61 protein-coding genes (1 of these 61 running past the window's edge) are annotated in these 57,671 nt (G+C 30.5%); 19 read left to right on the plus strand and 42 right to left on the minus strand.

Translation table 11 applies throughout. The features are described from left to right. The first annotated feature begins 782 nt into the window (after positions 1–782). Positions 783–1,043: a helix-turn-helix domain-containing protein gene (locus B4H69_RS09340; protein ID WP_038337090.1), complete on the plus strand. Its 261-nt coding sequence runs from the start codon at positions 783–785 to the stop codon at positions 1,041–1,043. 29 nt (positions 1,044–1,072) lie between these two features. Here the strand turns inward: B4H69_RS09340 and B4H69_RS09345 are convergent, their stop codons facing one another. The 29 genes from B4H69_RS09345 to B4H69_RS09485 form a co-directional block, all read right to left on the minus strand. Then, positions 1,073–1,675 (minus strand): acetyltransferase, encoded by a 603-nt coding sequence (locus B4H69_RS09345; protein WP_291093655.1) that lies wholly within the window; start codon positions 1,673–1,675, stop codon positions 1,073–1,075. A gap of 3 nt (positions 1,676–1,678) precedes the next feature. Next, a complete protein-coding gene (locus B4H69_RS09350; protein ID WP_291093658.1) occupies positions 1,679–2,284 on the minus strand; it encodes a sugar transferase in 606 nt (201 codons plus the stop codon). Positions 2,285–2,323: 39 nt separating this feature from the next. After that, the gene (locus tag B4H69_RS09355; protein WP_291073120.1) at positions 2,324–2,683 is read right to left on the minus strand and encodes a four helix bundle protein; all 360 of its coding nucleotides are present in this window, start codon (positions 2,681–2,683) and stop codon (positions 2,324–2,326) included. Positions 2,684–2,737: 54 nt separating this feature from the next. After that, positions 2,738–3,973 carry a glycosyltransferase family 4 protein gene (locus tag B4H69_RS09360; protein WP_291093661.1) on the minus strand — a complete coding sequence of 412 codons (1,236 nt, stop codon included), beginning with the start codon at positions 3,971–3,973 and terminating at the stop codon, positions 2,738–2,740. Continuing rightward, positions 3,963–5,003 (minus strand): glycosyltransferase family 2 protein, encoded by a 1,041-nt coding sequence (locus tag B4H69_RS09365; RefSeq protein WP_291093664.1) that lies wholly within the window; start codon positions 5,001–5,003, stop codon positions 3,963–3,965. The genes B4H69_RS09360 and B4H69_RS09365 overlap by 11 nt, the downstream gene beginning before the upstream one ends. A 1-nt stretch (position 5,004) precedes the next feature. Beyond that, positions 5,005–6,300: a glycosyltransferase gene (locus tag B4H69_RS09370; RefSeq protein WP_291093667.1), complete on the minus strand. Its 1,296-nt coding sequence runs from the start codon at positions 6,298–6,300 to the stop codon at positions 5,005–5,007. Further along, on the minus strand, positions 6,300–7,304 hold the full coding sequence (locus B4H69_RS09375) for a glycosyltransferase family 2 protein (RefSeq protein WP_291093669.1): 1,005 nt from the start codon (positions 7,302–7,304) through the stop codon (positions 6,300–6,302). Before B4H69_RS09375 ends, B4H69_RS09370 begins: the two co-directional genes overlap by 1 nt. A gap of 21 nt (positions 7,305–7,325) precedes the next feature. Continuing rightward, the gene (locus B4H69_RS09380; protein WP_291093671.1) at positions 7,326–8,600 is read right to left on the minus strand and encodes a hypothetical protein; all 1,275 of its coding nucleotides are present in this window, start codon (positions 8,598–8,600) and stop codon (positions 7,326–7,328) included. 53 nt (positions 8,601–8,653) lie between these two features. Continuing rightward, a complete protein-coding gene (locus B4H69_RS09385; RefSeq protein WP_291093673.1) occupies positions 8,654–9,787 on the minus strand; it encodes a hypothetical protein in 1,134 nt (377 codons plus the stop codon). Next, positions 9,780–10,892, minus strand: a complete 1,113-nt coding sequence (locus B4H69_RS09390) for an EpsG family protein (protein WP_291093675.1) — start codon at positions 10,890–10,892, stop codon at positions 9,780–9,782. The genes B4H69_RS09385 and B4H69_RS09390 overlap by 8 nt, the downstream gene beginning before the upstream one ends. A gap of 3 nt (positions 10,893–10,895) precedes the next feature. Further along, positions 10,896–12,101 (minus strand): glycosyltransferase, encoded by a 1,206-nt coding sequence (locus tag B4H69_RS09395; protein ID WP_291093677.1) that lies wholly within the window; start codon positions 12,099–12,101, stop codon positions 10,896–10,898. A gap of 6 nt (positions 12,102–12,107) precedes the next feature. After that, on the minus strand, positions 12,108–13,247 hold the full coding sequence (gene wecB, locus B4H69_RS09400) for a non-hydrolyzing UDP-N-acetylglucosamine 2-epimerase (RefSeq protein WP_291093680.1): 1,140 nt from the start codon (positions 13,245–13,247) through the stop codon (positions 12,108–12,110). Positions 13,248–13,346: 99 nt separating this feature from the next. Then, positions 13,347–13,559, minus strand: a complete 213-nt coding sequence (locus B4H69_RS09405) for a four helix bundle protein (protein WP_291093681.1) — start codon at positions 13,557–13,559, stop codon at positions 13,347–13,349. Between the two features lie 129 nt (positions 13,560–13,688). Then, complete coding sequence (locus B4H69_RS09410; RefSeq protein ID WP_291093683.1) at positions 13,689–14,807, minus strand: NAD-dependent epimerase/dehydratase family protein; 1,119 nt, start codon at positions 14,805–14,807, stop codon at positions 13,689–13,691. Further along, positions 14,807–15,250 carry a WxcM-like domain-containing protein gene (locus tag B4H69_RS09415; protein WP_291093685.1) on the minus strand — a complete coding sequence of 148 codons (444 nt, stop codon included), beginning with the start codon at positions 15,248–15,250 and terminating at the stop codon, positions 14,807–14,809. Before B4H69_RS09415 ends, B4H69_RS09410 begins: the two co-directional genes overlap by 1 nt. A gap of 162 nt (positions 15,251–15,412) precedes the next feature. Next, a complete protein-coding gene (locus B4H69_RS09420; RefSeq protein WP_291093687.1) occupies positions 15,413–16,447 on the minus strand; it encodes a polysaccharide biosynthesis protein in 1,035 nt (344 codons plus the stop codon). Positions 16,448–16,546: 99 nt separating this feature from the next. After that, complete coding sequence (gene rfbA, locus B4H69_RS09425; RefSeq protein ID WP_291093690.1) at positions 16,547–17,407, minus strand: glucose-1-phosphate thymidylyltransferase RfbA; 861 nt, start codon at positions 17,405–17,407, stop codon at positions 16,547–16,549. Between the two features lie 190 nt (positions 17,408–17,597). Further along, entirely contained in the window at positions 17,598–18,158 is a 561-nt protein-coding gene (gene rfbC, locus B4H69_RS09430; RefSeq protein WP_291093693.1) for a dTDP-4-dehydrorhamnose 3,5-epimerase, read from the minus strand. An 82-nt stretch (positions 18,159–18,240) separates the two neighbouring features. After that, positions 18,241–18,591: a four helix bundle protein gene (locus B4H69_RS09435; RefSeq protein WP_114998499.1), complete on the minus strand. Its 351-nt coding sequence runs from the start codon at positions 18,589–18,591 to the stop codon at positions 18,241–18,243. 162 nt (positions 18,592–18,753) lie between these two features. After that, positions 18,754–19,800, minus strand: coding sequence for a dTDP-glucose 4,6-dehydratase (gene rfbB / locus B4H69_RS09440; RefSeq protein ID WP_291093696.1), 1,047 nt, complete (start codon positions 19,798–19,800; stop codon positions 18,754–18,756). 7 nt (positions 19,801–19,807) lie between these two features. Continuing rightward, on the minus strand, positions 19,808–21,127 hold the full coding sequence (locus B4H69_RS09445; RefSeq protein ID WP_291093699.1) for a nucleotide sugar dehydrogenase: 1,320 nt from the start codon (positions 21,125–21,127) through the stop codon (positions 19,808–19,810). Further along, positions 21,127–22,143, minus strand: a complete 1,017-nt coding sequence (locus B4H69_RS09450; RefSeq protein ID WP_291093702.1) for an NAD-dependent epimerase/dehydratase family protein — start codon at positions 22,141–22,143, stop codon at positions 21,127–21,129. Before B4H69_RS09450 ends, B4H69_RS09445 begins: the two co-directional genes overlap by 1 nt. After that, positions 22,143–22,562, minus strand: a complete 420-nt coding sequence (locus tag B4H69_RS09455) for an adenylyltransferase/cytidyltransferase family protein (RefSeq protein WP_114998507.1) — start codon at positions 22,560–22,562, stop codon at positions 22,143–22,145. Before B4H69_RS09455 ends, B4H69_RS09450 begins: the two co-directional genes overlap by 1 nt. A gap of 101 nt (positions 22,563–22,663) precedes the next feature. After that, positions 22,664–23,656 carry a mannose-1-phosphate guanylyltransferase gene (locus B4H69_RS09460; RefSeq protein ID WP_291093705.1) on the minus strand — a complete coding sequence of 331 codons (993 nt, stop codon included), beginning with the start codon at positions 23,654–23,656 and terminating at the stop codon, positions 22,664–22,666. Positions 23,657–23,788: 132 nt separating this feature from the next. Next, positions 23,789–25,231: a pyruvate kinase gene (gene pyk, locus B4H69_RS09465; RefSeq protein WP_291093708.1), complete on the minus strand. Its 1,443-nt coding sequence runs from the start codon at positions 25,229–25,231 to the stop codon at positions 23,789–23,791. A gap of 31 nt (positions 25,232–25,262) precedes the next feature. Further along, positions 25,263–25,721 (minus strand): IPExxxVDY family protein, encoded by a 459-nt coding sequence (locus tag B4H69_RS09470; protein WP_291093711.1) that lies wholly within the window; start codon positions 25,719–25,721, stop codon positions 25,263–25,265. A gap of 4 nt (positions 25,722–25,725) precedes the next feature. Further along, positions 25,726–26,478 (minus strand): ribonuclease III, encoded by a 753-nt coding sequence (gene rnc / locus B4H69_RS09475; protein ID WP_038336000.1) that lies wholly within the window; start codon positions 26,476–26,478, stop codon positions 25,726–25,728. Next, complete coding sequence (gene fabF, locus B4H69_RS09480; protein WP_291093714.1) at positions 26,478–27,731, minus strand: beta-ketoacyl-ACP synthase II; 1,254 nt, start codon at positions 27,729–27,731, stop codon at positions 26,478–26,480. Before fabF ends, rnc begins: the two co-directional genes overlap by 1 nt. Positions 27,732–27,746: 15 nt before the next feature. Continuing rightward, the gene (locus B4H69_RS09485; protein ID WP_019975541.1) at positions 27,747–27,983 is read right to left on the minus strand and encodes an acyl carrier protein; all 237 of its coding nucleotides are present in this window, start codon (positions 27,981–27,983) and stop codon (positions 27,747–27,749) included. Positions 27,984–28,211: 228 nt separating this feature from the next. Here B4H69_RS09485 and pckA point away from each other — a divergent pair, with 228 nt between their 5' ends. Continuing rightward, on the plus strand, positions 28,212–29,783 hold the full coding sequence (gene pckA, locus B4H69_RS09490; RefSeq protein ID WP_019975540.1) for a phosphoenolpyruvate carboxykinase (ATP): 1,572 nt from the start codon (positions 28,212–28,214) through the stop codon (positions 29,781–29,783). 77 nt (positions 29,784–29,860) lie between these two features. Here pckA and B4H69_RS09495 read toward each other — a convergent pair whose 3' ends face one another. The 6 genes from B4H69_RS09495 to B4H69_RS09520 all read right to left on the minus strand — a co-directional run bounded on the left by B4H69_RS09495 (position 29,861) and on the right by B4H69_RS09520 (position 37,034). Then, positions 29,861–30,511 carry a tRNA1(Val) (adenine(37)-N6)-methyltransferase gene (locus B4H69_RS09495; RefSeq protein WP_291093719.1) on the minus strand — a complete coding sequence of 217 codons (651 nt, stop codon included), beginning with the start codon at positions 30,509–30,511 and terminating at the stop codon, positions 29,861–29,863. Between the two features lie 49 nt (positions 30,512–30,560). After that, the gene (locus B4H69_RS09500) at positions 30,561–32,009 is read right to left on the minus strand and encodes an ATP-binding protein (RefSeq protein WP_291093723.1); all 1,449 of its coding nucleotides are present in this window, start codon (positions 32,007–32,009) and stop codon (positions 30,561–30,563) included. A gap of 2 nt (positions 32,010–32,011) precedes the next feature. After that, complete coding sequence (locus B4H69_RS09505) at positions 32,012–32,599, minus strand: riboflavin synthase (RefSeq protein ID WP_219034121.1); 588 nt, start codon at positions 32,597–32,599, stop codon at positions 32,012–32,014. Between the two features lie 103 nt (positions 32,600–32,702). Continuing rightward, a complete protein-coding gene (glmS, locus tag B4H69_RS09510) occupies positions 32,703–34,550 on the minus strand; it encodes a glutamine--fructose-6-phosphate transaminase (isomerizing) (RefSeq protein ID WP_291076684.1) in 1,848 nt (615 codons plus the stop codon). 45 nt (positions 34,551–34,595) lie between these two features. Then, positions 34,596–36,206 carry a DUF4270 family protein gene (locus B4H69_RS09515; protein ID WP_038336008.1) on the minus strand — a complete coding sequence of 537 codons (1,611 nt, stop codon included), beginning with the start codon at positions 36,204–36,206 and terminating at the stop codon, positions 34,596–34,598. A 15-nt stretch (positions 36,207–36,221) separates the two neighbouring features. Beyond that, positions 36,222–37,034 carry a glycogen/starch synthase gene (locus B4H69_RS09520; RefSeq protein ID WP_038336009.1) on the minus strand — a complete coding sequence of 271 codons (813 nt, stop codon included), beginning with the start codon at positions 37,032–37,034 and terminating at the stop codon, positions 36,222–36,224. Between the two features lie 118 nt (positions 37,035–37,152). Between B4H69_RS09520 and panC the strand changes: the two genes are divergently transcribed. The 3 genes from panC to B4H69_RS09535 all read left to right on the plus strand — a co-directional run bounded on the left by panC (position 37,153) and on the right by B4H69_RS09535 (position 39,472). Beyond that, the gene (gene panC, locus B4H69_RS09525; protein WP_291093725.1) at positions 37,153–37,995 is read left to right on the plus strand and encodes a pantoate--beta-alanine ligase; all 843 of its coding nucleotides are present in this window, start codon (positions 37,153–37,155) and stop codon (positions 37,993–37,995) included. Positions 37,996–38,080: 85 nt separating this feature from the next. Next, positions 38,081–38,428 (plus strand): aspartate 1-decarboxylase, encoded by a 348-nt coding sequence (gene panD / locus B4H69_RS09530; protein ID WP_038336011.1) that lies wholly within the window; start codon positions 38,081–38,083, stop codon positions 38,426–38,428. A 24-nt stretch (positions 38,429–38,452) separates the two neighbouring features. Next, positions 38,453–39,472, plus strand: a complete 1,020-nt coding sequence (locus B4H69_RS09535; RefSeq protein ID WP_180905564.1) for a lysylphosphatidylglycerol synthase transmembrane domain-containing protein — start codon at positions 38,453–38,455, stop codon at positions 39,470–39,472. A gap of 158 nt (positions 39,473–39,630) precedes the next feature. Here the strand turns inward: B4H69_RS09535 and B4H69_RS09540 are convergent, their stop codons facing one another. The 3 genes from B4H69_RS09540 to B4H69_RS09550 are packed head-to-tail and all read right to left on the minus strand — an operon-like array spanning position 39,631 to position 41,966. Next, positions 39,631–40,407, minus strand: a complete 777-nt coding sequence (locus tag B4H69_RS09540) for a hypothetical protein (RefSeq protein WP_180905563.1) — start codon at positions 40,405–40,407, stop codon at positions 39,631–39,633. Then, entirely contained in the window at positions 40,400–41,182 is a 783-nt protein-coding gene (locus B4H69_RS09545) for a hypothetical protein (protein WP_180905562.1), read from the minus strand. The genes B4H69_RS09540 and B4H69_RS09545 overlap by 8 nt, the downstream gene beginning before the upstream one ends. Next, a complete protein-coding gene (locus tag B4H69_RS09550) occupies positions 41,175–41,966 on the minus strand; it encodes a hypothetical protein (RefSeq protein ID WP_180905561.1) in 792 nt (263 codons plus the stop codon). Before B4H69_RS09550 ends, B4H69_RS09545 begins: the two co-directional genes overlap by 8 nt. Positions 41,967–42,164: 198 nt before the next feature. Here B4H69_RS09550 and radA point away from each other — a divergent pair, with 198 nt between their 5' ends. The 4 genes from radA to B4H69_RS09570 are packed head-to-tail and all read left to right on the plus strand — an operon-like array spanning position 42,165 to position 45,037. Continuing rightward, the gene (gene radA / locus B4H69_RS09555) at positions 42,165–43,529 is read left to right on the plus strand and encodes a DNA repair protein RadA (RefSeq protein ID WP_038336016.1); all 1,365 of its coding nucleotides are present in this window, start codon (positions 42,165–42,167) and stop codon (positions 43,527–43,529) included. 3 nt (positions 43,530–43,532) lie between these two features. Then, a complete protein-coding gene (locus B4H69_RS09560; protein ID WP_038336017.1) occupies positions 43,533–44,189 on the plus strand; it encodes an acyltransferase in 657 nt (218 codons plus the stop codon). Positions 44,190–44,244: 55 nt separating this feature from the next. Beyond that, entirely contained in the window at positions 44,245–44,622 is a 378-nt protein-coding gene (locus tag B4H69_RS09565) for a CD225/dispanin family protein (protein WP_291093732.1), read from the plus strand. Between the two features lie 4 nt (positions 44,623–44,626). Then, the gene (locus B4H69_RS09570) at positions 44,627–45,037 is read left to right on the plus strand and encodes a DUF2752 domain-containing protein (RefSeq protein WP_291093734.1); all 411 of its coding nucleotides are present in this window, start codon (positions 44,627–44,629) and stop codon (positions 45,035–45,037) included. A 21-nt stretch (positions 45,038–45,058) separates the two neighbouring features. On the opposite strand, the gene B4H69_RS09575 is transcribed toward B4H69_RS09570, so the two are convergent. Beyond that, positions 45,059–46,816 (minus strand): Ig-like domain-containing protein, encoded by a 1,758-nt coding sequence (locus B4H69_RS09575; protein ID WP_038336019.1) that lies wholly within the window; start codon positions 46,814–46,816, stop codon positions 45,059–45,061. A 27-nt stretch (positions 46,817–46,843) separates the two neighbouring features. Next, the gene (locus tag B4H69_RS09580; protein ID WP_038336020.1) at positions 46,844–47,509 is read right to left on the minus strand and encodes a ComF family protein; all 666 of its coding nucleotides are present in this window, start codon (positions 47,507–47,509) and stop codon (positions 46,844–46,846) included. Between the two features lie 34 nt (positions 47,510–47,543). On the opposite strand from B4H69_RS09580, the gene queD reads away from it, so the two are divergent. Both queD and B4H69_RS09590 read left to right on the plus strand, forming a co-directional pair. After that, positions 47,544–47,996, plus strand: a complete 453-nt coding sequence (gene queD, locus B4H69_RS09585) for a 6-carboxytetrahydropterin synthase QueD (protein ID WP_180905560.1) — start codon at positions 47,544–47,546, stop codon at positions 47,994–47,996. Continuing rightward, positions 47,972–48,799, plus strand: coding sequence for a UDP-2,3-diacylglucosamine diphosphatase (locus B4H69_RS09590; RefSeq protein WP_280035029.1), 828 nt, complete (start codon positions 47,972–47,974; stop codon positions 48,797–48,799). Before queD ends, B4H69_RS09590 begins: the two co-directional genes overlap by 25 nt. On the opposite strand, the gene B4H69_RS09595 is transcribed toward B4H69_RS09590, so the two are convergent. After that, complete coding sequence (locus B4H69_RS09595) at positions 48,734–49,678, minus strand: DUF6427 family protein (protein ID WP_038336021.1); 945 nt, start codon at positions 49,676–49,678, stop codon at positions 48,734–48,736. The genes B4H69_RS09590 and B4H69_RS09595 overlap by 66 nt on opposite strands. 39 nt (positions 49,679–49,717) lie before the next feature. Here B4H69_RS09595 and B4H69_RS09600 point away from each other — a divergent pair, with 39 nt between their 5' ends. From B4H69_RS09600 to B4H69_RS09620, 5 genes are all read left to right on the plus strand, one after another. Next, the gene (locus B4H69_RS09600) at positions 49,718–49,906 is read left to right on the plus strand and encodes a hypothetical protein (protein ID WP_038336022.1); all 189 of its coding nucleotides are present in this window, start codon (positions 49,718–49,720) and stop codon (positions 49,904–49,906) included. A 183-nt stretch (positions 49,907–50,089) separates the two neighbouring features. After that, positions 50,090–51,049 (plus strand): hypothetical protein, encoded by a 960-nt coding sequence (locus B4H69_RS09605; protein WP_291093735.1) that lies wholly within the window; start codon positions 50,090–50,092, stop codon positions 51,047–51,049. Beyond that, the gene (locus B4H69_RS09610) at positions 51,050–52,345 is read left to right on the plus strand and encodes an oligosaccharide flippase family protein (RefSeq protein ID WP_038336024.1); all 1,296 of its coding nucleotides are present in this window, start codon (positions 51,050–51,052) and stop codon (positions 52,343–52,345) included. A 2-nt stretch (positions 52,346–52,347) separates the two neighbouring features. Then, complete coding sequence (locus tag B4H69_RS09615) at positions 52,348–53,154, plus strand: glycosyltransferase family 2 protein (RefSeq protein WP_052217844.1); 807 nt, start codon at positions 52,348–52,350, stop codon at positions 53,152–53,154. Next, the gene (locus B4H69_RS09620) at positions 53,154–54,407 is read left to right on the plus strand and encodes a hypothetical protein (RefSeq protein ID WP_038336025.1); all 1,254 of its coding nucleotides are present in this window, start codon (positions 53,154–53,156) and stop codon (positions 54,405–54,407) included. Before B4H69_RS09615 ends, B4H69_RS09620 begins: the two co-directional genes overlap by 1 nt. Here the strand turns inward: B4H69_RS09620 and B4H69_RS09625 are convergent. Further along, entirely contained in the window at positions 54,359–55,459 is a 1,101-nt protein-coding gene (locus B4H69_RS09625) for a glycosyltransferase family 4 protein (RefSeq protein ID WP_038336026.1), read from the minus strand. The genes B4H69_RS09620 and B4H69_RS09625 overlap by 49 nt on opposite strands. A 62-nt stretch (positions 55,460–55,521) precedes the next feature. Here B4H69_RS09625 and B4H69_RS09630 point away from each other — a divergent pair, with 62 nt between their 5' ends. The 3 genes in view from B4H69_RS09630 to B4H69_RS09640 are tightly spaced (at most 8 nt apart) and all read left to right on the plus strand, a layout consistent with a single transcriptional unit that may run on beyond the window. After that, the gene (locus B4H69_RS09630) at positions 55,522–56,646 is read left to right on the plus strand and encodes a DUF1972 domain-containing protein (RefSeq protein WP_306459997.1); all 1,125 of its coding nucleotides are present in this window, start codon (positions 55,522–55,524) and stop codon (positions 56,644–56,646) included. After that, a complete protein-coding gene (locus B4H69_RS09635) occupies positions 56,647–57,357 on the plus strand; it encodes a glycosyltransferase (protein WP_038336027.1) in 711 nt (236 codons plus the stop codon). An 8-nt stretch (positions 57,358–57,365) separates the two neighbouring features. After that, positions 57,366–57,671, plus strand: partial view of a DUF6311 domain-containing protein gene (locus B4H69_RS09640; protein WP_291093741.1) — the start only. The gene runs 2,202 nt beyond the window's last position; 306 of the gene's 2,508 nt are visible here — the first part of the coding sequence; its start codon is at positions 57,366–57,368; its stop codon lies beyond the right edge, outside the window.

Raw genomic sequence — 57,671 nt, forward strand, 5'->3', positions numbered from 1 at the left:
TACATCGCGCCAACTTTGTTTGGGGAAAGGGGTTTTATTTTACGTTATAAGTTTTACGCTTAACGTTCTACGTTTTTATTTTTATTCTTATTATATTCAAATCCACTTTTTAACAACAAATTTTGTCATTCTGGGCTCATTTCAGAATCGCATCCTAAACTTTTCTAACCACAATAGAAACATAGGTTTTTATTTTTTTTATTTTAGAGATTGTATAGTTCAGTAAGCTGAAACATAGCGATCTCCTTACTATGTTTAAAAGATTTATCTTCTCTATTGCTCTTTATTTTCTCCGTCCAGTTCTATGTACCTATGTGGTGAATATTCTTTTCTATCGTTCTAAGCTTATCGAAGAATCTTTCTATCACTTTTCAATTCTAACTGAATCGAATAACCGTCTGTGCAAAATCTTTAAATCTTGCAAAAGTGTAGAGGGTAAAACAAATGGTATAGAGGAATAACCAAGTGTATAAAGTTCGATGCGAATGTGATGGAAGAAAACGACCAAAAACAAGAAAGGCATGGAACTCTTCTTAAAGCATTAGAGGTACTGGCATACCCAAAGGAACAATAAGAGAGCCCACGCCTAGGTCGTGAGCAAAACTACTTATTTTTCTTGTTCCTTTTTATGAAAAGTGCCAGTTTTCTAATACAAGAGAAAAAGTAATAATTACTTTATTTTTAAATAATTGATATTCTTTTACTTATTCAAATGTATAAACAAAAAAAATGTAAACCAAATAGTTTACAATAAATTTTTAATAAACTCTTAAAATTGTCTTATGCCTAAGTTAAGTAATGAAGATAAAGAGTTAAGAGATACTATTAAAAAGAGGTTTTTAACAATTTTAGAAGAAAAGAAAATGTCAAAATCAGATTTAGCAAACTTATCTGATAAAGATCGTCAAGCTATAAATAAATGGACAAACTTAAATAATGAAGATGGATTAACAATTTACACAATTAAAAACCTATGTCGAATTCTTAAAATAAGTTTGACAGCTTTTTTTAATGATAAATCGTTTAATAATTATACAAAATAACAAAGGCTCCAAATGGAGCCTTATCTATTTTATTCGTTTATATCTTTTATTTTAATAATTCTTCCTGGATTTCCTACAACTGTTGCGCCATCAGGAACATCTTTTATAATGACAGCTCCAGCACCTATGGTACACCATTTACCAATCTTTATACCTTGAATAATAGAAGCCCCAATCCCAATATGTGTACCTTCGCCTACCTCAACATTTCCTGCTAAAGAAACGTTAGGCGAAATATGCACATAATCACTAATTATACATTCGTGATCGATAGAGGTATTGGTATTAATGATACAATGTTTTCCTATATTGACTTCTGAATTCACTGAAACGCCAGCCATTACAACAGTTCCTTCTGCTATTTTTGCACGTTTAGAAATAGATGTTTTAGGATGAATAAGAGTAGGATAATTAAATTGTACATTATTATTCACAAGCATTTTCCGAGTAATATTATGTCCAATTGAAATTACAACATCAATCTGTTTTCTTGGGATTTCATGAATTACCTTATAGTCTAAGACTTTGTTCATCGATTGATCGCTATCTATAAAAGCTTCAATGAGTATGTTATTTTCTTCAGCAATTTCAGCAATTACTTTTCCATGTCCGCTTGCTCCAAATAAATACATTGCTTAATTTTTTCCGTTAAAAGGTTCTATCGTCACATGTCCATCAGCAGAAATCCCTTCTGATTTGAACACTTTTTTGAACGTTGTAAAGAATACATTTACATCCATCAAGAAAGATAAATTATCGACATATTCTACATCCAATTCAAATTTCTTTGTCCATGAAATTGCATTTCGCCCATTTACTTGCGCCCACCCTGTAATACCAGGTCGAACATTGTGACGACGTTTTTGTGTTTCGTTATACAAAGGCAAATATTGCGGCAATAAAGGACGTGGACCAATAATAGCCATATCTCCTTTCAAGACATTGATTAACTGCGGGATTTCGTCTAAACTTGTTTTACGAACAAAAGCACCAATTGGCGTTAAACGCTCAGCATCAGATAAAAGATTCCCTTTAGCATCTTTCTTATCATTCATCGTTTTGAACTTAATAATCTTAAAGATTTTCTCATTCAATCCTGGACGAGCCTGAAAGAAAAAAGGTTTACCTTGATTTGCAACATATAAGCCAATCATCACCACTATAAATATAGGCAAAAGTAGAATCAATGCTACTAATGCTATTATAAAATCGAAAAGGCGTTTGAAAAAGTGTTTATACATTAATTTAGAGATTAGATATTGGGGATTAGAAATTAGGGACTAGAGTTTTGATTTACGATATTTTATTAATCCATTTAACATTTTACCTATTTCTTCAATTTTTGCTTGTAAAATTATATAATCAGAATCTGATATAAAATTAATATTTTTTGAAATTAATAATTGTGTGTCTAGTTCCATTAAACTACCTAAGGCTATGTATAAAAAATGAATAAACTCTTTATCAGAATTACGTGCAGCTCCTTCTGCTATATTTGAAGATATAGAAACTGCTGATCTTCTAATTTGATTGGTCAAACCATATATTTCTTCTTTTGGAAAAGATTGTGTTTCTTTATAAATAATCGTAACAAAATCAACCGATTTCTTCCAAACATCTAAATCTTTATGTGTTTTCATTATTTTAGTAATTGGAAATTAGGGAATAGACATTAGAATTAATATTTCTAGTTTCTAGTTTCTAGTTTCTAGTTTATTAATTAATGAATTATATTCATCTAATAAGGCGTCCCATACAACTGATTGTTCATAGCGTTCTTGTATCAATGTACGAGCATTATTCTTTAATCTAAGGTAATAGTCTTTATCTACCATCAACTTTTGCATGGCATGCAACACAGAATCCGTATCTTTAACTGGAATTATTGTTCCATTTTTGCCTTCTACAATAATTTCATTGCATCCGTTGATATCACTTACAATACTTGGTAATTCCATTGCTCCTGCTTGTATTACAACATTCGGAAAGCCTTCGCGGTAACTTGGAAAAACCAACGCATTAGCAATAGCAAAATATGAACGAACATCTTTTTGAAAGCCAACCGAAATAATATTCTCATTATTCTCAATTTCTTTCAATGTTTCCTCCTTTAAAGGATCAAGTTCACTTTCTAATGGACCTACTAATAAGAGTTTAGGGATTCGGGATTGGGAATTAGAGATTGGAGACTGGAGACTGGAGATTTGGGGTTCGGAACTAATTCCTAATTTCTGATCTCTAATTTCTAGTTTCTGAAACGCTTCAACTAACTCATTGATTCCTTTGTCTCCAACTAATCGTCCTACAAAAATAAAAACAAAATCATTTTCATTAATCTTTAATTCTTGTTTTAGTTGTTCTTGTTTTTCTGGTGAAATTTGAGCTGGTGAAAAAAATTCTAAATCAATTCCGTTAACATTTCCATTTGCTAATACTTTTAATGGTTTGGAAGTGATTTTAAACTTAATTAAATCATCCTTTACACCATTCCCTTCAGGATATATATTCGTTGCAGCCCAACACAATAGCTGATCCATCTTAATCAATAATTTTTGCAATAATCCAGTTCTATTAGGAAAAATAAGCCCCGTAAAAGTATGCATTCGTATAGGTACACCTGCCATTTTACCTGCCAGCATTGTTAGCAAACCTGCTTTTGGGGTGATAGAATGTACAATAGTCGGTTTTTCTTTTCGAAATTGACTATAAAGTTTAAAAAGTGAAATTAAATCTTTAAACGGGCTAATACCACGTTCCATATCGACAGAAATCGTTTTTATCTCTTCTCTTTTACCTACTTCGATTAAATCATTTCCTTGAGATGAAAGTCCAATAATTTCAAATTTTTTTGACAAAAATTTTAATTGTCCTTTTAATAATATATTAAGCGAAATTGGAACAGTGGATATGCGGATGATTTTAGTTTTCATTATTCTTATTAATCATAAACTTGATACCCAACAATATTAGATATACACCTAAAATAATTCTATGTTTTGAACAAAAGAAAAATATTCTCCAATGAATTGGAAAGTATTTTAATTGTAAATTAGAATAAGCTTTTATATATAACTCATTATTTAAAATTAATCTTAGATTTTTATAAATAGCAAAAAATCCTTTTTCATTCTGTAGTTCATTAATACCTAAACCTATAATACTTAGAGCAATTCTATTATTTAATGCTATTTCAAAGTCATTACCTTTATGTTTAGTTAAACTTTCTAATTTATTAAATAGATTTTTCCAAAGTAAAAATAAATCTGATTTATACTTAGAAGTAAAAGATGACAAATTTATTTTTCTGTAAAAATATAAAGGTTCATTACTAATATAAACATTAGTACAATATTCTAAATAAAATAAATTAAAAATCAAATCTTCACAAGTTCCTATTTCCTTAGTTGATATAAATTCTATCTTATGATCTTTAATTAATTTTGATTTATATAACTTAGCCCAAACAGTAACTAAACTATCTATCTGACTTGGATCATTAAGTTCTTCATTAATTAATCCAACTAAACGTCTTTGAAAACTAACATTACTAACATTTCCAGTAAATTGAAAAATTCTTGGTATTTCCTTACCAACATATGCTCTATTATAAGAACAAGCAACCAAATCCGTATCATAAATTTTACTTAATAAAACTTCAACTGTATTTGGAGCTATCCAATCATCACTATCAACAAACATCAAATAATCTCCAGAAGAATTATTTATACCTAAATTTCTAGCAAAAGAAATACCTTTATTCTCTTGATCTATTAATATAAAACGTGAATCTTTATTTGTAAACTCTTTTATAATTTTAAATGAATTATCTGTAGAACCATCATTAATTACAATAATCTCAAGATTACTGAATGTTTGTTGTATAATACTTTCTAAACATTGTTCTAGATACAATTCAACATTATATACAGGAACTATAATTGAAACTAAAGGAGTAGACATATTAAACAATTAAAGATTCTAAATCATTTCTAAAAATAGCTGAAACATTCTTTTTTTGATGATTTCGTTGTCCACAGTCCCAGGCTTTATTTGCATATTCTTCTAATAATTTTGGATTTTCTTTTAACTTTTCTAATTCACTTTTAATAGAGTTAAGATTATTTATGCAAATGGCGGCATCTTCACTTTTCAAATATTTATAAGGTGAACTTTCTTTCCAACAAATAGCGATTACGCATCTACCTGTAGACAGTAAATCTATTATCTTAGTTGAAAACGATAATCGAGTAACTAACTTCTGTTGTAAATCAAAAGATTCTACATGTAAAACAATATCTGATGATTGATAATAATCCTGCATTTGACTGCTATTTAATTTACCAACAATTATACAGTTTTTTCCATCATTTAGTAATTGATTAATCTTATCTGTTATAGGTGTTTGAGTCGCTATTATTAGTTTAAAATTAAGTTTTTCTTGATTTAATTGCTTAATAACCTCTGCTAAACGAGCCAATGTTTTATATCGGTTATAAATTAAATTACCTCCATAAAATAAAGTAATAGGTTTTTCTTTTGAGTAATTATATACTGGTTTTATCTCAAAATCTCCAGCTTTTTTCAGTACTTTCATTGGTACTTTTAAAACCGGCTGATACTCATTTAATTGTTCCTGTGTCATCGTATATAATAGAGAATAGTACTTTGAAGTTTTTTTTACATTTGCTCTTAGAATTACTCTATTGATCCAAAAAAATGGAGATAACGAAAAATGTTTATACGTTAAATGATCATCAGAAACATAAGAAACCAATTTCTTATTAGTTAACTCAGCTACATACCTATCTAAACGATGTAAATGAATACCATAATACATGGGGGCAAAAATAATATCTGGATTATATTCTTTTATAAAACGTTCTAATTCTAGTGATTTCCATTTTGATGAACGCCACAATAAATCTTGTACAAAATAAGCTGTATTTAAAAAGAATTTTTTTATAAATCTAAACTTATTATTAGTTAATACATCAGTAGTTTTTACTTTAGCTTTTAGTTGTTCTTGTACTAAAATTTTGCCAAATGACCTCTTCTTCACTGCTGACCTAATCATTTCAGCTTCTGATAAATGAAAATAATTAAAACAAATGTTATTTGAGGGTAGAGCAGGATTTGTATAAATCTGCGCAAATTCATAATCATCAGTAAATGATTCAAATAAATTAGTAAGAACGTTCCCTCCATTACTTTCATTTCTCCACGCCTCTCCGGAAATTAATAAGATTCTTTTTTTCATTATTTTGTTAAGATTCTTAAAAAGTTATATTGACAGTTTAATTTATAAATAGTATTAAATAATTCACCACTAAATCTAATCCCAAAATTATCAATCATAAACTTACAAAACTTTGCTTTTTTACCTAATGCATAAGTTAAAATTGAAGCTTCATTCTTTATTTTTATATATAATTCTGGATTAGGATTTTTCAATTTAGAAAAAATAATATACGACGTGATGTATTGACTTGCTAAATACGAAAGTAGATACTTATTAATTTCTGAATTATCTGCTTCTAAAATATTTTTCCATTTAGATACTGAATACAAAATATCTATAATACTTTTTTCATCTGATGTATTTGTAATAGAACCTGGCCTATTTTTTATATACATATAAAAAGGAGTATTGATTGCATCTATCGAATCAACGTTATAAAAAACATTTAATAACCAATCTATATCCTCTGCTTTTATCCCTGTTTTAAATTTAATATTATTACTAATTAAAAGCTCTTTTTTTATAGCTAATACCCATGCAGATCCAGGAAAATTATTGGTATTTATCAACGATTTTATTGCAGATACTTTATTAATTCTTATTTCTTCTAATTGATAATTACCTCTACTTAAAAATGTTGTATTATTAACTAAATTAACATCTTTAGTACCATATAAAATAATGTCTTTCTTATTATTTACAATAGTTTCTGCTAAACTTGATAAGGCATAATTTCCTTCCCAATAATCATCACTATCTAAGAATAATATGTATTCACCATTCGCTTGTTCAACCCCTACATTTCGAGCATCAGATAAACCACCATTGGCTTTGTGTATAACTTTTATTCTACTATCATTAGCTGCAAATTGATCACAGATTTGAGGACAGTTATCAGGAGAACCATCATTAACTAATATAATTTCGTAATCTTCATAGTTTTGACTTAATACACTATTTACACATTTATGTAAATAGTTTTCTACTTTATATACGGGAATAATAATACTAAATAAAGGCATTTAATCGTTTTTTTTAATTTATTAAGATCTATTTTCTTTTAAGAAATTTCTCAGCCAAATTGATTGAACTATACAATAAGGCAACATAGCTAATATATTTGCTACTATTATAAATATCCAACTATTGTAATCTTTTGTTATGTATATAAAAACCATAAATAATAAAACACCTACAGTCATAAATATCAATTGAATTTTTAATATTCCAAGCCCATTTGCAAAACTTGATATAATTGAATTCCACATTGAAACAAATACAAAAATTGAAAATATAAAACAATACAAATAATTAATTTGAAATGATTTTTCTTTAAGCCAAATATCTAAAATAGTCTGAGAACAAAATGTTAATAAAATTAACATAATGATTGATAAAAATAAAAGTTTATATAATCGTTTAGCAAGACCACTTAACCAATTATATTCTTCTTTTTCATATGCTGTAGTAATTTCTGACCATAATGGAGTCATCATTACTACAAAAAATGAACTCACCAAAGAAAATAAACTGTAATAAACCTTATATGTAACAACATCTTTCGAAGAGTTTGTTGCCGTAATAAATACCTCATTTGTATTTGACATAATAAGATACAATATTTGAATCAAGAAAAAAATGATTCCAATAGATAATACTTTTTTTCCGTAATTATAATGAATACTTTTAATAGAAAAGAAATTTGATTTTAATATATATATTTTTACATAAATTGTAACAAGTATTATAGGTAAAGTAAATGTAATTAAGTATAATAAACTTAAATTTAATAAATTTACTTCTTCACTATACTTAGGTAAAATTTTTAGCCCTATTAAGAGTAAAATACTCGAAGATAAAGCTACTAAACTTACTAAACTTGGACTATTTAAAGCATATAATACGGAATAGACTGTTTTCAATACGAATTGAATCATTACTCCTAAAAATAAAATGACAATAACTTTTAATAAATATGCATTACTAATGTTGGTGTTAAGAAAAGTTTGCCAATTAATGAAAGTAAATAATGGAATAGCTATTATCGAAATTAGAAGTACTAATAAAAATATTACTCCGTATGATGATGAAATTAATCTCTTTATTTCTTCTCCATCATTATTAAGAATAGGGCCTACTAATCTATTCCTAAGCCCATTTGTAACACCTAAGTCAAATGTTATAAACCAATTAATAAAGGCTAATAAGGTAAACCATATCCCTAAAGTAGATTGGTTAGTAAAAAAACTCATATACGTTGGTAACATTAATAATGAAATTAACATACCAGAACCTTTTAAAGCAACTGCTAAAAACATGTTAACCAGTACTCTTTTGTTTCTGGTCTCTAATTTTTTAAGCTTATTAATCATTACTTTGTAATAATTTCAATTAATTTATTTTTAAAATTATTATTTAACAAATTCAGCTTTTCTGTTATTTCTTGAAAAGACCTAAGCTCAACCTCTTGTATTGATTTACTTATTTCTTCTGGTTTATCTATACTATAAGAACTAACAAGCTTACTAATGGCTGAAACTTCAACACATCTAATATTACAACTTACTACATTAAGTCCTAATCCTAAATATGTTAAAATTTTACTAGGGAATGATGTATCCAAATACTCTCCTTCCATTTTTTGCGTACTTAATCCAATATGACATTTTTGGGCATAAATTATAAAATCATCTCCTGTTTTTAATCCATCATAAAAAATCACAGCTTTTGATAAAGAATTTACTATTCGAATCTTTTCTTTTAGTTCTTCAATCTCTCCAAATCCAATTACATGTAGTATATACTTTTCATCTAAAAATCGCATAGCTTCAACTGCATTAAATGCTCCCGCTTTATCTTTATCTATTATTCCTGCATAGAGCAAATGTATTTTATTATCATTATTCGTTTTATTTAATCTAGGAAAAACTTTATAATTACCATATAAAATAACAGATGGTTTATTCTCTAAGTTTATTTTTTTATCTAATAAATCTGTAGAAAAAATAAATGAATTTGAATTTCTAATAAATTTTAACTCTTTCTTTTTAAATTTTTTATGTAAAGAATTCACATCACTATATATCTCCTCAACTTCTAGAATTATATCAAGTTCTTTAAATAGTCTTATAAAAATTAGTGGCGCTAATAACCAAATTGAGTGATATATTATTATTTTTTCATTTTTTTTAACTTTAAAAAGTAAATAAAAAAACAACCATACCCATGATAAAATAATGGTAAAGTAACTAAGTAATTTATATTTAGTATTAAAAGATGGGCTATAAATATAATTGTTATTAGCCAAACTTATTGTTTCTCCTCTTTTAAAAAATGACTTTTCTGTAGGAACTAACCAGGATGGTGAAATAATATCAACTCCATATCCAATCTCATTCAAACTACTTATGACATAATCCATCTTATTAACAGCTGATAAAGCGCAAGTACGGTTTATTTTAGATGAATTGTGGTTGTAAAACCCTATGTACTTTATTCTATTCATTATAGTTTTCTCCTAATTTAATTGGTTCCCAATAAAAACGATATTCTTTTGTATAATTTGTTCTAATAAATAATATGAATAATACTATTACAGCCCATCCTACAATTTCTCTTCTACCTTTGAAAGGAATTTTATTCAATGAATTTATTGCTTTCGGAATTAGCAAAATCATATATATAGAAAAATACATAGTAATTCTAAGTAAAGCAGGATTAATCCAAGATAAAGGCAATAAAACCAAAGCACAAGCCATTGCATTATAATAATGGATATTATTAGCATCTTGCTTTAACAACACTTTTTTTCTATATAATGTAAAAATACAAACCATCAAAAATATAATAGTAAAATTTATTGTTCCCGATCCATCAAATTCTTTATATTCTTCATAACCTCCGAAACCTAATAAAAAAAATGTTAATTGATTTTTAAACACCATTATTAATGGAAATATTAATAAGGTAGTTGGAAAAATCCATTTCGTATTTTTTATATTGCATAAAAAATAGAACGGTATAAAAATTAATACCGATTTATGTATTAGTGATGTGAGAAGTAAAACACATAAGAACAACAACAACTTTCTTTTTTTTATTAATTCATAACAATAAAAAGTTGCTGCAAGAGCTAACGATTGTCTAATTGAAGTAATTGAGAAAACATAAAAAAATAATACATAAAAAATTATTATTGCTAAAAAAGCCTCAGTAATTTTATTCGTATTATTCTTTAAAAAATTATAAAAGGAAATATAGAATATAATAGCAACTAAAAATAGATAAATCTGAAAATTATTTGTAAAAATTTGAGTAATTTTTTCAAAAACAGTATAACCAATATCCTTACGGTCTACAGTATTATAAAAGTTAGTTAACATACCAACCAATTGTTTCCAAGATATACTCTTTGTATTTTCATAGCCAATATAATAGGCATAAGTATCCTCTCCTACTCCAAGATTTCGTAAACCTGAAAATAGAACAAAAATTAGACAAATTGTTTTAATGTAATTATTTTTAGTTTTAATTTCATTACCTTTTCTTAGACTAGAAGAAAAAAACACAAAAAATATTACAATCACACAAAATATTAATATATATAACATATTTTAGCTTTTATTTATATATAAATTAATAATTTCATTGATATTTATAGTTATATCATAGTTTTCTAAAACATACGCTCTACATACTTTACTATAATGTGATTTCCCATTTTTTTCTATCGTTTTAACTGCATTAATTCTTGCTAAATTATCACGACTTTTTATAACATACCCGCAACCCTCGCCAACAACTTCAGGACATGCAGTTACATTGTTCACGACGACTGGTGTACCACAACTCATTGCTTCTGCTATTACTAAACCAAAGGTATCTTCTGTCGAAAAATGTACGTAAACATCTGCAAAACTATATAGTTTTGCAAGCTCACTCTTTCCATCCACATAAGGAATTACTATACAGTTTTTCGGAAATTTACAATTTTTTGCCACTTTTCCTACAACAATAATCTGATAATCATTTCCTATTTCCTTCGCAAATTTTATTAAATCATTGTATCGTACCGTTCCCAAACTCCATTGGCCACTAACACAAATAATAGTAAATTTTTCTGAATTCAAATTATATTGATCTATGATAGAATCATCTGAAACCGGTCTAAAAATACTGTGATTTATCCAGTTGTATATAGGCTTTATTTCATAACAGTTTAGTAATGATTGCTTAACTTCTCCTGCTAACCAATTTGACACTGTATGTATTGTTGCTTTTTCTAATTTTGTAAACCACTTCTTTTTATCTCGATGCATCTCTTGACTTTTATCTAAGAAGACACTTGATAAATAAGTTTTAAATTGCGGACAATGAGAACATTCTATTTTCCACTTATCACATAATAAATCAGAATAATATGCGCACCTTCCTGTAAACGCCCAACAATCGTGTAATGTCCAGACTACTCGCTTTTGTACTAAATTTAGAAAATCAAATAATATTTCTAAATTTAAATAATTACCATGCAAATTATGTAAATGAATAACATCAGGATTATATTCTTTTATAAAATCAATCAATTTTGTGGTTCCTCTTTTAGTATAATATCCTTGTTTACCTATAAGACGACGACCTACATTGTGAAGATGATTTTCTATTCGCGTACCTATTTTAAAGCTTTTATGATAAGATGTTGATAACTGCCCATAAGCAATATAACATTCATGGCCTTGCTGTTCCAACACATTTGCAATATCCTCGCAAATAGAGCCTGTACTTCCATAACCTGATACAGAATTAATCATCAAAACTTTCATACTCTTCTATATTTCTTCTGACCAAACGGTTCTTTTGATATAATCTGTATATGAAATGATAATACGTACCATTTTCTCTGATACATTTGGCATCGAATAATCAGCTACTGCACGGAAGTTACGTTTATCTCCTACCTCTTGCTGTAATACCTGCACTAAACCTTGCATGATACGATCTGGTGAAAGTCCTACCATCATTACTGAAGCTTCTTCCATTGCCTCTGGACGTTCGTGTGCTTGACGAATATTTAGCGCTCTAAAATTAAGAATAGATGATTCTTCTGAAATTGTTCCTGAATCTGATAAACAAGCATAGGCATGCATTTGCAATGCATTGTAATCATGAAAACCAAGCGGTTTTAAAAACTGAATCTCGGGACGCGTTTCGATTTGCATCTTGTCAATCATATTTTGTGTACGTGGATGCGTTGATACAATAATTGGATATTGGTATTTTTCCGCAATAGTATTCAATGATGTCATCAATCCACGAAAATTTTTCTCCGAATTGATATTTTCTTCTCTATGAGCAGACACAACAAAAAACTTCCCTTTTTCTAAATCTAATTTTTCTAAAACATTTGATGATTTGATTTCTGGTAAATAATGATTTAGAACTTCGAACATTGGAGAACCTGTTTTGATAATACGATCTGCTGGTAATCCTTCTCTTAACAAATATTCTCTCGCAATGTCTGAATATGTTAAGTTAATATCTGCTGTATGGTCAACAATTTTACGGTTTGTTTCTTCTGGAACCCTTTGATCAAAACAACGATTTCCTGCTTCCATGTGAAAAATCGGAATATGACGTTTTTTTGCAGGAATGGCACATAAACATGAATTTGTATCACCTAAAACTAAAAAAGCATCAGGTTTTATTTCCTCTAAAAGCGGATCTATTTTGATTAAAATATTTCCTACTGTTTCGGTGGCTGTTTTCCCCGCAGCTTCTAAGAAATAATCGGGTTTACGAAGTCCTAAATCTTCAAAAAAGATTTGATTTAACTCGTAATCATAATTTTGTCCTGTATGAACGATTGTATGCTCTATAGCTTCAGAAACGTCTAAAGCTGCTAATACTCTTGATAATCGAATAATTTCTGGCCGTGTTCCAACAACCGTCATTACTTTTAGTTTTTTCATATCTATTAAGTTAAAAGGAAAATGGAAAAAGGAAAAATTAAATTGTTGCCATTAATTATTTCTTGCATTTTTCACAATCGCTCCTAATATATTTTTAATTTATTTTGATTCATTTATTATAACAGTTAGTTCGAATGATTCTTTTTCTAATGCTTCAATTAGTCTTAACCAATAATTAGATTCTCTTGCTTCTTTAAGCGAGATGTCTACTTTATTAATAAAATCTGCTTTAGAAGAACCTGCTTGTGCTTCTTCATAATTTGCACCAATAGATGTAGCCGCTTTGACTAATTGATATTTTATTATCTTCAAATCACTAGTATCAGGAAAGTTCTTAAAAATTTAATAACTGCTACATCAAACAAAAAAGTTCTATTCAACAAGTCATTTTTCATTATTAAAATACTTTTACCTTTTTACTTTACACTTCTTACTTCCCTATTACACTTCCAAAAAATAAGTATCCGCATCCTCTGGATTGAATGGTTCATCTATCCAAAAAATGGTATATAAATCTTCATTCCCAATATTTTTGATATTATGGGTGTACCAAATAGGCATATCTACATACGCTGGTTCGGTTCCATCTAAATAGAAATCCAAAACTTCATCTGTATCAATTTTTCTTAGTTGAATTAAAGCTTTTCCTTTAATCACCGCAAAACGTTCAATTTTACGAGTGTGGTAATGATTTCCTCTCGTGATATCTGGAACCGTTGTTGAAAATGAACATTGTCCGCCAATTCCCAAACGAATAACTTCCACAAAAGCACCTCTAGGATCAGTATGTTGCGTAAATTTCACAGGAAAATGCGTTTTGTAATCGATGTATGAACGATACGTATTGAATAAATTATGTTCAAATTTATCACTCAAAACAGGGATTTCTCCTCCGTCGAAATATTTAGTTTTATAACCGTCCAATAAGTCTAAAACCTCAGACACTTTTTTTGTTGAAGTAGGTTCTACGAATAATTCTGCGGTACTTTTTTCGGAACGAATTTCTTCAATTATTTTCATTACCAATTCTTGAACATAAATTAGCTTTACTTCGCCATCATTTGCAATCGTTGGCGTTTCACCATGTGTTAATTGATGACAAAAAGTTCCGATAAAAGAATTGTAAAATGGCTTACCAAAAGCACCAAAAACATTCGGGATAATCAAACCAGTTGCTTTTCCTCCGTTTTCGTTTGCCCAATTTACAATCGCTTCACGACCTTCACGTTTTGACTTTCCGTATAAATTATCGCGTTCCTCTTGCGTTGAAGAAGACATCAAAACATGTGCTTTAGAATTTGTTCTTTTTAATGAATCTACCAATTTATTGGCTAACGCAACATTGGTTTCGTAGATAAATTGTTCGGATTCGTGACGATTCATCGCTGCTAAATGAACAATTACATCACATTGAGCTACAAATTCGTCTAATTGAGTGTCATTCTCAAAGAATTCTTTATCAAAATCTACTCTTTCAAATTCTTCGGGATATAATCCTAATGTGTTATATAAATGACTTCCTACAAAGCCTTTTTGTCCTGTAATTCCTATTTTTTTCATTATTCGTTTTTAAAATAATCTAATGCAAACCTATATTCATCTTGAATTTCGCCCAAGGCATAGTCCGCAAGAACCAACAATTTACTTTCTTCTTCTAAAGCTTGTATTGCTGTTATATGACCTGCTGGAATATGAAGATAAGTTAACAATTCATCAGATAATTCATATGTATTTACAGTTAATTTTTTGGAAGGATTTTCGAAATCATCGACTTTGATGACTGAAATTTCGAATCGACCTTTCATCGTAGCAAACCATCGTTGCTCAATTTTATGCCCTTGCCATCCTCGACTAAAGTATACAGAATGATTCTCGATAGTATAAATACGCTTGATTTGTGAGGCATCAAAATCATTATTATATGTGATAATTCCTCTTTCGTCTTCGTGTCTATTACCCTTTAGAAATTGGGGATTAGGAATTGGGGATTGGAGACTTTTCATTATAGTTTTGATTACGATACTAGATTAGTCTATTTAACATTTTTTCAATTTGTTCAATCGTATCTATATGTTCATTTAAAGAAACTTCTAAATCTTTATGTATCTGCATTTTATTTTAATATTAAACCAATATTTAAATTCCTAGTCTCTAGTACCTAATCACTAATAAGGATATTGCATTACATCTTCACCGAATACCTCTTTACGAATTAAAGGTAATGTAGATACTAATTTTTTTAATCCTTCTACACCTTGTTGTTCTGTATTATGCGAATGATAATCCTCAATTATAGATACATCTTTCTCTCCTTCCGAGAAATATTTTGCATAATTTAAATCACGATTATCTGCTGGTACACGGTAAAAATCTCCCATATCTTCAGCCTTCATCATTTCTTCACGTGTACAAAGTGTTTCGTATAACTTTTCACCATGACGTGTACCAATTACTTTTACTGGAACTTTTTTACCTGTTAATTCTATTAAGGCTTGAGCTAAATCTCCAATCGAACCTGCTGGAGCTTTATTCACAAACAAGTCTCCCGGGTTTCCATTTTCAAAAGCGAAAAGAACTAAATCTACTGCATCTTCTAAAGACATGAAGAAGCGAGACATGTTCGGATCTGTGATTGTGATAGGTTCTCCTTTTTGAATTTGATTTAAAAACAATGGAATAACCGATCCGCGAGATGCCATTACATTCCCATAACGTGTTAAACATACAACAGTTTCAGTCAAGTTACGTGCTTCTGCAACAGCAACTTTTTCCATCATCGCTTTAGAAATTCCCATCGCATTAATTGGATAAGCTGCTTTGTCTGTCGAAAGACAAATTACTTTTTTAACACCATTAGAAGAGGCAGCACGGATCACATTCTGCGTACCTTCTACATTTGTTTTTACTGCTTGCATTGGAAAAAATTCGCACGAAGGAACTTGCTTCAATGCTGCCGCGTGAAAAATATAATCTACACCACGAGTCGCTGGTTCTACTGAGTTGAAATCTCGAACATCGCCAATATAATATTTAATTTTATCGTTTTTGTAAAGATTACGCATATCATCTTGCTTTTTCTCATCACGTGAAAAAATGCGAATTTCTTTGAAATGATCGGTTGCTAAAAAACGGTTAAGAACAGCTGTTCCAAAAGAACCTGTTCCACCTGTAATTAGAAGTACTTTATCTTTTATTTGCATTTTTTTTATTAATTACATTTTAGATTTTAAAAATATTTTTTTTAGTAAAATAGAATATCAATAATTATTTGATCTAACATTTAAAAACAATTATTTGTCTTATTTACAAACCTTCATTAAATACTCCCCATAACCACTTTTTTGTAATGGTTCTGCAATTTTTGTTAATTGCTCTTTGTTGATATATCCCATTCTATAGGCTACCTCCTCAATAGCTCCAATTTTCATTCCTTGGCGTTCTTCAATCACTTGAACAAATTGCCCCGCTTGCATCAAAGAGTTGATTGTACCTGTATCTAGCCAAGCTGTTCCACGGTTGAAAACACCTACTTTCAGTTTACCTCTTTTTAGGTATTCGGCATTAATGTCTGTAATTTCTAATTCTCCACGAGGAGATGGTTTTATATTTTTAGCAATTTCTATCACATTATTGTCATAAAAATATAATCCCGGAACTGCATAATTTGATTTTGGTTCAGAAGGCTTCTCTTCAATCGAAACTACTTCATTATTCTTGTTAAACTCAACAACACCATATCTTTCAGGATCAGATACTTGATATGCAAAAACTACTCCTCCGTCAGGATTCGCAGAATCTTGTAATAATTTAGACATTCCAGAAGCATAGAAAATATTATCTCCTAAAATTAAAGCTACTTTATCATCACCAATAAATTCTTCTCCTAGAATAAACGCTTGCGCTAAACCATCTGGACTTGGTTGTTCTTTATAAGAAAATTTACATCCTATTTGAGAACCGTCACCTAATAACTTCTCGAAATGAGGTAAATCGTGTGGTGTAGAAATAATCAATATTTCATTAATTCCAGCCAACATTAAAGTTGATAATGGATAATAAATCATTGGTTTATCATATACTGGCATTAACTGTTTACTGACAGCTAATGTTAATGGATGCAACCTTGTACCTGAGCCTCCGGCTAATATTATTCCTTTCATGTTTTTTTTTGTTGTTAAAACGGTTAGATGGTTAGATGGTTAGATGGTTATATGGTTATATGGTTATATGGTTATATGGTTAAAGGGTTATATGGTTATATGGTTATATGGTTATATGGCAAAATTAGTCTTTTTAACTTTATCACCTCCTAACCTCTTAACCTCCTAACCTCCTAACCTTTCTAACCTCTTAACCTTCTAACCCCTTAACTTTAAATTCCTCAAACGACTGTGCTTCTTGATCTTTTTCAGAGATTATCATTTTATCTGTTGGAATTTGCCAATCTATATTCAGTTCGCTGTCTAAAGGGTTAACGCCGTCTTCTGACTCTTTATTATAACCATTGTCACATTTATAGAAAAATGTAGCAGAATCAGAAATAACAGAAAATCCATGTAAAAATCCTCTCGGAATAAACAATTGGCGTTTATTCTCAGCAGATAATTCTACTGCAACTGATTGACCATAGGTTTCAGAACCTGGACGAACATCAACTGCAACATCTATTACCGCTCCTTCTACCACACGAACCAATTTTGCTTGGGCATGTTCTCCTGCTTGCATATGTAATCCACGAACTACACCGTAAGAAGATTTAGACTGATTATCTTGAACAAAAGTTGGTTTATAACCCAAAATTTCTTTCAATTTATTCTCGTTATATGATTCAAAAAAATAACCTCTCGAATCTTCAAAAACTGTAGGTTCTAAAATAAAACAACCTTTTAATTTCGTTTCTGTCGCTTTCATTTAATTGTCAATATTGTTTTATAATGTTAATAAAGTTGATAAGGTTATAAAAGGTTAATAAGGTTAGATAGATATAAAAAGGTTAATCTATTCTCAATGATTTAATCAATTTAGAAAGCATACTTTTTATATAATTTATACTCTTTTGAAATTGTATTAAATTACCAATAAATCCTAATCGAAAAGCTATTTCCAATTGCGTTTCAAGTTCACTTACTGAACCTAGCGCAATATAAAGAAAACGTATAAACTCAGCTTGACTTTGTCGACCTGCTCCTTCTGCAATATTACTTGGGATAGAGACCGCACTCCGTTTCATTTGACTTGTCAATCCGTAAAGTTCTTCTTTAGGGAAAATTTTTACAGTTTCATAAATACAGACGACTAAATCCATAGATTCTTGCCAAACTTTTAATTCTTTATGACTAGCCATATTTTTTAAAGTTTTATATGTGTGGTGGTAAAAAAGGCTTAAGTTGAAATGAGAAAATAGAGAAATGGGGAGAACTAACTTTCTTAACTTTCTTAACTTTCTTAACTTTCTTAACTTTCTTAACTTTCTTAACCTTCTTAACTTTCTTAACCTTATTAACTATTAATTATACTGTTTTTCGTAATATTTTTGGTAATCGCCAGAGGTTACATTGTCTAGCCATTCTTTGTTGGATAAAAACCAATCGATAGTTAGACTCAAACCTTGCTCAAACGTCACACTTGGTTTCCAGCCTAATTCTTCGTTGATTTTTGTTGCATCAATTGCATAACGTAAATCATGTCCTGGACGATCTTTCACAAATGTGATTAATTGTTCTGAAGTTCCTGCTTCTTTCCCTAATTTTTCATCCATTTGCTTGCACAATTCTTTTACCAAATCGATGTTTTTCCATTCGTTGAAACCTCCTACATTGTAAGAACCTCCATTTTTTCCTTCATGGAAAACTAAATCAATCGCTTTTGCATGATCGATCACAAATAACCAATCGCGTGTATATTTTCCATCTCCGTAAATTGGCAATGGATTCCCGTTTAAAATATTATGAATACACAACGGAATCAATTTTTCCGGGAAATGATTTGGCCCGTAATTGTTAGAACAATTCGTCAAAACAATCGGTAAACCATATGTATCATGATATGCTCTTACAAAATGATCCGAAGATGCTTTTGATGCTGAATATGGCGAATGCGGATCATAAGAAGTTTCTTCTGTAAAAAAACCTTCATCTCCTAAAGCGCCAAAAACCTCATCTGTCGAAACATGATGAAAACGTTTTCCTTCGAAATTATTGTTCCAAATCGTTTTTGCAGCATTCAATAAATTTACTGTTCCAATCACATTTGTCATCACAAAATCTAACGGATTTGTAATTGAACGATCCACGTGAGATTCGGCAGCTAAATGGATTACTCCATCTGGTTCATGTTTTTCAAAAACCTCTAATATATGTTTTGCGTCAGTAATATCAGCTTTTACGAATTCGTAATTTGATTTACTTTCGATATCTTTCAAATTCTCTAAATTTCCAGCATACGTCAACGCATCAAGGTTGATAATTTTCGTTTCAGGATATTTTAAGACAAATTCTCTTACAACGTGAGAACCGATAAATCCAGCTCCTCCAGTAATTAAAATAGTTTTCATAGTATTTTTATAGTCGTTTATCAACTTCTTCTTTAGGCAAAGCCCCTTTTACATCATAAATCACTCCATTTTCTTTTAAATAATCCGTTAACTGAAGATTTAAAAATTCGTTGTGTGAAACAGTCAAAATAATGGCGTCAAATTTAGATCCTTCGAGAAGTTCTGAATGACATTTTATTCCATATTCATGCATCACCTCACCTTGGTTAGCCCAAGGGTCTAAAGTTGTCACTTCGATTCCATATTCTTCTAAAGCATTAATCACATCAATTGCTTTCGAATTACGAATATCAGGGCAATTTTCTTTAAAGGTAATTCCTAAATTTAGAACTTTCGCTCCTTTTACTTTGATATCGTTATTTATTAACAATTTAACCACTTGAGAAGCTACAAATGCGCCCATCGAGTCATTCAATCGTCTTGCTGCTAAAATTAATTCAGAATAATAACCAATTTCTTGTGCCTTTTGAGCCAAATAAAATGGATCAACACCAATACAATGTCCTCCAACAAGACCTGGTTTGAATGGTAAAAAATTCCATTTTGTTCCAGCTGCTTCTAAAACATCATTTGTATCAATATCCATTAGCGAGAAAATCTTCGATAATTCATTGATAAACGCAATATTGATATCTCTTTGCGAATTTTCAATTACTTTTGACGCTTCTGCAACCTTGATTGTAGGTGCTAAATGTGTTCCAGCAACAATTACCGATTTATATAAATCATCAACAATTTGACCAATTTCTGGAGTTGAACCTGATGTTACTTTTAAAATTTTCTCAACCGTATGTTTTTTATCTCCTGGATTAATTCGCTCTGGTGAATATCCCGCATAAAAATCTTGGTTAAACTTTAATCCCGAAAATTGTTCCAATACTGGAATACATTCTTCTTCTGTAACACCTGGATAAACCGTTGATTCGTAAATAACAATATTATTTGGTTTTAAAACTTTACCTACCGTTTCTGAAGACTTTTTAAGCGGCGTTAAATCAGGTCTATTATTTTTATCTACAGGAGTTGGAACCGTTACAATAAAAATTGTTGCTTCCTGAATATCTTCTGTATTCGAAGAGCAAAACAATCCGTTTTGAGATTCTTCGACAAGCTCAGAATCTGAATTAAAAGGATTTTGTTTAACTAAAACATTTTGTAAAACATCATTTTCAACTTCTAAAGTTGAATCAATTCCATTATTTAATTCAGCAATACGTTTCTGATTGATATCAAACCCAACAACAGGGTATTTTGTTGCAAATAATCGAGCCAAAGGTAAACCTACGTAACCTAAGCCGATAACTGCTATTTTATGTTGTTGATTCATTATTTATTATAATATTTTCTGTACCATTGTACAAAGTTATAAACTCCTTTGTCAACAGGATAATTAGGATTATAGCCAAATTTCTCTTTCAAATCTTGGACATCTGCCCATGTTTGATTGACATCTCCTGCTTGCATCGGATACATTTCTAAAATAGCTTTTTCACCTGTCGAATGTTCAACTTCTTTAATGAAGTCCATTAATTGAACAGGTTTACTATTTCCTATATTGTATAATTGGTATTTTTCGTTTGTATTTTTATCTTCAAGAATTTTTTCAATTCCTTGAATAATATCGTCAATGTACGTAAAATCTCGTGATAAATCACCGTGATTAAACACTTTTAGAGGTTGATGATTTAAGATTGCATCTGTAAACAAAAACATCGCCATATCTGGTCGTCCCCAAGGTCCATAAACGGTAAAAAAACGTAAACCTATCGTTTGGAAATCGTACAAATGGCTATACGCATGCGCCATTAGCTCGTTTGCTTTTTTGGTTGCAGCGTATAAACTAATAGGATGATCAACATTTTGATTTGTTGAAAAAGGAACATCTGAAGAGTTTCCGTAAATACTTGAGCTACTTGCGTACAATAACTTTTTGACGTTATAATTTCGGCAACATTCTAAAATATTTAGAAAACCAACCAAATTACTTTGTCCATAGGCATCAGGATTTTCGATACTATAACGAACACCAGCCTGAGCTGCCATATTAACAACCGCATCAAACGAATATTCTTTAAAAAGTTGAGCCAATGACTCTTTATCTTCTAAATTCATTCGATAGAAAATCATCTTTTCTTCATGTTTAGAAGAAAGAACTTTCTGACCAAAATTTGAAGCAAATTCTTGATTGATTCCTAATTCTTTTAATCGATCATATTTTAACTGTACAGTGTAATAATCATTAATATTATCAATTCCAACAACTTTGATATTTTTTTCGATTAATTTTTCAGCTAAATGGTAACCTATAAAACCAGCTACACCAGTTATTAATACTGTTTTCATTATTTCTCCTTTTCAGAAGTCGCAACTACTTTTCTTAATCCAGAACTAGAGAAGCGATGTGTACGCTTGTTGTAGTAAATTTGAATATTATTATCTAAACAATATTGTTTTCCTGTAAAGTCGATATTTCGATATTCTTCCCCAATAACTCTAACATTTATTGGTAAAGCACTTAGCATATCAAACAGATCTTGTTCGGTTTCGTAGGGAATAATTTCGTCGACATATCGACAGCCTTCTAATTGAATATAACGCTCTACTATGGATTGCGTAGGGCTATTCTTGGAAGGATCTACACTTGCAGGATCTGTATTAAGCCCTACAATTAAGTAGTCGCATTGTCTTTTGGCTTCTTCGAGCATCATCACATGACCTGCATGAAGAAGGTCAAATATACCGAATGTAATTCCCGTTGTCATTTTATAATAATATTGTTGGAACGACAAATTTACGGATTTATATTGAATTAATTTTAAGCTTTTTTGACATAAAAAAAGCACTCAAATCGAGTGCTAAGTATTTAAATTAATTCAGAATTTATTTTTTCTAAATGCGTGTAAACATTCTTTACTTCCTGTGAATATTCTTTTTGTAGAATTAAATTCGCTGTTGGGGTATTCACAAAAATGGTATTTTGTAAACCAACAAAAGAAGTATAAACATCTGTTCCAATCACCATGTTTCCATTACGATCGACATAATGTCCGTTCATCACAAAATAATCATACAAGGATTCGAAAGAACCTAAATCATTCCAAACAAATTTTGCTGGAACTACTTTTATCTTCTTGCTTCGTTCCATTACGGCGTAATCGATACTATTTGATGGAATATTCATTGAAAGTTCTTCGTTCAATTCTCCGTTAATATTGTCAGACCAAGCAATTTTTGAAGCTTCGTAAATATCTTTCTCAAATTTCTTTAATTCTTTCAGTAAAATTTTTGCTTTGAAACAAAACATTCCACTATTCCACAAAAAATTTCCTTGCTCGATAAAATCTTGCGCAGTAATATGATTTGGTTTTTCGCGGAAAGAAAGTACATTATCTCCTTTGTGCTCAATATAACCATAACCCGTTTCTGGACGAGTCGGATGAACACCAAATGTTACGATATAATCTTTTTCGGCTAGCGCAATCGCTTTTTTCATTGCAACTTGGTAAGCTTCCATATCTTCAATCAAATGATCAGATGGTGTAACAATTAGAATATCATCATCCTCAACTGCTAAAGCTGCAAATGCAATTGCCGCCGCTGTATTACGCGGAACAGCTTCTACAATTTTTGTGTATTCAACATCAAGTTTATCTAAAACTTCTTGACTTAAATGGTCATTATCTTTATTCCCAATCACAATTAATTTATCGGCAATTGGACGATTACGTTGAATCGTTAACTCAAATAATGATTGCTCATTAAACAAAGGTAAATATTGTTTTGGATGGCTTTTACGAGAAAGTGGCCATAAACGACTTCCTACTCCTCCAGATAATATCACGTTATAAATACACATAAATTCTTCTAATTCGAACTGACGAAGTTAATAAATTATATTTTAACAAATCTTTTAAAATCATTTTTTTCTTTAACATACAAAAAAAAGCGTTCAAAAATTGAACGCTTTAAACTATTATTATTGATTTTATTAAATCATCGAAATACGTAATGTATTTGTAATTCCTTTCTCAAATGCTGGCATTGCATTAAGATTGATGATATAATCACCATATTCTACATAACCTGCATTCTTTGCTAAGATATTTACTTCTGTTACCGTTTGATCGGTAGAAGTATCGCGAGGATCGTAATTGATTGCTTTTACTCCCCATAACAAATTCAACATTCGGTTAATACGTTTACTTGGGTTGAAAACCAAAATAAATGAATTTGGACGATGAGAAGAAATTTGGAAAGCTGTATAACCAGAATATGTTAAAGTTGCAATTGCTTTCGCTCCTGTATCTTCTGCCATTCTAGCTGCATTATAACAAACCATATCAGTTACGAAACGTTCGTTTTTGATCTTTGGTTTGTGTTCTGGTACATGTACGTGATCATCATCTTCAACAGTTTGAAGAATCTTCGTCATTTTCTCGATAACTTGTACAGGATATTGTCCTACAGAAGTTTCTCCAGATAACATTACCGCATCTGCTCCATCAAAAACTGCATTCGCAACATCAGAAACCTCAGCACGAGTTGGTGTCAAACTAGAAATCATTGTTTCCATCATTTGTGTTGCAACAATAACTGGTTTACGAGCTAATTTCGCTTTGTCAATTAATTGTTTTTGCGCTTTTGGAACTATTTCAAACGGAACCTCAACTCCTAAATCTCCACGAGCAACCATTAATCCATCAGAAAATTCTAAAATATCATCAATATTTTCTAATGCTTCTGGTTTTTCGATTTTAGAGATAATTGGAATTTTTAATGTTCCATTTTCTTTGATAAATTCTGATAAATCTTTTACATCTTGTCCAGAACGTACAAAAGATAATGCAAACCAATCGACACGATTTTCGATTGCGAATTTTGCATCTTCTTTATCTTTTTCTGTTAGAGCTGGTAAAGAGATATTTGTATTTGGTAAGTTAACTCCTTTTTTAGAACGTAATGGACCTCCTTGAATCGTTTCTGCTTTTACAGTATCCGTTCCGTTTGTCTCGATTACTTTGAAGATTAATTTTCCGTCATCAATCAAAATATTTTCTCCCACTTGCACATCTTGCGCAAACTTTTTGTACGTCATAAAAACTTTTTCTTTCGTTCCTACAACATCTTCGTTTGTAAATGTTAAAATATCTCCTGGATTGATTACGAAATCTTCGTGTTCCATTTTTCCAATACGCAACTTAGGTCCTTGTAAATCCGCTAAAATTGCTGTATTGTAGCCATGATCGTTATTTAATTGATGAATTGTATCAATCTTACGTTTCACATCCGCATAATCTGCGTGCGAAAAGTTGATACGGAACACATCTGTTCCTTTTCTCATCATTTCTAATAAAATCTCTGGACTATCGGTTGCCGGACCTAAAGTCGCGACAATTTTTGTCTTTTTAAGATATTGTCTATCGTAAATCATAATTTTCCCTTTTTTTATGCACAATATTTTGTTAGAAAACCAATTGATCTGCATTGCTAATCAAATCGATATCTATTTTTTTGATCGTTCTTATAAAATCTTTTTCTACAAATGGTAGTTGAAGATATTGTAGTTCATCTTCCCAACCAGAGATTTTTACTACATAGTTGCAATCCTTGTAATTTGGCACAAGAATAACGCTCTCTTTGAAAAGATTTGATAAATCTACTTCATTTTTTTTAAAATCGGATTGATTTGGAGTATTTTTAATGATATGATAATCTATTTTATTTGCTTCGTCTAACCATTGATAGGTTTCGAAAAAATAAGTATGCTCATCTAACCGAATATCCAAATCGTGAATACGCTCAAAACGCGTATCAAAAGTAGAGTTGAGATGGAAAATAAATTGTGTAGAAGTGTTAAAACTAGAATTTACGCCTATGAGATGAAAATCTATCCAATCATCATATAAGAGTAATTCTGCCATGTTTCTAAACTTTTTCTATTTTCTTTTGTAGCGAATAGTACGCACGTTTTGCTGCGCTTTCTTCGGCTTTCTTTTTAGAAGTTCCTCTCCCTTTCGAGATGACTTTATCATTCAGACGGATTACTGACACAAAAACCTGCAAATCTTCTGCGTTTTGCTCCTCAAATGTATTGAATCTTATCGTATTTCTCGTTTTTTGACTCCATTCCAAAATCAACGATTTGTGACTTGTAATCGTGTGTTCCAAACGATCTAAATCCGCATAAGGGTCAATAATTTTGACTTGAATAAATTTTTGTACAGCATCTATGCCTCCATCAACATAAATTGCACCAACCAACGCCTCCAACATATCACCATTTACATCTTCACCTAAATTGTTGTGATTGTTCATTGGATCCAAATAATCTAACAAGCCAAGTTGTTTGGAAACGGCATTCAATTGTTTACGCGAAACAATTTTAGAGCGCATTTTTGTCAAATAACCTTCTTGTTGATCTGGCGCTTTGTAGTATAAGTGCATTGCTGCAGAAGCACCAAGTAATGCATCTCCTAAAAACTCTAATCTTTCAAAGTTTATACTGTTTCCATTTTCATCTTTTTTCTGTGCAGATCTGTGGGTAAATGCTTCTTTAAAAACCTCAACATTGCGAGGAGTATAACCCAAAATCGACTTCAAAAATTTCAAAAAAGGATCAGATGAATTTGAATCATCACGATGATTTTTAAAAGAAAATAATTTTTTTAAGAAAGACATTACTTATACTTCTTAAATATCACACAAGCATTGTGACCACCGAAACCAAAAGTATTACTCAATGCATAATCTACATTTTTCTCTTTTGCTTTGTTAAATGTATAATCGATTTTCGGATCAAGATTTTCATCATCCGTAAAATGATTAATTGTTGGTGGAACGATACTGTTATTGATTGCTCCAATAGCCGAAATCGCTTCAATAATCCCTGCACCACCTAATAAGTGACCAGTCATAGATTTTGTTGAATTGATTTGAATATTATAAGCATGTTCTCCAAATAATTTTTGAATTGCTTTAGATTCTGCAATATCACCTAATGGTGTAGATGTTCCGTGCATATTGATATGATCCACGTCTTCTACGCTGATATTGGCATCTAATAAAGCCTCTCTCATCACATTTAATGCGCCTAATCCTTCGGGATGTGGAGCTGTAATATGGTGAGCATCTGCTGTCATTCCTGTTCCTACTAATTCAGCATAAATTGTAGCTCCACGTGCAATTGCATGTTCGTACTCTTCTAAAACAATACATCCTGCACCTTCTCCCATTACAAAACCGTCTCGGTCTTTGTCGAATGGTCTAGAGGCTGTTTGTGGATCGTCATTTCTGGTTGATAACGCATGCAAAGCATTGAACCCTCCAATACTAGATGCTGTAATTGCAGCTTCCGAACCTCCTGTAACTATTGCTTCAGCTTTTCCAAGTCTTAATAACATGTAAGCATCAATAATTGCATTTGTTGAAGAGGCACAAGCCGAAACAGTTGTATAATTAGGCCCCATAAGACCAAATTCCATTGAAATATGACCAGGTGTGATATCTGCAATCATCTTAGGGATAAAGAAAGGATTGAAACGAGGTGTTCCATTTCCTGTGGCATAATTAGACACTTCTTCTTCAAAAGTTTTAATTCCACCAATACCAGATCCCCATATAACACCAATACGCTCTTTGTTTGCATTAGCAGCATCTAAAATACCACTATGTTTGATAGCTTCTCTTGCAGCCACAATTCCCAATTGGGCACAACGATCAATCTTGCGCGCTTCTTTTCGGTCAAAATGGTCTTCAATATTGAAGTTTTTAACCTCACAAGCAAATTGTGTCTTAAAAAGAGTTGCATCAAAAAGCGTAATAGGCGCAGCGCCACTTACACCATTCACTAATCCATCCCAATACTCTTGGTATGTATTTCCGATTGGTGTTAGCGCGCCTAAACCTGTTACTACTACTCTTTTTAATTCCATAAAAATTAGGAACTATTACTTGTTTAAGTCTTCGATGTATTTTACAGCTTGACCTACAGTAGAAATTTTTTCTGCTTGATCGTCTGGAATTTGGATATCAAATTCTTTTTCGAACTCCATGATTAATTCTACAGTGTCTAATGAATCAGCTCCTAAATCGTTAGTGAAACTTGCTTCTAGAGTAACTTCGCTTTCGTCAACTCCTAATTTATCTACGATAATTGCTTTCACTCTTGATGTAATGTCAGACATAATTTTCTAATTTTAATTGTTGTAAACTAGTGCAAAAATATAAAACTTATATTAAATACAAGCTTTTTTTTATATGCACGCATAAGAACTTACAAATATATGGTGAATAAATATTCACGAAAACGTTTAAGTGAATGACATAAGTCAAATTTTTCACGCTTTTTTTTATTGTAACTTTGCACAAAGTTTTTACCTTTAATCTTATAAAGATACTATAAAATCACAAAAATGAGCATAGAATTGGCATCTTACGGAATAAAAAATTCCAAAATCAACTATCAATTATCTCCTGAAGAACTTACCAAGAAGATGGTAGAGTTAGGACAAGGAGAAATTACTTCTTCTGGAGCAGTGAATATGCTTACAGGAGAATTCACAGGACGATCTCCTAAAGATCGTTTTATTGTAAAAGACGAAATTACAGAAGATAACGTATGGTGGGATGGAAATATTAATATTCCTTTCGATTCTGAAAAATTTGATGCGCTGTATGACAAAGTTGTTGCTCACTTAAGTAACCGTGAAGTTTATGTACGCGATGCTTTTGCTTGTGCAGATGATTCATACAAAACGAAAATCAGAGCGATCACTGAAACTCCTGCAGCTAATTTGTTTATTTACAATATGTTTATCCGTCCAACAGAAGAAGAGTTAAAAAACTTCGGAGATTCTGAATGGACGATTATTAATGCGCCAACTTTTGTTGCAAATGCAGAAGAAGACGGGACAAGACAACACAATTTCTCGATTCTAAACTTCAAACGCAAAATCGTTTTGAATGGTGGAACAGGCTATACAGGAGAAATGAAAAAAGGAATTTTTTCTGCATTAAACTTTATTATGCCTGTATTTAGAAAAACTTTGCCAATGCACTGTTCTGCTAACTCTGGTGAAAACGGAGATACAGCCATGTTTTTTGGTTTATCCGGAACGGGTAAAACAACCTTATCCGCTGATAAAAACAGACGTTTAATTGGTGATGATGAACACGGTTGGACTGAAGACAATACTGTATTCAATTTTGAAGGTGGCTGTTATGCAAAAGTAATCAACTTATCTCCGGAAGGAGAGCCTGAAATTTTTGCTGCAATTAAAGACGGAGCTTTATTGGAAAACTGTAAATTGGTTCAAGGAACAAACGAAGTAGATTTCACAGACACTTCTATTACAGAAAATACACGTGTTTCTTACCCGATTGATTATATCGAAAATATCGCCGTTCCATCAGTAGGAAAAAACCCTAAAAATATTTTCTTCTTATCTTTTGATGCTTATGGTGTTTTTCCTCCAATCGCAAGGTTAAATCCGGATCAAGCTGCTTATTTATTTATTTCAGGATACACATCTAAAGTCGCAGGTACAGAGGCTGGTGTTACAGAGCCTCAAACAACTTTCTCTACATGTTTCGGCGCACCATTTATGCCATTACATCCGACTAAATATGCAGAAATGTTAAGTGATAAAGTGGAGAAAACAGGTGTTAATGTTTGGTTGATCAATACAGGATGGAATGGTCAAAAACAACGCATGTCTTTAAAAGATACACGTGCCGTTATTAATGCTGCACTGAATGGAGATCTAAATAATGTTGAGTTCAGAAAAGACCCATATTTCGGATTCGAAGTTCCGGTTGCTATTGAAGGTGTTGCACAAGAAAAATTAAATCCTGCTACATCATTTACAACTGAAGAAGCTTATAAAGAAAATGCTCAAATATTAGCTGCTAAATTTAAAGAAAACTTCAAAAAGTTTGAGGAATTTGCAACTGCTGATTTATTAGCCGGTGGACCGACAATTTAAAAATTGACTTTCAAATAAAATAAAAAAACCGAGCAATTTGCTCGGTTTTTTTATTTCTAATCTATTCTAGGTATAGATTACATTTTTAAATAAAAATCTTTTGTAAGGCTGATGTATTCGTTGGTGTATTGATGACGTTCTAGTTCTATTACCAACTCTTCTTTTGAAACTATTCGCTCTTGAAAACTGAATTCCAGCAAAACACGTTTAATTGATGAATTAGAATTTCCCTTTACATAAACTATTCTAGATAATTTTAAATCATTTTGAGAGGCTTTCTCATAAAAATCATCCATTTGATCATATGGAATAATAAAACTTGCTACACCTTCTTTATGAAGCATTTTTGCCGTATTTTCTATTAACTCTGTAAAAGTTAATGTTTCTTGTTGACGAGCCTGCTTACGTGCATCAAAATCAACAGAGTTATTAACGGTAAAAAATGGAGGGTTACTAACAATTAGATCATATTTTTTATCGCTTGAATAAGCTTGAAGTGATGTACTCTTTATCTTTAATCGTTCAGAAAAAATAGAATGCTCGAAGTTTTCTTTCGCTTGCAAGAAGGCATCATGATCAATTTCAATTGCGTCAACTCTTGAGTTTGGAAAACGTTGTGCCAGCATCAAAGAAATCAAACCGGTACCTGTTCCGACATCCAAAATATTTTCTCCTGTTTCGAGATTTGACCATGCTCCAAGTAAAACCCCGTCTGTTCCTACTTTCATTGCAGTTTTGTCTTGAAAAATTTCGAATTGTTTGAATCGAAAAGGTTTTCTATTCATTGTAAGGAATCAAAATATAAAACGTTGTCCCAACTGAAACCTCTGTTTCAAAACGGATGGTTCCATCGTAATCATCTATAATTTTTTTGACCATTGGTAAACCAATCCCCATCCCACTGTTCTTCGTTGTAAATTTTGGAACAAAAATAGAGTCTTGAGATTCTACCGGAATTCCATCCCCATTATCTTTTATACTGATATGCAGAAAACCATCTATCAGTAAAACATCAACTTTTACTTTTGCCTTACGTGATTTGGGAATAGATTGAAATGCATTTTTCGTAATATTGGTGATAACCCTGTTTAAATATTGTTTGTCAAAATGCATCATAATGATTTCGGGAGAATAATTGAATTCAATATATTCCATTGGAAACACATACAGTGTATTTTTTATCACATCAATCACATCAATTTTTTCATCATTACGAGAAGGCATTTTTGCAAAGTCAGAAAAAGCTTCTGCTATTGCTGAAATGGTATCAATTTGTTGCAATAAAATATTTCCTGTACGCATTGTTTTTTCTTCAATATCAGGATCATTTGGGTCAAATCTTCGCATGTAATTCTGAATCATCAATCGCATTGGAGTCAATGGATTCTTAACTTCATGTGCAACTTGTCTCGCAAAATCCCGCCAAGCCTCTTCTCTTTCTTGTTTGGCTATTAAATCGGATTGATCTTTTAAACGATACAACATATCATTGTAAGAATCGACCAAAACTTTGATTTCATCATTTCCGTCATAGCGAATAGGCATATTGTTTACAATAACTTCTGTCTCCCGAATGCGATCTGCAAACGACCAAAGTTTATTAAGCGTACGTTTAGTAACAAAATAGACCGCAAATGTTCCAAACAAAAGAATAACTCCAAAAGCCAATCCATAACTACCAATTAATGTAAACATGTCTTGTTGTAAAAAATCTTGGTTAGATTGATAAGGTAGACAGAGAACAGCAATATTTTCGTTGTAATAATTTTTGATATTACTATAAGACGAATAAACATTATTGTCGTCGGCTGTATCTTTATTCGTTACAATAAAATCATTTGATTTTTGTAGTTGGTCTAATATTTTCTGAGGTAAAACATCATAAGTCGTTGAAACTGGCTGTGTGGTTAAAATTTTATTACCACGCAAATCATAAATTACAATATCGGTTTTATTGATATCACCGATGCGAAGAAAACCATCTTCTAAAATGTCATGAATATTATCTTTGGTTGCAATTCCAGGATAATTATCCATTTCGTAATCTATCGCAGACTCTACCGCTCTAACTTTTCGTTTGAGAATATCTTCGTGATATTGTTTAGTTTGTTGATTGAAATGATTGGCAGTAATCAGCAAGATAGCACCTGCTGTAAATAACAAAATCGTTACCATATAAATGATAATACGAACGGGTAGCGATAGGTTATTTTTTTTTCTAATCATTTTTATTTTTGGAATAATCTTTTGACGTATTTTCCTAAGATATCAAATTCTAAATTCATTGTATCGCCAACTTTCACTTGATTAAGGTTTGTAAACTCCCAAGTATATGGAATAATTGCAACCGAAAACTGCCCTACTTTACTGTCAACAACTGTTAAACTAATTCCGTTAAGACAAATCGAACCTTTTTCTACTGTAACATTTCCAGACGATGCTTCATCATATTCTACTGTAACAAAAAAGCTACCATTTTGGTTTTCTATCGAAACAATTTTTCCAGTTTGATCAACATGTCCTTGAACAATATGACCATCGATACGACCATTGAACTGCAAACATCGTTCTAAATTGATCAAATCACCTTCTTTTAAAGTGTTAAAATTTGTTTTTTGTAAGGTTTCCTCTATAGCAGTGACTTTGTAAAGACCATATTTGAAATCAACAACTGTTAAACACACTCCATTGTGAGCAACACTTTGATCAATTTTTAATTCATCACAAAAATCAGCTTCAATCCATAAATGTAAATTAGATTGCTCTTTCTCTGCTTTTATAAGCTTTCCTACTCCTTCTACGATTCCTGTAAACATGATGTTATTTTTGGTGAAATTAATAATTAATTTAAACTTATAAAATGAAAAAGGGATGATTTTAAAACATCATCCCTTAAATATATTATCTCTGTAATAATTTTTACTCTACAGTAACAGATTTTGCCAAGTTACGAGGCTGATCTACATTCTTACCTAATTTAACGGCAATCCAGTACGATAATAATTGTAATGGAATAGCTGTTAAGATTGGAGAGAATTCTTCTGCTGTTTCTGGGATTACTACGTAATCATCTGCCATAGCAGTTACTTGCTCATCACCATCATTAACAATTGCAATTACTTTAGCGCTACGAGATTTAATTTCTTGAATGTTAGAAACTACTTTTTCGTAATAACCTTTTTTCGTTGCAATAACAATAACAGGCATATTTTCGTCCAATAATGCAATTGGTCCGTGCTTCATTTCTGCCGCTGGATAACCCTCTGCGTGGATATATGAAATCTCTTTTAATTTTAATGCACCTTCTAAAGCTGATGGATAGTTGTATCCACGTCCTAAATAAATTGCATTTCTGTTATCTTTGTATTTATCAGCAATTTGATCAATTACACCTTCACAGTTGTCTAAAATTTGTTGAACTAATTCTGGGATACGTTCTAACTCGCGTGTTAATAAGTTGAATTTCTCTGTTGATAATTCACCATTTTGTTTACCTAATTTTAAAGCAATCAACGCTAAAATTGTTAACTGAGCTGTAAATGCTTTTGTTGATGCAACACCAATTTCTGGTCCTGCATGTGTATAAGCACCAGCATCTGTAATACGAGCAATAGAAGAACCTACAACATTGTTGATTCCAAAGATAAATGCACCATTTTCTTTTGCTAATTTAAGTGCTGCCAATGTATCTGCTGTTTCTCCAGATTGAGAAATTGCAATCACGACATCGTGTTTATTGATGATTGGATTGCGGTAACGGAACTCAGATGCATATTCTACTTCTACAGGAATACGAGCGAAATCTTCGATCATGTATTCTGCAACCAAACCTGCATGGTAAGAAGTTCCACAAGCAACAATGATGATACGTTTTGCATTCAAGAATTTTTCTTGATGATCCCAAATACCAGCCATTTTAATAATGCCTTCGTCTACTAATAAACGTCCACGCATTGTATCACGAATAGAACGAGGTTGTTCGTTGATTTCTTTTAACATGAAATGCTCGTAACCACCTTTTTCAATCGCTTCAATATTTAATTGTAACTCTTGAACATCTAAAGAAACTGCTTCGTTATTTTGGATTGTACGTACATCTACTTCTTTGTCTAAAGTAATTGTTGCCATATCACCATCTTCTAAATAAACCGCATCTTTTGTAAACTCAATAAACGGAGAAGCATCAGAAGCTACAAAAAATTCGTTTTCTCCAATACCAATTGCCAATGGAGAACCTAAACGTCCTACGACAATTGTATTTGCTTCTTCTTTGTCTAAAACAGCTATCGCATATGCTCCAATCACTTCATTCAAAGCTAAACGAACTGCGTCAGTTAAGTTTAAATTTTGTTCTTCTTGAAACAATTGAATAAAGTTTACTAAAACTTCTGTATCCGTATCACTATGAAAAACGTACCCTTTGTCTTTTAATAATTGTTTGATTGATTCATAATTTTCAATAATTCCGTTATGAACCAATACCAAACGTCCATTATTAGACATATGTGGATGAGAGTTTACATCATTTGGAACACCATGTGTTGCCCAACGTGTATGCCCAATTCCTAAATGAGGTGTTTTATCTAAATTTGCTGATTTATCTTCTAAATCTGAAACTTTTCCTTTTGTTTTTACCAATTCAAAATCGGTACCAGTAGAAAGAACTAAACCTGCACTATCATATCCACGATATTCTAGTCTTTTTAGTCCATTAATAATAATTGGGTACGCTTCGCGATGTCCAATATATCCTACAATTCCACACATAATATTTTATAGTATTTTAGTTAAATTCGTTAAATATAATACGCCCTATTTTTGAGAGTAATATACCAATAATTTCAATTTTTTATCCGCTACTTCCGAATTATTTCCATGTAAAACAATTCTGTATGGATTATAAGCTCTATTATTTTGATAAGGATTTGTACTATTAATAGTTGTTGCATAACTAACAGATGTTATAAAATTACCCATTGTAATAAACATCGTTTGATCTTTAAACTCATTTCCTTTCTCTAACATGCTTTTTAGATGTTTCGTGATATCAATTGTATAATAATCAGTATCTCCTTTTACAATAGGATTAAAGTGAACTGATGTAGGATATGCATTATAGAATTCTAAAACGTCTGCATACAATTCATTTATAACTTTATCATCTTTTTTGTAATTATTCCAAGCAACTAAATAAGGTGGTTTTGGGAAACCTGTAGAACCATCAATATAGAATTTTAATTTTGCACCAAGAATCACAATGTTACTTTTTGTCATCTCAGATTTTAATTCATCTAATTGCGTTTGATTGATTCTTAATTTTGCATAATTCCCACTCATTCCGCTTAAATACAATCTTGCATCACCATTCACTTCATCAGGTTTGATTGTAGAATAAGTTGAACCTACTGCATTGTTCACAATTTGAGAAGCAATAATATTGGCATTATTTGCAGTACCAGAATTCCACTGATTTGTCATATCAAAAGCATAAGTAACACTTACACGTTCTTTATAATCAGTATCAGTATCTTTTTTTTCAGTTGGATTCTTTTTAGAATAATACATATTCAAGTCAATTTTATTTGGATTAAAATTGACAATAAATCCATTTGATTCTTCTACAGAAAACTCTAAACCTTTGATATTTTCACGAATAAATGTTGCGTAATCAGAAAGTAATCCTGTTTTAGCATTTTTAATAATTTTTTCGTCAAAATAATCTGGATCTAAAGAAACTTTGTAACCAGGAACAACCTCAGAAATATTAGAAGTTCCAGTTTTTTGTTTAACAACTTTTCCTGTTACTGTTTTTCCGATTGTAGCTTTTCCAATTACTCTCGAATTAACAGAAATTGGCGTCTCAAGTCCACTTAATGTTGAAAAATATTTTGTGTCTTTGTATAAAACCGTATTAATGTCTTTAATTTTCAACGTCATTGTCAAATCCTTATTACCATACAAAGAATCTACTGCATACTTTGTTGTAATTTGGATTGTATCTGTATCTTTTGGTTTCTCTCCTGGTTTAGAAAGATTGATTGTATCTTTAGAAATTGGATCTTTAGTCGTGTTGTAATAAACTGGAATTACCAAATTCACAGAATCTACTTTAGGTTCTGTTCCAAAATCCTGATCACCAATAGACGAAGGTCTAATTTGTGTATAAAACTTAGAGGATGTAGAACCAAAAATTGGTTCGTTGTACACACCAAAAGCTCCATTTTGAAGTACAAATTTATCTGTACGAAGCGTATCAAAATTTGCATTAAAAGCAATAACATCTAAGGATTTTACATTTCCTTCTGCCTCACCTCTAATCACATTGTTATCTAATCCTAGTGTTTCATTCTCACACGAAACAATTGCTCCCATTCCAATCATCATTGCAACAGACACAGAAAGGACATTCAAAAATTTTTTCATTAATCTAAACAGATTTTAATTAGAGTTCATTACTTCCTCAAGATAGAAGTTATTGTAAACTTCTTTTGCTTGTTCTTTAGAACAATAGTCTAATAGAGGAATATTTTGTTGGTTGATATAGTTTTTCACATCTTCTGGAATCATCTCTTCTCCTTTCGCAACTGCATCTGCATATTGTAAAGAAGCTTGAATCATACCCAAATGTGTAGGTTTTTCTAAATATGTTTGTACATCAGCTTCTACCTTATCAAAAGCTAATTTTTTAACTAATTCGTTATCTAATTCTCCTTCAAATCCGTTGTCAAATAAAGAAACAACAACTTTCGCATCTTGAAAGAAAGGATCGTCAGAATAATATTTTTTTAGATACAATGGTACTAAACTAGACATCCAACCCATTACGTGAACAACATCTGGTTTCCAGTTTAATTTTTTTACTGTCTCTAAAACTCCTTTTGCGAAGAAAATAGAACGCTCGTCGTTATCAGAAAATAATCCATTATCTTCTCCATAAACTTCTTTACGTTTGAAATATTCTTCGTTATCAATAAAATACACTTGTAGTCTTTCTCCTGGAACAGAAGCGACTTTAATGATTAATGGTTGATCCAAATCATTAATAATCATGTTCATACCTGAAAGTCGTATTACTTCGTGTAATTGGTGTCTTCTTTCGTTAATTGCTCCAAATCTTGGCATAAAGATTCTTACATCTGCGCCACTACTTTGCATGATTTTTGGCAAATCTAATGCTTGTGAAGACATCGGATTTTCAGGAAAGTAAGGTACCATTTCTGTTGTTACATACAATATGCGCTTTCCTTCCATAATTTCTACTCTCTTTTCCTAATGAATAATAAGGCACAAATTTACAAAAAAATGTTGATATATTATTTGCTTATAGTAGCTTTGCGAGATATTAGTTTTTTTTTAACAAATCAGTGTTATGGTTATATTTAACGAAAAGGAAAAATTAACTCCCGCAATCGTCGAGTTAAAAAACCAAAACAAAACCATTGGCTTTATCCCTACAATGGGCGCTTTACACGAAGGTCACATGTCTTTGGTCAAAGCTTCTAAAGCTCAAAACGACTACACAATCGTCAGCATTTTTGTCAATCCGACACAATTTAATAATCCAGAAGATTTAGCAAAATATCCTCGAACTGAGGAAAATGATAAAGAATTGTTAATGAAAAATGGTTGCGATTTTGTCTATATGCCTACTGTTGAAGATTTATATGAAACAAATGAAGGTGCAAAACATTACGATTTTGGTACAATAGACCAAGTGATGGAAGGCACTTCTCGCCCTGGACATTTTGATGGAGTAGCTACAATTGTTTGCAAATTATTCAAAGCAGTTCAACCAACAAGAGCATATTTTGGAGAGAAAGATTTTCAGCAAATTCGTATCATTCAAGAAATGGTAAAACAAGAAAATTTAGATGTCGAAATTGTTCCAATGCCAATTCATAGAGCAGATTCTGGTTTAGCATTTAGTTCAAGAAATGCACGTTTATCAACGCAACAAACTTCGGATGCCCCTCAAATTTATTCAATTTTATCGCAAGCTGTAACGCTAAAAAATGAAGGAAAAGATGTTGCTGAAGTAAAAGCTTTCGTCGAAAATGAATTCAAAAATTCACCCTTCGAATTAGAATATTTTGAAATAACAGATGAAGAAACCTTGTTGTCTATCGAACATTTTTCTGAGGCCTATAATATTCGTGGATTTGTCGTTGCCTATGCAGGTGATGTACGTTTAATCGATAATATTCAGTTTTAATTAAATATAATAAATTTCTCAAATCAATAGAAAAATATTGAAACAGGTTTTGAAATTTATAAGTTCAGTGTAACTTTGCAAGATTATGATGGTAGAAGTTTTTCACTCTAAGATACATAGAGTTAAGGTAACAGACGCAAAATTAAACTACATCGGAAGTATTACAATCGACGAAGATTTGATAGATGCTGCCAATATGGTTGTGGGTCAGAAAGTACAAATCGTGGTACAAGAGAATGGCGAACGATTTGAAACTTATATTATAAAAGGTAAACGTGGAAGTGGCGAAATCTGTCTGAATGGACCTGCAGCGCGTAAAGTACAAGTTGGTGACACAGTTATCATCATTACGTATGCGATGATGGAGTTTGAGGAAGCCAAAACATACGAACCAACAATTGTTTTCCCTAACGAGAACAATCGTTTAGATTAAGAAATTAATTTTCAATACGNNGATATGAAGAGTAAGATCAAACAATCGCTCTTCTTAATCATTGCTTCATTGTTAGCCGTTTTTTTTGTCGTGGTAACAGTGAAGCAAATTGATTTCGAACGAGTTGCAAAAGTTTTAAAACAAACCAATTATTTTTGGATTTTTGCATCTATGGCAATCAGTATTCTTACGTATTGGATACGCGCCGCTCGTTGGAATCTTCTTCTAAAACCGATGGGCTACAACACACAAACCTCATCTGGTTTTTGGGCTATTGCATTTGCATATTTTATGAATTTGACCATTCCTCGAAGTGGTGAAGTTGCTCGTGCAACAAGTTTCTATAAAATGGAAAAAGTGCCGTTTGAGAAATCTTTCGGAACAGTAGTTTTAGAACGTGTAATTGACGTTTTATTTTTGGGATTATTTTTCGGTTTAACACTTATTTTCAATTACGAAACATTCATCAAATTTGTTGAATTAGGAAACAAAGAAAAGGCACACCAACCAACAACAGAACCTTCTTTCTTAAAATATTACATCGCAATTGGAGTTCTTGTTTTAGGAATTGGATTAATTGCTATTTTCTGGAAAAAGATTAGTCAATTAAAGTTTTTTGAAAAGATTAAAACGTTTCTATTTGGACTTTGGGAAGGAATAAAATCAATCTCAAAATTAGAAAAAAGAGGTTTATTCATTTTTTATTCTTTCGCACTTTGGATTTGTTATTTTTTAATGACTTTTCTTGTTTTCTTCGCTTTTCCGGACACCAAAAATTTTGGAATACCAGAAGGTTTATTCCTATTGATTGCAGGATCTCTAGGAATGATTTTACCTGTTTCGGGCGGTTTGGCTTATCCGTATATTATGTCGATTGCATTTTCGGCAGTTTATTTAGCAAAAGGCGGAGATCAGCACGAAGGACGAGCAATTGGAGATTATTTTGGATTAATCCTTTATATAGCTCAAGTTGTATCAATGATTAGTTTTGGATTGATTGCTATTTACAAAATCGCACGAATTCGACGAGATTCTACACAATAGTTACATACCTCCAAAGCTACGATTCCAAAGTTTTACCATTTTATTGATTTCCCAAGGATTTATTTTATAAAATATTTTCATAATTATAAAGAAAATAAGATTGACTAACAGTACAAAAAGTAATTCCATAGCGAATAAGTTTTTATTAAATATACATTTTATTTCTTTATCATTTCCAAATATTTAGGTGCTTGTTCCTCTAAAATTTCTGTGATTTTATCGTATTTGTTTTCTTTTACGAGTTTCTCCAATTCAAAATTCGCATAACAATATCGCACATAATCGGTGACTTTATTTTCTGGAATATTTAAACTTTCGATGAAATAATTTGAAGTGAAATAATTCTCTAAATCTTTGATTTTATCTACCTTTTTGAAATACTCGTTTTGTTTTTTATCTTTTTTCTTTTGCCCAGAAATAGATGCTATCCACAAAGAAGGATCCAACAACCCGTTATTATTAATTGTAGAAGTCATGTTAGGATTTATCTTTCGGAAGCGCAAATTTGGATCAAAACCCAAATTCAAATTATCATACAATTCATCTACTTTTCCGTGTTCTAACTTGATGTTATTCTTAAAATTTTTGTCTAATGTATTAATTCGCGCTTCAGCTAGTTCAATCGTTTCAATATTCAAGTGAATCATCAGCATTCCTTTTGCTAAAATATCCGATGTAATTTTGATTTTTCGGTCGATATAAAAATCATGTGTAATCACCAATTCATCTCCAACTGATGCTTTGATCGAAAACATTCCATTTTCGTTTGTCAAAACTCTGGCATTAGTCATTTCATTCAAAATTAAAATATGATCCACAGCATCTTGCCCAACAACGCCATCATCAATGACCACTTTTCCAGTAATCAAAGTTTTTTGCGCAAAAGAAAAAGTGCTTATCAAACCAAAAATTATAACGTATAAAATTTTATTCATTCTTTTGGATTTTTGACAAATAAATCGGTGCTTGTTCCTCTAGAATCTGAGTTATTTTGTCGTAATTATTTGCTGTGACCAATTTGTCTAATTCAAAATTAATATAACAATACTTTACATATTCACTGACTTTATTTTCTGGAATATTCAACGTTTCAATGAAATAATTTGGGGTAAAATAATTCTCCAAATCTTTTATTCTATCTTCTTTTTTGAAATATTCGTACTGTCTTTTTTCTCGCTTCCGTTGACCTGAAATTGCAGTAATCCATGCCGCAGGATTCAATAATCCAAAACTTCCAATATTTGATGTAGCATTAGGATCAATTTTTCTGAAACGCAAATTAGGATCAATTCCCAAATTCAACTGTTTGTACATTTCATCAACTTGGTCATATTTGAGCTTGATATTGTTCTTAAAGTTTTTGTCTAACGTATTAATTCTCGCTTCAGCAAGTTCAATTGTTTCAATATTCAAGTGAATCGTCAGCATTCCTTTTGCTAAAATATCCGATGTAATTTTGATTTTTCGTTCGATATAAAAATCGTGCGTAAAAATCAATTCATCTCCAACAGACGCCTTAATCGAAAACATTCCACTCGCATTTGTAAACGCTTTCGCATTCGTCGATTCATTTGTCACCAAAATATTGTCCACCACATCTTGCCCAGCAATTCCATCATCAATCACCACTTTTCCGGTAATCAAAGTCGTCTGCGCAAATGTAAAAACGCTCAACAAATTCAATAATATAATGTATTTTATTCTACTCATTTTTCTTCATTTTTGCTAAATAAATTGGTGCTTGTTCCTCAATTATAAAAAGAATTTCATCAAAATTATTATCTCGCAACAATTTGGGAAAATCAAAATTTGAATAACAATAATCCAAAAACTCGTTTATTTTTCCTTCAGGAATTTTCAAATCATTCACAAAATAATAGGTCGTAAAAAATTTATGTAACGCCGACAATTGATCTTCTTTCACAACTTTTATCGGAACAGGATTTTTCATTCGCTTTTTTGGACTTTTAAACACATTTAACAACCCAAGCAAATTAACTCCACCAACTTGTTTAATCGTTCTATTCACTCTTTCCTCATCATGTTTAAGATTCAGTTCCGCTTTAAATTCTAGAGAAGTAAAACCTGCTTCATCATTCAATTTTTCTTGAAATGATTTTTCTTTTCCCAAATTTTTGAGCGAATTTTTATCCAATTTCGAGATATTCGCTTCCTTCAATTCAATTACTTCAATATTTACGTGAATCATCACAAAACCTTTCGTAATCGTGCTTTCAGAAACTTTTAATCTTCTTTCTTCAATTCCCGTATGTTTGATTAACAATTCATCATTCAAATTCACATTTATCGAAAATAAGCCAACATTATTCGCTTTTGTTTTGGCTTTTGTCGTTAAGTTTTCAATCAAAGTTCCTTCCAAATCAATAACTTCATCTGCATCATCCACAATAATTTTTCCTGTAATTAAAGTACTTTGAGCATAGGCAGAAATACAAAAAATATAAAAAAAGCTAAGAAGTAAAGTTCTTTTCATTGGCATTTTAAAATATGATTAAAAATAATCGAGAAAACAATTGAAAATCAATATTTAACTCAACTTTATCTAAAGTTGATAATTTGTTAAAAAAGTAAATTATCGTTAACGTTTTTTAGTTGTTGTATTAAAATTTTTCACACTTATAACTCCATATCTTGTCGCGATAAAAGATTATTTTTGTCTAAATTTGAAACTATGGCTAAAACAAAAACTACATATTTCTGCCAAAACTGTGGCACGCAAACCTCGCAATGGATGGGACAATGCAAAAGTTGTGGCGAATGGAATACCATTGTTGAAGAAATTGTGGACAAAGGCGACGAAAAAAAATCGTGGAAAGATAAATCGGATAAAAAAGAGAAAACTTTTGCACTGAATATCCGAGAAATAAATCCATTAGGAGAAATAAGAATTTCGACAAAAAACCAAGAATTAGACCGAGTTTTAGGTGGTGGAATTGTTCCTGGATCAGTGATTTTGGTTGGTGGAGAACCTGGGGTTGGAAAATCCACATTAATGTTGCAAGTAGCCTTAAAGTTAGATACGATTAAAATCTTATATGTATCTGGAGAAGAATCTGTTTCACAAGTAAAACTTCGTGCTGAACGAATTGGAATTGAATCGGATCAATGTTTTATTTTACCTGAAACCAATACGCAAAAAATATTTGCTCACGCCAAAGAAATTCAACCTCAACTGATTGTTGTCGATTCTGTTCAAACACTTCAAACAACTTATGTAGAATCGTCTCCAGGAAGTATTTCTCAAATTCGAGAAACAACTTTTGAGCTAATTCAATACGCAAAAGAAACTAACACACCGATTATTTTAATTGGTCATATTACAAAAGAAGGTGTAATTGCTGGTCCAAAAATTTTGGAGCATATGGTAGATGTTGTGTTACAATTTGAAGGTGATCGCAACCATATTTACCGAATTTTACGTGCAAATAAAAACCGTTTTGGCTCAACTGCAGAAATTGGAATTTACGAAATGCAAGGTGCTGGTTTGCGCGAAGTGACAAATCCATCTGAAGTATTAATTACAAAGAAAGATGAATTATTGAGCGGAAATGCAATTGCAGCAACTTTGGAAGGTGTTCGCCCGATGTTAATTGAAATTCAAGCTTTGGTTTCTACGGCGGTTTATGGAACTCCGCAACGTACGGCGACTGGTTTTGATGCCAAACGATTGAATATGTTGTTGGCAGTTTTAGAAAAACGTGCTGGGTTCAGACTGAATATGAAAGATGTTTTCTTGAATATTACAGGCGGAATTCGAGTGGATGATCCTGCAATTGATTTGGCTGTTATTGTGGCAATTCTTTCATCGAGCGAAGATTCTGCTGTTCCAGATAATTGTTGTTTTGCAGGAGAAGTTGGTTTGAGTGGAGAAATAAGAGCTGTAAATCGTGTTGAACAACGCATTACCGAAGCCGAAAAATTAGGTTTTGATGCAATTTTTGTTTCAAAATACAATAAAATAAAAGATACAGATTTTGGAATTCGAATCGTTAGAATTTCTAAAGTTGAAGATTTATATCGCATGTTATTTCAATAACTTATGAAGAATATTTTTAAAATTAGTTTTATCAAAACTATTATTTTCAATTTTGTCTATTTTAAATTTAGTCAAGCAATTAAATTCCCTGTAATAATTAGCTCTAATTTTAGACTAAAATCTTTACATGGTAAAGTGAATATTCCAATTGATTCTCCTTTTGGATTAATAAAACTTGGTTTTGGAGATGTTTTGATTTTTGATCGAAAATTATCAAAAGGTATATGGGAAAACAAGGGAATAATAAATTTTATTGGTCGATCAAATATTGGTCACGGCTCTAAAATTTCAGTGAGCAAAAGTGGTAGTTTAACATTTGGTCAAAATTTTAACATAACTGCTGAATCTTCTATTGTATGTTACAATAACATTAGTTTTGGCAATAACTGTTTATTATCATGGGATATTCTTATTATGGATACAGATTTTCATAAAATTTATAATCAAGATAAGTCACTTATTAATCCTAATAAAGCAGTAAACGTTGGTGATAACGTTTGGATATGTAATAAAGTACAAATTTTGAAAGGTTTATCTATTGCAAATGGCTGTATAGTAGGAAGTAATACCGTTGTAAGTAAATCATTAAAAATAGAAAACGCTATATATAGTGGAAATATAAATACACCTATCAAAGAAAATATTTCTTGGGAAATATAATTTTTTGATTAACAGTATTTTTTTTTACTTTTATTTCAAACAAAAAAACATTATTATGGATTATTCTAACCAATCTACTCAAGATTTTAATCAACCTCAACAATCTTCTTTTGAAGAAATTAAACCAAAACCAGAAAACAACCTTGTTTTAGCAATCATTAGTACTGTTTTAGGGCTTTGTTCTCCTTGTTGCATCGGTACTATTGTGGGTATTATTGCAATTGTTTTTGCAAATCAAGTGAATACAAAACACAATATTGGCGATTATACAGGTGCTGAACAAGCAGCTAAGAATTCTAAATTATTAGCTTATGTTGCAATTGGTTTAGGCGTAATTGGTGTTATTATCAATGTTGTGATGTTAATTACAGGAGGTATGGATGCCTATATGGAGCAATATAAAAGTATTTTAGAAAGCTCTAACGGAAATTAATCATATGATAAAACGGATTTTGGTTTATGGACTAGCAACGCTTTTACCCATTTTGGTAATTGTCTATTTTTATAGTTATTACAGCAACCAAAATCCGTTTTCTATCAAATGTATGTTTCATGAAATAATAGGTTTATGGTGTCCTGGCTGTGGTGGTCAACGTGCTTTTTCCTTGCTTGTTCACGGGCATTTTTTACAATCGTTACGCTACAATCTTATTTTGCCTTTTGCACTTTACATTTGTGTACAATTGTATTATGCTATTGTTGGAAATATTTTTTTAGGCAAACCAATGTCAGGCAAATTACATCTCCCTGCAAGTTTTGCGCGAAATTTCTTAATCTTCCTTTTGATTTATTCTATTTTGAGAAACATTCCTCTTTCACCTTTTATATATTTGGCTCCAGAGAGTTAGAATCAAAAAAAAATCAGAGAACTATTCCTCTGATTTCTTATTTGTTGTTCGTGGATTTTGGCGCTCCTCGCCTTCTTTCAATTCTCCTCGACGTATTCTATTTTTGTCCGAATCTTTATCGTCATTTGGTAAAGAAACGGGTTGATTTGCCTCACCTAAAACCCATGTTTCAGTCGCATCCCACATCGCTCTAATTTTGATTGGCTCTGGATACAAATAAATTGGTTCTGGTTGTTTACCTGATAAGTAATCGCCTGTATCCCATTTTCCATTTTCATTTTCATCAACCAATAAACGGAATAAATATTCTCCCGGTTCAATAAAATTAAATTCGAAATAGTTTTTATTTGCTGGATTATATAATTCTTCAATTACTGTAAAGTCTTTATCAGTTTTTAGAAATTGTAGGATAAATGGTTTGCTTGGAGTATTTTGAAGCGTTAATTTCAAATGTCCAAAATCGCCACGCGTTCCCATTTTTATTGGATAAGCAAGCGTATCATTCTTCTCTCCTAACACATCTGTCAAAGCATTTGGATAAATATTAACTTCAAATTTTTCGTCTAAATTTTTATCAAAAGCAAAATTCAAGTTCTGTGCATTCACTGTATCAATGGAAACTTTGAATGGAATTGAAACTGTATCTTTAAACACATAAATTTTAGATAAATCCAATGATTTTATTGGCGCATTTGCCTGAATTTTAAATGGTTTATTTGGTGCTAATTTTTGATCATTTAATGCTTTAAATTCTAATTTTCGTTCTGTATTCGATTTTGAATATAATGCACTTACTTCATCTATTTGATCTTTATGTTGAACCTTGAAATTCAATTTAGCGCTTTTTCCTATAATTGTATCCACCTTTGGATTAAACCAAAAGTTAATCGAATCTTGTTTTGGAAACTTCTGAATATAAGCCGTTTTAAATTCTTTTCCTACCGGTGTTATCGTAACATCATCCGTTGCGCCAGTCGTTTTAAAAACAATTAAACCTTCTTGTTTAAAACTCGCTTCAGGTTTACGATAAGCTGGTTTTTGATTGAATAAATTCAAGTTGATTTGTTGATTTGCATTCAACTCAATTGGTTCGTTATGAAAAGCCAAGCGCTCTTTCCCATAATCGTACATCACATTTTCTACCTTATCCTCAAAAGCAATCAATTTATATTTGCCCGAAGCCAAATAATTTAATTGATATTCTCCTTTATCATTGGCTCTAGCAATGTAATATGGTTTCTTTTGCAGAATAATGCTGTCTTTGTATGTACTATCTATTTTATATAGCCCGACCAATATCTTCTCTGGCAATTTGAAATCATAAGACGAATTTACTCGACCTGTCACCTTCAACGAATCAATAAAACTACCTGTCGAAAAAACATATTGAAAGTTTGACAACTTATTATTTTCATTAAAATCTTGAATCGCATCACCAAAATTGAAACTATATGTCGTATTTGGCAACAATGGTTCTTGAAATTTAATCGAAATGTTTTTCTTCGCTAAAGCTTGCGGCGTCACAATTGGTGGAATTTGAAACGATGGCGAAACAACCACATTTTTGCTGTATTCTTTCAGAAGAATGTACTCATCAAAGTTGATTATTGCCTCTTGCAAATTGACATCTACATTTGTTGCCAACGTATCTGGATCAGCTTTTAGGAAAACTGGCGGAGTTTCATCTTTAGGTCCTCCCGTTGGTGAACCTTGTCTTGCACAAGAAATAACCATCAAAATGGTTAACATCAAAAGCGAAAAACGTGTCGTCTTATTCATGGGCGCAAGTTAAGAAAAAGCTTGTTATTAAGCACAAGCAATGGTAATTACACTTATCTTAAAATTTTCTGAAAGATTAAACTTTTTAATGGCTGATGCAATTGTTGCGCCAGTTGTTAACACATCATCAATCAAAATATAATGTCCTGGTTTAAGATTTGGATTGATTTCAAACGCATCTTTCAAATTTTCTAATCGATGTTTTTTGTCTTCATTTACTTGAGATGAATTGTATTTTGTTCTGATTAATCCATCCGAAAAATAATTAATCTGGTTGATTTCTGCCAACGTTCGCGCAAAATCTTCTACTTGATTGTAGCCTCTTGTTTTCAATCGTTTTGGATGCAACGGAATCGGAATAATTCCGTCATAATCACTCAAATCAAACTTAATCAATTGTGCTAAATCAATTCCAATTTCTGGGCGGTTTCTATATTTCATTTCATGTAAAATGGCTTGTGTGGTATTATGATGTTTAAATTCTAACAAAGAAAATGCATTTTCGACCTCGCAAAAATTTCTCAATTTATCATAAGCACGATTATTTTGATCAAAATTAAAATGCGTAAAAACGAGTTTTGTTGAGCACGAAACACACAGAAATTGCGAAGGTTGAATGACGTCTTGACAATCCAAACAACGCATCGGAAAAAATAAATCAACCAAAGAATTTACGATTGTTTTGATTTCCATTACCTTTGCAAATTAAAGTTTAGTACTAAATTTAATGAAAATCATTCGACTTACAAAAGCTTTTACGTTCGAAACTGCACATGCTTTGCATGGTTATGACGGAAAGTGTAAAAATATACATGGACATTCGTACAAATTATTTGTAACTGTGAAAGGAACACCTTCTGAAGACACAAACGATGTGAAACTTGGAATGGTGATGGATTTTGGCGATTTGAAAAAAATTGTGAACAAAGAAATTGTTAATCTTTTTGATCACGCAATTTTATTGAACGAAAATTCGCCTCACAAAACATTAGGAGAAAAATTATTAGCAGAAGGTCACAATGTTGTTTTTACAGATTATCAACCGTCTGCTGAAAATATGATTTTATGGATTGTGGATAAAATCAAGCCTCTTTTACCAACGAATATCGATTTGGTTGCTTTGAAATTACACGAAACTGAAAATTCTTATGCAGAATGGTTAGCGGAGGACAACCAATAAACATTCAGTTAGAAGCTGGTAAAAAAGCCTATTTTTCTTCGGATCATCACTTTGGTGCTCCGAATGAAAAAGATAGTTTGGTGCGCGAGAAATTGTTTGTAAAATGGCTTGACGAAATAAAAGACGATTGTGGTGTTTTATTTTTGATTGGCGATTTATTCGATTTTTGGTTCGAATATAAACACGTTGTTCCGAAAGGATTTGTGCGTGTTTTAGGAAAATTAGCCGAAATTTCTGATCGTGGAATTCCTATTTATTTCTTTGTTGGAAACCATGATTTATGGATGAAAGATTATTTGGAAGAACAAATCAATGCGATTGTTTTCCGAGATAAGCAGGATTTTATTATCAATGGGAAAGAATTTTTTATTGTTCATGGCGATGGAAAAGGTCCTGGTGATAAAGGCTACAAACGCATGAAAAAGGTTTTTACAAACAAAGTTTGTCAATTTCTTTTTTATCTACTTCATCCGGATTTGGCAATGTGGTTGGGAATTACAGCTTCGCGAAAAAATAAAATGATTTCGGGTGACGAAGATGTTAATTTTTTGGGCGTTGACAATGAATGGTTAATCATGTATAGCCGCAAACAATTGCATCGAAAATACTACGATTATCTAATTTATGGACATCGACATTTACCAATGGAAATTGCGATAGGCAAAGCGCGTCATATCAATCTTGGCGATTGGATTAACTACTTTACTTATGGTATTTTTGATGGAAAAGAATTCGAATTAAAAACTTACCTCCGTAATCAAGGAGAAGAATCTCGGGATTCTATCATAAAAATTATAGATTAGCAAGCAAATCATAAAAACCCAAAGAAATGCCTCTTTTAGCCATTCTATTTTGGGTTTGCTTTCGCTAAAATATCTTGTTAACATCAACATAATGCTAAAACCTAAGAAGGCAAGATAAGCATCATTATTCCCTCCGTAAAGAATATACGTAATCAGCATTGTTCCAAACATAAAATGCATCAACAAAAAGATTCGTTTCTTTTGCGCTGTCAATTTATTCACATTCTTGAAATGATTAACGATTGAATAAACTAGTATGATTGCAATTGGAATTAAAAACAATTGTTTCCATTCGAAATGCACTATCGTTAGCATCAATTGTTCTTTATAAAAATCGAACATAAAGTAATAATCGAGCAGAAAACTAACTTGAGCAACGATTAATATTGGAAGAATAAATCCTAGAAAACCAAGAATAGGAATTTTTGGTTCTACAACTCTTAAAGTCAAGAAATAAGTAAAAACTACAATTCCTAAGAAAATAAGTGGCGGACTTAATAAAATTGCAAAACTCATAAAAACGCCTATATCAAAAGCATTGTACGTATCGTTTTTTTCGGACTCAAAATAGAGTAATTGCACTGTAACATAAGTCACAAGCAACAAACTTCCAGCAATTCTATAATCTGATAAACCTGCAATAAAAGGCATTATCCACAAAATGTAAGTAAAAGTTGGATAGGAAGAAGTCGAAATTAAATCATTCGTATTGTCGATATACCCCACAAAAGCAATCGTCAAAATCGTCAGGATTACACCTAATTTTTCTAAATTACTCAGATCAATACTGTTAAAATTAGTAACTCCAAGCAACGTAAACAACACAATGATAAAAATCTGTATAAAAAAATTCCTTTTGTCAAGTAGATTAACCAACATTTTATTAACTTTGATGCAAATTAAGCAATAAACTAGAATATGGGAGTTATAACTGATTTATTTTTTGCGATTGGTGATATTTTCAAATGGACTTTTGAAAACTTATTATCTCCAGTTGGTGTTATCTTTGGATGGTTATTTACATTCATCGGATGCGCATTACTTGGATGGTGGTTATATAAAATCGCTAGCTTTGGAACCGAAAATGAAAAAAGATACGAAAGATAATTTATCTTATATTGTATAAAATATATTTTCGAATTAATTCGAAAAACCTCTTATAAATTTTATAAGAGGTTTTTTTTGTCTCCTAAACGTAGAATAAATCCTATTTTTCTACGTTGTAGAAGAACGACTTGTAGATCGATAATTAAATTTTTTGAATTACTAAAACTAAACATACACGATAAAATGGATAATAATTCTACTCAACAAGAGAATAATGAAATTGACTTTGGAAATGTAATTTCTAAATTCTCTAAATCATTTGAAAAATTATTTATTAAGCTAATCCAGTTTATTACTTATTTAAAATCAAAAAAATACATATTTCTATCTTTACTTTTATTTGGTGGAGTAGTTGGATATGTATTAGATAAAATGACAAATAATTATGAGTATAAATTATTTGTAAAAGCAAAATATGGGTATGTTGATAATCTATATAATAAGGTTGATTTAATCAACGCTAAGTTTGCAGAAAAGGATACTATTTACTTAAAAAAGCATGGTTTGTTTTACAATGGAATCTCAAAAATAAAAATTGAGCCAGTAGTGGATCCTTATGAATTTGGAGGAAGAAATGAAGCTAATCTTGAGTTGATGAAAACCTTTTCAGAAGATATGGATTTGAAAAAAATTGTAAATGATGTTGAATTCTATAAAAATTATCCTAATCATTCAATTATTATACAGTCTAATCATCAATATCCAATTGATAAATTTGAAAAAAGTTTATCAATTTATTTAAACAATAATCCTTTGCTTAATGAATTGAAGAAAATTAATTTAGAGAATGATTATGATAAGTTAAAATTCAATGAGAAAACCATGTCTCAGATTGATACTATCTTAAATTCTATAGCTAAAAATAAAGGAAGTCAATCTCTAGTTATAACTGCTGAATCTCAAGTTGGGGATATGCTAAAGATGAAAGACAATTTAGCTAAAGAATCAACCTTTATCAAAATTGGTATATTTGAAGGTAGTGATTTTTACAAAATAATAGATAGTGAAGATTCTTTCAAAAAACTGAAATCTAATCAATTGAAAATCATTTTACCTATTTTTATTTTGTTTTTTACTTTTTTCTATTACTTATTTGCTTATCTAAAAAAATCAATTACAAAAAGAATCACAGAAAAATCATAGATGATTAGTTTAGAGAAAATAAAGCATCTAAAGAATTCTAAACTTTATGAAAGTTTTACAACGAGTGGATTAACATTTATTTTCAGAATACTTGGTATGGGACTAAGTTTTTTGATTATTCGAGTTATTGCAAAAAACTTTGGTATCGAAACTTTTGGTAGTTTTTCCATCATTCAAACAATTGTCAATGTATTATTAATCATTTTTACATTGGGAATACAAAATACATTATTGATTGAATTTAATCGACAAGAGCTTGATCAAAATAGCTTGTTTTCTTTTGTAAATCATACATTCAAGCTAGTCTTTTTTTTCATGTTGATTCCTTCTATTCTACTAATTTTTTATGCAAATTTTCTCGCCAAAAGTTTCAATGATACTAGTTTAGCTAATAGTTTTCGCTTGTTAGGTTTCTTTTTGTTTCCTATTTTGGCTCACGATATTATTGTTTATTATTTTATTGCAACAAAAAATTATTTCAAGTTTGGATTTTTCATGTTCTTTCTACCAAATTTTTTGTTTATAATATCATTATTTTTCTTAAATAATGAAGATAAAAACATTACCAATATTAGTCTAATTTATTTTATAAGCTATCTAGTAACTTTCTTTATTGAATACTCTAGTATTTATCTGAAAAATAAAAAAAACAGGTCTTATATACCGCCTTATAAAAGCATACTAAAAAGATCTATTCCGATGATGATAAGTTGGTTAATGCTATATTTATTAAGTTGGACAGATGTTATCTTGCTAGGAATAATGTCCGAACCGAAAGAAGTAGGGGAATATAATTTAGCATACAAAATAGGTTCATTGTTATTGATATTTTTAAGCACTTACACTGCTGTTGCTCTTCCTAAAATGTCTGAATACTTTGAAAGAAAAGAAATTCATTTACTCAAAAAATATTTAAAGAAATCAAGCTTAAATCTAACTTTAGTTTGTTTACCTTTTTTCTTAATTTTATTATTTTTTGGAAATTTCGTCATTTCTTTCTTTGGAGAAACAAGTTCTAATACTGTCCAAATATTAGTCATTATATCAATTTCAAGTATGCTTAGTGTATTTTTTGGTTGTGTCGATCAAATCTTAAATATCTCGAACAATCAAAATACATTACTCAAAATAAATCTTTTTTATTTTGTAGCGAATATTATACTAAATATTATTTTGATTACATATTTTGGTGCGTTAGGATCAGCTATTGCAACCTTGGTAATAACTATATTAATGAAATTAACTTGTATCTTTTTTATTAACAAAAAACTTGGTTTTTTACCAATTGGAATTTAGAAATGGAAAAAGATTTATCAATTATCATTGTTAATTACAATGGAAGAAAGTATTTCGAAAAATGTATTCAATCAATACAAGAAAATCTTACTCATGTTGAGTATGAAATCATTGTGTTTGATAATTATTCAAGTGATGATAGTATTTCTTATTTAACTAATCATTTTCCAGAAGTCATTCTTATAAAGTCTGAGATAAACTTAGGTTTTGGAAAAGGAAATAATGAAGCTGTAAAGTATGCAAATGCAGAAACAATACTCTTATTAAACAATGATACAATTATTCTTAATGATTTTTCGGAGTTGATTAATTTTGTGAGAAATGATCCTAAAGCTGGGGCAATTGGAATTAATATGCTCGATAAAAACAAAAAATATCTTGTTCCAGGAGGAAAATTTCCAAGTATAGCTTCTTGTTTTAAAATAAAAAATGGTGCTTATACAGGTGATTTTGAGAAAGGAATATTTACTGCTCCTTATTATAAAGTTGATTGGTTGGGAGGTTCTTTTATCTTAATGAGAAAGGCTATTTACAATGAAATAAATGGTTTTGATGAAGATTATTTTATGTATGTTGAAGATGTAGATTTATGTAAAAAAATAGCTGATAATGGTTATCAAAATTACTTTTTTGCAAAATATAATTATATTCATTTTGTTGGTTTCAACCCTAAAAAAAACCCTTTACTCATTAAAGGATATCGAACATATTTGAAGAAACATACTCATGGTTTAAATTATATATTATGTTCTATTGCTTTAACATTAAACAGCTTAGTAAAAAAAATTAAATTAATTATGGTGAAATAATGAAAATTTCTAAACAAAAATATTATTCAATTCTACTTATATTACTCATTCTATTTCAATTATATATTGGGTCTTATAAGACTATTTTTGTTTTAGAGCTTATTCTATTAATACAATATTTTATTACAGAAAAAATTGTACTTCATATAAAATTCATCAAAATTATAGCCTTTATAAGCAGCTTTGTACTCCTTGGATTTGTAGGAACATTCGTTTACAACTATGCTTTTATAGATATTTTTAAGGATTTCATTTTCTTTTTCAAACCTATTTTAGGCATTATATTGGGATATTTATATGCTAGAAAAATTGATAATACTGCTTACTTTGCAAAAGTAATCGTATACTTAGGTTTAGCTTGTGCTATCGCGCATTTATCTATTGTTATTATTTCTTCAGATTTAAGAAATATTTCTTCTATGAGATTGATTACTAAAGATAATTTTATAGAATGTTTTAGCCTAGTTTTCTTGTTATTTTATAAATACTTTTTCAAGAAATCATTCACAAAAAACAAACTTTATAGTACAATTATTTTATGTATTCTTTGTTTATCTATTTTCATCTATTTTTCTAGATTAATGTTTATCATTGTGATACTAGTTTCTTTAGGAGCTTTAGGATTAACAAAATTGAACAAATTTAACTTAACAATAATTATCGCCTTAATTTTTTCAATTATTGGACTATTCTATTATCTAAATAATACGCCTATTAATAGAAATGCTAAGGGATTTGATGGTTTTTTATATAAAATTAAAATGAGCCAATCTGAGATTTATCAATCTAAAGTTAGAATAACCGATCATGGAAAACTTTGGGATCATTGGCGTGCTTACGAAGCCTTAAAATCCATACAATTAATTGAAAATAAACCAGAAACTATTATTTATGGAAATGGATTTGGTTCTTTAATTAATCTTAAATTTCACGCCCCTTTAGATGGTTCTAAAAAAGGAATGAAATACATTTCACACACACATAATGGATATACGTTTATCCTTTATAAATTAGGTGTTTTTGCATTATTTGCATACTTATTTTTTATCTTCAGACTTTACTGGGTTGGACAAAAAAGTAATACATTCGAAGCCAAATTTATTTCTGTATTAGCAATCATTTACTTCTTCACAACACTAACAATAACAGGTATTTATAACCAAAGAGATAATATGATTATTATATTAGGATGTCTATTATTTTATTATTTTAATACATTTAATAAATCGTCTGCCGAAGTTGACCAAGCATAATTCGATTCAATTTCTTTTTTAATCCCTTTAATGTCTGATTGATTATTCAGTATAAAATCATCAAAACATTGTTGAATATTTTGATGCTCAAAATTTATTAAATAAGGCTCAAAAAAAGTAAAGTCTTCCATTGCTGTCATATTATTACATAAGACAGGAATTTTTGCTGCTGCTGCCTCTATAGGAGGAATTCCAAACCCTTCATAAAGTGAAGGATAAATAAAAAATGAAGCACTTCTATAAAAATCAACTAGGTCGTCTTGTGGAACTTGCTCTATGTATTTCACTTTATTCTTTACCTCATCTGGTAATTTCATAAAATATTCTTCAAAGGAATTAGATTCCAACGACTTTTTGCCAACAAAAACCATTGTATAATTATTATAAATTGATTGATTATTAGAAAACAATTGCAATAACTGTAATTGATTTTTACGAGGTTCCACTCTACTTACGTATAAAATATAATCTTTCAATCCATATTTTGATAAAATCTTTTCCTGTATCCTCTTCTTATCATAATCTTCTAAAAACTCTTCATTTACACCATTTGGTGTTACAAGAATTTTTGTTAACTGTATATTAAAGTGTTTAGCAATTTGTTTTTTAGAATAGTTAGAAACTGTCAATAAAATATCTGTTTTTTTTGCACTCCATTTAAACAAAATTGTTCGAGAGATTCTATAGAAAAAAGGAAATTGGTTAGGATAATCAACAAATAAAATATCATGAATTGTATTAATGTATTGACAATTTTCATTTAATTTTCTGAATGGAATAATGTATTGAAAATGCATATAATCATACAAAAAAGATAATTTTGGCAATTCTCCAAACATCCTTTTCCAACGATTTTTTTCTTTGTATTCATATAAAGAAATATTATCAAACTCCAAAAACTCATTCATAATCTCTGTTGTCTGTTCTACGACTCCAAATGTTATTTTAATATCTTTTCTTTTTCTTGATAATTCTTTATATAGCTCTACGATATAAGTTCTAGTCCCTTGATATTCTTTATTCAGTAAATAGGCGTCAACAAATATTTTCATATATTAATTTGAATAAAAGTACTACTTCTTTTCAATAAACTATATTCAAATCCGTTTATTATATGAATTCTGAATATTTTTCATTCGAATATACATCAATTATGAAAATTGCCATTTTAGGAACAAGAGGAATACCAAATTATCACGGTGGATTTGAACAATTTGCTGAATTTTTTGCTGTTTATTTAGCTAATAAGGGAGAAGATGTTTACGTTTATAACTCTTCATTACATCCGTATAAAGAAAAAAAATTTAATGGAGTTAAATTAATCCAATGCAAGGATCCAGAAGATAAAATGGGAACTGCAGGACAATTTCTTTACGATTTGAATTGTATTTTGGATGCTCGCAAACGTAATTTCGATATTATTTTACAATTAGGATATACAAGCAGTACAATATGGTGGTGGTTAATGCCTAAAGGAGCGAAAATTATAACTAACATGGATGGTCTAGAATGGAAACGTAGCAAATATTCAAAAAAAGTCCAACACTTCTTGAAATATGCCGAAAAATTAGGCGCAATACATTCTGATCATCTAATTGCAGATTCTTTAGGAATACAAACCTATCTGAAAAACAAATACAATAAAGACTCTACTTATATTGCTTATGGCGCCGATGCATTTATTAACCCAAATAATTCTATTTTAGATAAATATAAAATTCAAAAAAATAATTATAGTTTATTAATTGCTCGATTTGAACCCGAAAATAACTTAGAAATGATTCTAGATGGTGTGACATCATCTAACAAACATGAAATTTTCTTAGTAATTGGAAAACATGAAACTCCTTACGGAGAATTCTTAAAAGAAAAATATAAATCTTTTTCTAACATTATATTTACTGGAGGCATTTATAATTTCGAGGAATTAAACAATATTCGTTATTATTCACGTTTATACTTTCATGGACATTCTGTTGGTGGTACAAATCCTTCATTATTAGAAGCAATGGCATCCAACTGCTTAATTTGTGCTAATAATAATGAATTTAACAAAGGAGTTCTAAAAGAAAATGCATTTTATTTCTCTAACAAAAATGAAGTAAAACAACTTTATGACACTTTAGTTAAAGAAAATGAATTAGAAAAAATTAAGAAAAACACAGCTTCTATAGAAAATGAATTTAGCTGGAGTATTATCAATCAAAAATATTATAATTTATTAAAAGAAGTTATTTAAATGTCGAAATTAGCAATAATAATTCCTTGTTATAATGAAGAGTTTAGATTAAATTTTAATGAAATTGATTTATTACTAAATCAAGCAAACATAGATGTTTATTTTGCAAATGATGGAAGCAAGGACAATACTGTAAAAAAAATAAATCAGTACATACAAAATAAACCAAACACATTTTTATTTGATTATAAAAAAAATGAAGGTAAAGCCTTTACAATTTATAAATCTTTGGTTTCTTTATATGAACAAAATAAATATACTTATATCGGATATTTAGATGCAGATTTTTCTACAAAATCTGTTGATTTCCTTAGCATGTATAATTATTTACAAAATTCTCCCAAGGAATTTATTCTAGCCTCGAGAATAATGTTGCTTAATTCAAACATCAAACGAAAAAAATACAGACATTACATTGGTAGAATAATACTTACTATAATCAATATAAAATATAAATTAGGAATTTACGATACTCAATGTGGAGCTAAAATTTTTTCTCAAAACATTTTGAATGAAGTTTTAAAAACACCTTTTCAAACCGCATGGTTATTTGATGCAGAAGTCTTCATTCGATTGAAGAAAAGCAATTTGCTTACAAATGGAGTCGAATTTCCTATAACTAATTGGGAAGACGTAGCAGGCTCTAAACTTAAATTAACTGATGGTTTTGAGATTTTAAAAGAAATAAATACATTATATAAAAATTATTAACCAAAACAATGAAACTAAAACTGCATATAGACTATCTATCAGGATTTATTATAAGCTTGATCATATTTATTCTAAAGTTTGGACTTCACGTTCTAAACCCTTCCAATACCAAATGGTTATTAGAAGTTTATCACGATTGGGGACAGCATTTTTTAGGATGGAGTTTCTATCGCAATAGCCCATGGACATTTCCTATTGGAACGAACTCTGAATGGTATTATCCAATTGGAACAAATGTAGGAATTACTGACTCTATTCCTTTATTCGCAATTCCTTTCAAGCTTATATCAGGAATATTACCTATTGACTTTCAG

The sequence above is a fragment of the Empedobacter sp. UBA6745 genome, assembly GCF_002453775.1.
Classification (GTDB): Bacteria; Bacteroidota; Bacteroidia; order Flavobacteriales; family Weeksellaceae; genus Empedobacter; species Empedobacter falsenii_C.

What these genes read in the sequence shown, in the direction of transcription:
- B4H69_RS09340 (WP_038337090.1), top strand. Translation starts at nt 783, where the DNA reads ATGCCTAAGTTAAGTAATGAAGATAAAGAGTTAAGAGATACTATTAAA.
- B4H69_RS09345 (WP_291093655.1), bottom strand. Translation starts at nt 1,675, where the DNA reads ATGTATTTATTTGGAGCAAGCGGACATGGAAAAGTAATTGCTGAAATT.
- B4H69_RS09350 (WP_291093658.1), bottom strand. Translation starts at nt 2,284, where the DNA reads ATGTATAAACACTTTTTCAAACGCCTTTTCGATTTTATAATAGCATTA.
- B4H69_RS09355 (WP_291073120.1), bottom strand. Translation starts at nt 2,683, where the DNA reads ATGAAAACACATAAAGATTTAGATGTTTGGAAGAAATCGGTTGATTTT.
- B4H69_RS09360 (WP_291093661.1), bottom strand. Translation starts at nt 3,973, where the DNA reads ATGAAAACTAAAATCATCCGCATATCCACTGTTCCAATTTCGCTTAAT.
- B4H69_RS09365 (WP_291093664.1), bottom strand. Translation starts at nt 5,003, where the DNA reads ATGTCTACTCCTTTAGTTTCAATTATAGTTCCTGTATATAATGTTGAA.
- B4H69_RS09370 (WP_291093667.1), bottom strand. Translation starts at nt 6,300, where the DNA reads ATGAAAAAAAGAATCTTATTAATTTCCGGAGAGGCGTGGAGAAATGAA.
- B4H69_RS09375 (WP_291093669.1), bottom strand. Translation starts at nt 7,304, where the DNA reads ATGCCTTTATTTAGTATTATTATTCCCGTATATAAAGTAGAAAACTAT.
- B4H69_RS09380 (WP_291093671.1), bottom strand. Translation starts at nt 8,600, where the DNA reads ATGTTTTTAGCAGTTGCTTTAAAAGGTTCTGGTATGTTAATTTCATTA.
- B4H69_RS09385 (WP_291093673.1), bottom strand. Translation starts at nt 9,787, where the DNA reads ATGAATAGAATAAAGTACATAGGGTTTTACAACCACAATTCATCTAAA.
- B4H69_RS09390 (WP_291093675.1), bottom strand. Translation starts at nt 10,892, where the DNA reads ATGTTATATATATTAATATTTTGTGTGATTGTAATATTTTTTGTGTTT.
- B4H69_RS09395 (WP_291093677.1), bottom strand. Translation starts at nt 12,101, where the DNA reads ATGAAAGTTTTGATGATTAATTCTGTATCAGGTTATGGAAGTACAGGC.
- wecB (WP_291093680.1), bottom strand. Translation starts at nt 13,247, where the DNA reads ATGAAAAAACTAAAAGTAATGACGGTTGTTGGAACACGGCCAGAAATT.
- B4H69_RS09410 (WP_291093683.1), bottom strand. Translation starts at nt 14,807, where the DNA reads ATGAAAAAAATAGGAATTACAGGACAAAAAGGCTTTGTAGGAAGTCAT.
- B4H69_RS09415 (WP_291093685.1), bottom strand. Translation starts at nt 15,250, where the DNA reads ATGAAAAGTCTCCAATCCCCAATTCCTAATCCCCAATTTCTAAAGGGT.
- B4H69_RS09420 (WP_291093687.1), bottom strand. Translation starts at nt 16,447, where the DNA reads ATGCAAATAAAAGATAAAGTACTTCTAATTACAGGTGGAACAGGTTCT.
- rfbA (WP_291093690.1), bottom strand. Translation starts at nt 17,407, where the DNA reads ATGAAAGGAATAATATTAGCCGGAGGCTCAGGTACAAGGTTGCATCCA.
- rfbC (WP_291093693.1), bottom strand. Translation starts at nt 18,158, where the DNA reads ATGAAAGCGACAGAAACGAAATTAAAAGGTTGTTTTATTTTAGAACCT.
- B4H69_RS09435 (WP_114998499.1), bottom strand. Translation starts at nt 18,591, where the DNA reads ATGGCTAGTCATAAAGAATTAAAAGTTTGGCAAGAATCTATGGATTTA.
- rfbB (WP_291093696.1), bottom strand. Translation starts at nt 19,800, where the DNA reads ATGAAAACTATTTTAATTACTGGAGGAGCTGGATTTATCGGTTCTCAC.
- B4H69_RS09445 (WP_291093699.1), bottom strand. Translation starts at nt 21,127, where the DNA reads ATGAATCAACAACATAAAATAGCAGTTATCGGCTTAGGTTACGTAGGT.
- B4H69_RS09450 (WP_291093702.1), bottom strand. Translation starts at nt 22,143, where the DNA reads ATGAAAACAGTATTAATAACTGGTGTAGCTGGTTTTATAGGTTACCAT.
- B4H69_RS09455 (WP_114998507.1), bottom strand. Translation starts at nt 22,562, where the DNA reads ATGACAACGGGAATTACATTCGGTATATTTGACCTTCTTCATGCAGGT.
- B4H69_RS09460 (WP_291093705.1), bottom strand. Translation starts at nt 23,656, where the DNA reads ATGTGTATTTATAACGTGATATTATCTGGAGGAGTAGGAAGTCGTTTA.
- pyk (WP_291093708.1), bottom strand. Translation starts at nt 25,231, where the DNA reads ATGATTTACGATAGACAATATCTTAAAAAGACAAAAATTGTCGCGACT.
- B4H69_RS09470 (WP_291093711.1), bottom strand. Translation starts at nt 25,721, where the DNA reads ATGGCAGAATTACTCTTATATGATGATTGGATAGATTTTCATCTCATA.
- rnc (WP_038336000.1), bottom strand. Translation starts at nt 26,478, where the DNA reads ATGTCTTTCTTAAAAAAATTATTTTCTTTTAAAAATCATCGTGATGAT.
- fabF (WP_291093714.1), bottom strand. Translation starts at nt 27,731, where the DNA reads ATGGAATTAAAAAGAGTAGTAGTAACAGGTTTAGGCGCGCTAACACCA.
- B4H69_RS09485 (WP_019975541.1), bottom strand. Translation starts at nt 27,983, where the DNA reads ATGTCTGACATTACATCAAGAGTGAAAGCAATTATCGTAGATAAATTA.
- pckA (WP_019975540.1), top strand. Translation starts at nt 28,212, where the DNA reads ATGAGCATAGAATTGGCATCTTACGGAATAAAAAATTCCAAAATCAAC.
- B4H69_RS09495 (WP_291093719.1), bottom strand. Translation starts at nt 30,511, where the DNA reads ATGAAAGTAGGAACAGACGGGGTTTTACTTGGAGCATGGTCAAATCTC.
- B4H69_RS09500 (WP_291093723.1), bottom strand. Translation starts at nt 32,009, where the DNA reads ATGATTAGAAAAAAAAATAACCTATCGCTACCCGTTCGTATTATCATT.
- B4H69_RS09505 (WP_219034121.1), bottom strand. Translation starts at nt 32,599, where the DNA reads ATGTTTACAGGAATCGTAGAAGGAGTAGGAAAGCTTATAAAAGCAGAG.
- glmS (WP_291076684.1), bottom strand. Translation starts at nt 34,550, where the DNA reads ATGTGTGGAATTGTAGGATATATTGGACATCGCGAAGCGTACCCAATT.
- B4H69_RS09515 (WP_038336008.1), bottom strand. Translation starts at nt 36,206, where the DNA reads ATGAAAAAATTTTTGAATGTCCTTTCTGTGTCTGTTGCAATGATGATT.
- B4H69_RS09520 (WP_038336009.1), bottom strand. Translation starts at nt 37,034, where the DNA reads ATGGAAGGAAAGCGCATATTGTATGTAACAACAGAAATGGTACCTTAC.
- panC (WP_291093725.1), top strand. Translation starts at nt 37,153, where the DNA reads ATGGTTATATTTAACGAAAAGGAAAAATTAACTCCCGCAATCGTCGAG.
- panD (WP_038336011.1), top strand. Translation starts at nt 38,081, where the DNA reads ATGATGGTAGAAGTTTTTCACTCTAAGATACATAGAGTTAAGGTAACA.
- B4H69_RS09535 (WP_180905564.1), top strand. Translation starts at nt 38,453, where the DNA reads ATGAAGAGTAAGATCAAACAATCGCTCTTCTTAATCATTGCTTCATTG.
- B4H69_RS09540 (WP_180905563.1), bottom strand. Translation starts at nt 40,407, where the DNA reads ATGAATAAAATTTTATACGTTATAATTTTTGGTTTGATAAGCACTTTT.
- B4H69_RS09545 (WP_180905562.1), bottom strand. Translation starts at nt 41,182, where the DNA reads ATGAGTAGAATAAAATACATTATATTATTGAATTTGTTGAGCGTTTTT.
- B4H69_RS09550 (WP_180905561.1), bottom strand. Translation starts at nt 41,966, where the DNA reads ATGAAAAGAACTTTACTTCTTAGCTTTTTTTATATTTTTTGTATTTCT.
- radA (WP_038336016.1), top strand. Translation starts at nt 42,165, where the DNA reads ATGGCTAAAACAAAAACTACATATTTCTGCCAAAACTGTGGCACGCAA.
- B4H69_RS09560 (WP_038336017.1), top strand. Translation starts at nt 43,533, where the DNA reads ATGAAGAATATTTTTAAAATTAGTTTTATCAAAACTATTATTTTCAAT.
- B4H69_RS09565 (WP_291093732.1), top strand. Translation starts at nt 44,245, where the DNA reads ATGGATTATTCTAACCAATCTACTCAAGATTTTAATCAACCTCAACAA.
- B4H69_RS09570 (WP_291093734.1), top strand. Translation starts at nt 44,627, where the DNA reads ATGATAAAACGGATTTTGGTTTATGGACTAGCAACGCTTTTACCCATT.
- B4H69_RS09575 (WP_038336019.1), bottom strand. Translation starts at nt 46,816, where the DNA reads ATGAATAAGACGACACGTTTTTCGCTTTTGATGTTAACCATTTTGATG.
- B4H69_RS09580 (WP_038336020.1), bottom strand. Translation starts at nt 47,509, where the DNA reads ATGGAAATCAAAACAATCGTAAATTCTTTGGTTGATTTATTTTTTCCG.
- queD (WP_180905560.1), top strand. Translation starts at nt 47,544, where the DNA reads ATGAAAATCATTCGACTTACAAAAGCTTTTACGTTCGAAACTGCACAT.
- B4H69_RS09590 (WP_280035029.1), top strand. Translation starts at nt 47,972, where the DNA reads ATGGTTAGCGGAGGACAACCAATAAACATTCAGTTAGAAGCTGGTAAA.
- B4H69_RS09595 (WP_038336021.1), bottom strand. Translation starts at nt 49,678, where the DNA reads ATGTTGGTTAATCTACTTGACAAAAGGAATTTTTTTATACAGATTTTT.
- B4H69_RS09600 (WP_038336022.1), top strand. Translation starts at nt 49,718, where the DNA reads ATGGGAGTTATAACTGATTTATTTTTTGCGATTGGTGATATTTTCAAA.
- B4H69_RS09605 (WP_291093735.1), top strand. Translation starts at nt 50,090, where the DNA reads ATGGATAATAATTCTACTCAACAAGAGAATAATGAAATTGACTTTGGA.
- B4H69_RS09610 (WP_038336024.1), top strand. Translation starts at nt 51,050, where the DNA reads ATGATTAGTTTAGAGAAAATAAAGCATCTAAAGAATTCTAAACTTTAT.
- B4H69_RS09615 (WP_052217844.1), top strand. Translation starts at nt 52,348, where the DNA reads ATGGAAAAAGATTTATCAATTATCATTGTTAATTACAATGGAAGAAAG.
- B4H69_RS09620 (WP_038336025.1), top strand. Translation starts at nt 53,154, where the DNA reads ATGAAAATTTCTAAACAAAAATATTATTCAATTCTACTTATATTACTC.
- B4H69_RS09625 (WP_038336026.1), bottom strand. Translation starts at nt 55,459, where the DNA reads ATGAAAATATTTGTTGACGCCTATTTACTGAATAAAGAATATCAAGGG.
- B4H69_RS09630 (WP_306459997.1), top strand. Translation starts at nt 55,522, where the DNA reads ATGAATTCTGAATATTTTTCATTCGAATATACATCAATTATGAAAATT.
- B4H69_RS09635 (WP_038336027.1), top strand. Translation starts at nt 56,647, where the DNA reads ATGTCGAAATTAGCAATAATAATTCCTTGTTATAATGAAGAGTTTAGA.